Source organism: Thalassospira mesophila (assembly GCF_002115755.1).
In the GTDB taxonomy this organism is placed as follows: Bacteria; Pseudomonadota; Alphaproteobacteria; order Rhodospirillales; family Thalassospiraceae; genus Thalassospira; species Thalassospira mesophila.
In genome coordinates, this window is sequence record NZ_JFKA01000014.1 from 57,672 (window position 1) to 110,149 (window position 52,478).

Consider the following 52,478-nt stretch of genomic DNA (forward strand, 5'->3'; position numbering starts at 1 on the left):
GACAACACGGCATCGTGGCGTTCTTCGGCCAGCAACACCGCCAGCACAACATGAGTAAGAATAACCGCACCCAACAACAGGGCGATAAGCTGTGCCGCCAGACTTTGCGGCCACAGGCGAAATAACACCCGCTTCATTGCGACACCGCATCCACGGTCAGCATATAGCCCCCGCCCCATACGGTTTTAATAATCACCGGGTTTTTCGGGTCCGGCTCAATTTTTTTGCGCAGGCGGCTTACCTGGTTATCAATGCTGCGATCAAACGGGGCTGCTTCGCGGCCCTTGGTAATATCAAGCAACTGATCACGGGTTAACACCATGCGCGGATGTTCAACAAAGGCATTAAGCAGGGCAAATTCCCCGGCACTAAGCGGCATCACCATATCGTCGTCATTGCGCAATTCGTGGCGGTTGCGGTCCAGTATCCAGCGATCAAAACACACCTCGCCGCCTGCCAGGGGCCGTTTGCGCCCGGTGGGCAGGCTTTGTGCGCGGCGCAACACCGCCTTGATCCGGGCCAGCAATTCACGCGGGTTAAACGGCTTGGCCAAATAATCATCAGCACCCATTTCAAGGCCAATGATGCGGTCGGTTTCCTCGCCAAGGGCGGTTAACATTACCACAGGCATATCATGGCTTTCGCGCAGCCATCGGCACAGGCTTAGCCCGTCTTCGCCCGGCATCATCAAATCAAGCACCACCAGATCGGGCATAATTTCATCGGCCAGCAATTTGCGCATTTCCTTGCCATCGGCGGCAAGGGTGACCCGATAGCCATGCTGGCGCAAATAACGACCAATCAGGTCGCGAATATCGCGGTGATCATCAACGACCAGAATATGTGCTGTATCTGTCATCCGCTTTGTCTCGCTGTTGGGGGCATCATTTCAGGCAAACTTAACGCAGGAAGCCTGCCAACAATAACCGCCAATTTGTATCAGACTGTCGCAAAGCCGGGCCTTGCGACAGTCTGCGACCATTTTACCCGTTTACCGGGATCATTTCGCGACATTTATCGGGTTAGATGGCTTCGTCAAACGGTTCCCCCAACGTGACGAGGATAACATGAAAACAACCCGTAAACTGATGATGACCGCCGCCGTTCTTGCTTTCACCCTGGGTGTAATCCCCACAGCATCGGCACTGGCACAAAGCCGCCCCGATGATATGCGCAGCGAAATGCACGACGGCATGCGCGGTGATTGCCAGGGCGGTAAATTTCATCATGGCAATTTTGACCAAAAAAAAGACGGGTTCGGCGGCCATCACGGCATGATGAAAGCCATGAAGCGCGACACCCCGCTTTCCGTGGACGAAGCCCGTTTGCTGATCGACGCCATGTTGCTGCGCCACGCCAATACCGACCTTAAAACCGGCGCAGTTGATGCCAGCAAGGATGGCAAACAGATTGTGCTGGGTTTGGTCAACGCCAACGGCGACCTTGTGAAAAACATTACGCTGGATGCCTTTACCGGTCGCCCGGACCGGGGCGAGTTTCGCGAATTGCGCCACATGATGGGCAAACCCGACCGCAAGGACCGCTTTAACAACAAATACAGCACCGCGCAGATGGAAACCCTGACCAAAGCCATGATCCTGATGCGCGGCAAGGGCGAGCTTGTGCTGAGCAAAATGGCCGAAACCGACCGTGGCACCTATATCGCAACCATTACCAACAAGGCCGGCGATGTTGTGCGCGAAGTTGAACTTAGTCGCGTTACCGCCCGCCCGATCGATGGTCACCCGGCATTTGCCCGCGAGGGCGCACCGAAAAAGATGTAATCGCCCGGTTTGATTTTATAAAAAAGAACCGCAACAACACCTTGCCATTCTTCACCCGGACCTTCCCCCTCCGCTTTGCCCGTAAGGTGTGCATGGTTCTTTTTCGTCCGGCGTATCAACCCCAACCGATATGACAAACCGGACAAACTGGTGGCCCTGCTTTATGCAGGGCCATTCTTTTTGCCGTCCTGTCCCAAGAATAATTGACGCTTGTGAAATTTCGGACAATTCTTTCTTTTTAGAAGGATCGCCCCATGACTGTTTCCGAAATTTCGGCCCACCCCAGAACCGCCCTGCTAGACGACATTCCCGCAATTACAACGCTTTGGCAGGAAACAAACCTGTATCGCCCCTATAACCCGCCCGCGTGGGATATTTCCTTTGCGATTAGTTCGGATAACGCAACCCTGCTGGTATGGGAGGATGTAAATGGCGTTATCATTGGCACTGTCATGATGGGCCATGACGGGCATCGGGGCTGGGTTTATTATATGGCGGTTGCCCCTGGCCACCAGAAAACCGGGCTGGGGCGCCGTTTGATGCGTCAGGCTGAAAACTGGCTGCGCGAACACGGCGTGTGGCGGATGCAGCTTATGGTGCGTTCCCAAAATGGCACCGTGCAGGATTTTTACCGCCATCTGGGTTATCGCGCGCTGGATGTAACGGTGATGCAAAAAGACATCGACACCGCCCCGGCCGAGCGTGGCGCTCCGTTTGAACCGCCCGCGAACTAACCTGTCATACCCTGCCAGACATGCGACATTGTGAACCTGTAAAAAACGCAGCGGGCGCCAAATATTGCGCCCGCTTTTGTCTTTTTTATTCGGCGGCCTCAGCACTGCTGGTAGCAGCGGGTTCAGAAAGGCCGTTTTTATTTTCCGCCAGATGCAATGCATTGCGCGCAATCCGCCGGGTTCGGGTAAACAGGCGGTGAATGCGTTCAATCACAGAAATTTCCAGCCGATACAGTTTTACATCTTCCTCGCTGCTGCCGACTTTTTCCGCAATCAACAACTGCATATGATCCAGCCGGGCGCTAAAGGCGGCTTTACCCGCAATCAGGGCTTCGGCACGGGGGCCGTCTTCGTCGGCCAAGGCATGCAGGGCGGCTTGCAAGGCGGTTTCGGCATCGCGAAACAAGGTCACAAGGCCATCGGTTGTTTCGCTATCGGGTTCGCGGCCCAGCCGGGTTAACCGGGTTAAAAGGTCGGCCAGTTCTTCGCTTACAATATCGCCAATGGCTTCAAGGTTGTTGGCAACGGCCACCAGTTCTTCCAGCCGGGCACGGTCGACCGGGGCGGCGTCTTCGTGACGCAGGCGCACGGCATAGGCAACAATGGCTTCTTGCAGTCCGTCAACGCCGTCATCCTGTTCGACAATGCCTTGCAAGTGCCGGGGATCATGATGCAACAGGCAATGGCGGCCTTGCCGCGCCATATCACGCACAATATCGCCCATATGCAAAACTTCCTGCTTCATGACCGCCAATGCCGCTGCCGGGGTGTTTATCATATCGTTATTCAAATATTTTGGTTGCGCATCCAGGGCCAGGTCCGGTCCCGCACGGTCTGGCACAATTTTCCGGATCAAGCGTGCCATCAGGGGGACGGTGCCAATCATAAGCACCACGTTTAAAATGTTAAAAATACTGTGTGCATTGGCAATTTGCCGGGCAATATCCTCGTGCCCGATGCCACCGGCAATTGCCCCGGCATGGTCCGAGGTAATATCGCGCACGATATCGGCCAAAAGCGGAATAAGCGGCAACCAGATCAAAACGCCAATGACGTTAAACGCCACATGGGCGACGGCAGTGCGCAGGGCATCGCGGTTTTTGCCAATTGTGCCCAAAAGTGCCGTAACACAGGTGCCAATATTAGCCCCGAATATCAGGGCAATACCGGTATCAAGCGATAACAGCCCCTGTCCGGCCAGCACAATGATAATACCCGTGGTTGCCGCACTTGATTGCACCAGGGCGGTAAACAGGGCGGCGATGGCGATACCCAGGACCGGGTTGGTCATTTGTGCCATGGTGGTGATGAACGGGGCGTAATGGCGCAACGGCTCCATCGCGTCGCCCATCATGCCCATGCCAAAAAACAACAGGCCAAGGCCCAGAACGGCACGGCCCAACTGGGCCCAGCGTTCGATCCGAATAAAAAACATCGCCGCAAACCCCGCCGCAATCAGCACCGGGGCAATTTCGTTAATTTGAAAGGCAATGATTTGTGCGGTTAAGGTACTGCCAACATTGGCCCCCATAATCACCGCGATAGATTGTTGCAGGGTCATTAACCCGGCGGACACAAACCCCACCACCAGCACCGTCGTCACCGAGGATGATTGCAAAAGTGCCGTAATAACCGCACCAGACGCCACAGCGACAAAGCGGTTGCGGGTCATTTTGCCCAAAAACAACCGCAGTTTCGACCCGGCCAGCACACGCAACGCCCCGGCCAGATGGTCCATGCCATATAAAAACAGCGCCAGCCCACCCAACAGCTGAACCACCATCCAGCCCTTGCGCAAGGTTTCGCCACCGGCGGCGGCCCCGTCATTCGCCGCAATTGCACCAGGTGCCATTTGGGCAAAGGCCTCGGCGACAAAATGCGGGGCAATGGCAAAGCCGCAGACCAGAAATAACGCACACCAGCTCAGATAGCGGATCGAGGACTTGAATGGCTTGAAACGCATATGAAACATCCGCAAAACAAAATCAGCCCCCAATCTATAGACGAGGTTTGCTGTTTTGGTTGGAATAGATCAAACACAACGCGAAATATATTTGCCAAGCCGGCATTTATAAATCCGACGTCCGCCTATTGGGCCGCGCTAACCGCCTTGTCACGCTGTTGCAACCGTTGGCGAAGACGCGCAACGTCATCGGCACTTAACCGCAACCCCAGCTTGGAACGCCGCCAAATCACATCTTCCACATCATGCGCCCATTCCTGATCGATCAGATAGCGCAATTCGGCCTCATACAGATCATGACCAAAACATTGGCCCAAATCATCCAGCGTCCGGGCATCTGCAAGAATAACCGTTATTTTGCTGCCATAGGCCCGCAACAAACGGTGCAGCATGGTTTTGGGCAACCACGGAAAACGCTGGCCGTAATGATCAAGCGCCGCATCAAACCCGCCGGGTAAATCACCACCGGGCAACACTGCAGTTTCCGTCCAGGCAACATCGTCGCGGTTAAGGTTTTTGCAAATGATCTGCAAGGCATGTTCGGCCAGCTTGCGATAGGTGGTTATTTTGCCGCCAAAAATGTTCAAAAGCGGCGCTTTGCCGTGCCCGTCATCAAGCTTCAGGGTGTAATCGCGCGATACTTTCGACGCGTTTTCGCTTTCGCCACCATAAAGCGGACGCACCCCGGAATAGGTCCAGACAACGGTTTCGGGTGTCACCGGCTTTTTGAAATAACTGGTCGCCAGCTCGCACAGATAGGCGGTTTCGTCTTCGGTGATTTTCACCTTGGATGGGTCGCCTTTGTAATCAATATCGGTGGTGCCGATCAGGGTGAAATCGCCCTGATAAGGTATGGCAAAAACAATCCGGCCATCGGGGTTTTGAAAAATATAACATTTATCGTGATCAAACAGCTTGGGCACCACAATGTGACTGCCCTTGACCAAACGGATCGAGGCCGTTTTTTGCGCATCCACCACACCATTTTGCGGGTCAATCAGCGATGCACACCACGGCCCGGCCGCATTCACCAGCATTTTACCGCGCACAACCCGGCTAACGCCGCTATCTTTGTTGCGCAAGGTAACGTCCCACCCGGTCGCATGGCGCGCCGCCCCCACGCATTCGGTGCGGGTTAAAATTTCAGCACCCCGGTCACGCGCATCCATCGCGTTTAAAACCACCAGCCGCGCATCATCAACCCAGCAGTCGGAATAAACAAACCCCTTGCGCAAATCGCCCTTTAACGGCTGCCCGGCCACGTGGGTTGCCAAATTAATACCTTTGCTGCCCGGCAGTTTTTTGCGCCCGCCCAAATGGTCATATAAAAACAGGCCCAGCCTTATCATCCATGTTGGCCGCAAGCCCGGCACATGGGGCAAAACAAAGCGCAACGGCCATATAATGTGCGGCGCATTGCCCCACAAAACTTCGCGTTCTTTAAGCGCTTCGCGCACCAGCCGAAATTCGTAATGTTCCAGATACCGCAAGCCGCCATGAATAAGTTTGGTGCTGGCAGATGATGTCGCGCTGGCAAGGTCGTTCATTTCACACAGCAACACGCGCAAGCCCCGACCGACGGCGTCACGGGCAATACCGGTGCCGTTAATGCCGCCACCAATCACCACAAGGTCGTAATCGCCGCCTGATACGGGCTGATTTTCAATTGCTGAACCGGGTTGCTGCGCCGTGCGTGACATTGCCTTGACCTTGCTAATTTTTCCGAATGAACGTTATTTAGTTCATTTTCGAACATTTTTCAAGACGAGGATTATGACATTTTGCAAGCTGATGCCGAAACCCCCGGCGCAACACGGGCATTTCATACATCCAAGCGCAACATCCGCCGTCGGAGAGCAATGAATTGAGCCACAAGCGCGCACGGCACACGCCCTGAGCCGCTTATCCCAAACGGCTGCCGTGAAAGAAAATGTAATATTTCGAAAATATTCTTGGGAAATGCCACGCGTCACCGGCAGAGGATATCCCCCACATCCAGCCACCGAGAAAATATCCATCCAGCCCGATGGAAGCCCGCCCGCTATTGCCAGCGTTGCTGCCAGGCCGACAACATCAGGATCGACCATAAACGGTGCGCATTATTAGTGGCCCCGGCCTGATGGTCTTTCATCGCTCGGTCGATAACCCTCCGGTCCAGCCCGAAATCATCATAAAGGGCGGGCCGTGCCAGCAAATCATTGGCCCAGTCGCGCAACGGCCCGCGCAACCACGCGGCTAACGGCACACCAAACCCGGTTTTGGGCCGGTTGATCAGGTCGTCGGGCACGTATTTTTGCAATATCCGGCGCAGGGCAATTTTTCCCACCCCGTCGTCGATTTTTAAATGCGCAGGCAAACGCCAGCCAAATTCAATCACGCGATGATCGATCAAAGGCACACGCACCTCAAGCGATGCCGCCATCGATGCCCGGTCCACCTTTGTCAGCACATCATCGACCATATACATCATGGTATCCATGATCTGCATCGATGACACATAATCAAGGCTGCGGTTGCGCGAAAACTTCTCGCCCGGCACATGGAAAACTGCCGGGTTTTCATCACCACGGCCCCCCGGCCGCACCGTTTGCGGGTCCCATAATTCCAGCAGGGCAACATAGCGGTCGATATCATTGCCAATTGCCAGAAGCGGCGCGACCTTGTGAATTTTATCGCCAATCGTCCTGGCTTTGCCGCCAACCGGTAAAACCGAACACACCCGGTCCCACTGGCGCGGTGATAGCAGGGTTAAGGCGCTGGCAATCTGCTGCGCGCCAAACGGGATCGATTTTGCCGTTTTTGCCAGGTTTTTGGCCCATAAATAGCGATTATATCCGCCAAATGTTTCATCACCGCCATCGCCCGACAGGGCCACGGTGACTTCCTTTCGCGTTAATGTCGACATTAGCGCTGTGGGTATGCCCGAACTGTCAAAAAACGGTTCGTCATACATATCGGCCAGCTTGGGCACGATCTTAAGGGCATCATCGGCGCTTACATAAAGCTCGGTATGATCAGTCCCCAGATGTTTTGCCACCGCCCCGGCAAAGGCCGCCTCGTTAAAGGCTTCGTCTTCAAACCCGATGGAATAGGTTTTCACCGGGCGATCCGATACCGACTGCATCAGGGCAACAATGGTCGATGAATCAATTCCGCCCGATAAAAATGCGCCTAGTGGCACATCGGCCACCATCCGGCGTTGCACAGCATCGCGCAGCAAATCTTCCAGCGCGTTGATCGCGCTGTCATCATCGCCTGCCCAACGGTTATTGCGGCCATTTAAAACCACATCTTCCATCGACCAATAGACGGAATCGCGCATTTGCCCTTCGGCATCAATTTCGATCATATGGCCGGGGCGCAATTGCCGGGTTTTACGATAAATCGACTGGCCCGATGGCACATAGCCAAAGCGCAAATAATTATCCAGCGCCCCGCTATCCACATCACGCGGACACACCCCGCCTGCCACCAGTGCTTTTAATTCCGATGCAAAACCAAATTTGCCGTCATGATGGGTCCAGTAAAGCGGTTTAATGCCCAATCGGTCGCGGATCATGGTTAATTTGCGGTTTTGCCGGTCCCACAACACAATGGCAAACATGCCAATCAGCAATTTCAGGGTTTCCGCAATGCCCCAATGGGCAAAACCCTCCAATATCACTTCGCTGTCGGAATGGCCGCGCCAGGCAATGTTGTGGCGGGCCAGTTTGGCGCGCAGATCCTCGGCATTATAAATTTCGCCATTATACACCATCACATAACGGCCATCGGCGGAATGCATGGGCTGTTTGCCCGCATCGCTTAAATCAATAATCGCCAGGCGCCGTTGGCCCAGGGCAATTGCGGCGGCATCATCTATCCACACATCGCCGCCATCGGGGCCACGATGCAACAAGGCGTTGTTCATGGCGGCAACCGTGTCGCCAAGGCTGCCTTGTGCTGTCTGCTTTGGTATCCACAGGCCGGTAATGCCGCACATTTAAATGCCCCTGATGCCCTGATCAAATTGCCCGCGATAAGTGCCGCTTTTCGGGTCTGCTCCGGTAATAGCGAACGCCAGCGTGCGCGACAATGGAAATCAGTAACTTTTCTTTCACGCCCAGTTACGGCATAAACAGGGAATGTTGAAACTTGACCGTATTTTCATCCGCATTTTGCAGGTATTGCAAACCAATGGCCGGATATCGAACCTCGATTTATCCGAGGCGGTAAATCTGTCGCCATCGCCTTGCCTGGAACGGGTGCGCAAGCTTGAAGAAAACGGCATGATTTCGCAATATATCGCCGATATCGACCTTGATAAAATCGGCGCGAATTTGCATGTGATGGCCGAGGTCACGTTGGGCAGCCATCTGGTTGAAGATTTCAAACAGTTTGAAGCCGCCCTTGCCGAGGTCGACGAGGTTATTTCGTGTTATAAAATCGCCGGGCCGTTTGATTACAGCCTTGATATGATCTGCCGCGACATTCCGCATTTCAACAGCATCAAGGAAAAGCTGATCAAAGACAGCATCGGCATCGAAACCTTTCGCGGCCATATTGTCATGGAACGCACCAAAAGTTTCGCGGGCTACCCGCTAGACAGTTTAACCGCCCCCACCCCATTGCGCGGTGTGCTGTCTGATTAAACCAGCCTGAACAAACAGCCCGAAAGCCGTTCGCTCAGGTTAGTATTTATTACCGAATTTAGAAATCCACCTTCACGCTCAGCACCGCGTTAAACGGCTCGCCAATCTGGTTAGACAGGCTGTTCGACCCGATCGATGATGTGTAATAAACCTTATCGAAAATGTTTTTTAGGTTAAGCTGGAAGGTAACCGGGCGCGCGGCATTGACAGTATAGGCCGCAAACAAATCGGCGGTGGCGTATCCCGGCAAATCATAGCTGTTATCGTTATCGCCCGGGCGTTTGCCAACGGTGCGAACACCGCCGCCCGCGCGGAACTTGCTGGCACCGGGAACCGCATTTTCAAAATCATAGGCCACATAAAGCGACCCGGTATGGCGCGCTACGTTTGGCAGGCGTTTGCCCTTATAATCGGGGTCTTCCATAATCCGGGTGTCGGTAAAGCCATAGCTGGCAATCACGTCGAGATGCTCGGTCACGGCACCGGCCAAATCAACCTCCACCCCGCGCGCACGCACCAAACCAGCCGCCTTGACCACGGTTTCGCCGCCCACAACTTCGGAATAGGCAACGTTTTGCTTTTCGCTGGTATAAAGCGCGATGTTTGATGTCAGCCCGTCGGCGATTTGCAATTTGGTGCCAACTTCGTATGCCACACCTTCTTCAGGCGCAATATCGCCCACATAACTGCCGATGGATGATTGCGGGCGGAATGTTTTCGCCGCATTGGTGTAAAACGACACATCCGGTGTCAGTTTATAAACAATCCCGCCATTGGGAATAACTTCATGGCCATAACGTTCGGTATTGGTTTTAAACGGGCGGCCCTTGCCCGCCAGCATGTCGTAATATTGAAACCGCAACCCGCCAACCAAAATCCACTGGTCATTCAAATGCAGGGAATCCTGCCCGTAAAACGAAACGGTAGACAATTTTTCGGTCTGGTCGCTATCGGCTGCCGAAACATTACTACAGGCTGGTAAAGTGCCATAAACCGGGTCGTAAATGTTAAACCCGCCGGTATTGCTACACCGGATCAAATCGGTGCGCAGTGTATCGCTGTTATCATAGGATGATCCGAACAGGATATCGTTCTGAAGCCCGCCAATATCGGCCTTGCCGGTTACATCAACGCGGGCGGAATGCTGAATAATGGTGGAGCCCTGCGTCGCATCGGCCCGCCGCACCAGATTACCGGTTGCCGGGTCATAGGACCGCAGGCGCGCCTGATTATCGGAATATTCATTGCGACTATAACCATAATCAAACCCGATATTCCAGCCATCGCCAAGGTCATGGTCAACATCAAGCTGGACAGTATCGGATTTGCCATCGGTGATGTTATAGGCTTCATCAAACCGGGTTTTCGGGTCCACCGCCACGGCGTTGCCGGTATTGGGGTCAAACACTGTGCCCCGGTCAAACGGCACACTGTATGTTTCATGAAAATAAGACAGGGTAACGTCGGTATCATCGCCCTGCCAGCGCAGCGACGGGGCGATCTGATCGTGTTTTATTTCGCCAAAATTACGCCAGTAATCGGTTTTTTCATGCTCGCCCAGCAAACGGAACGACAAGGGCGATCCTTCGGCGACCGGCCCTGTCACATCAAACCCGGCAGTGCCACCGCCAAAACTTGAAACACTGCCATAAACATTGCCGCCAAATTCGTCTTGCGGTTTTTTGGTAATCACGTTGATCATGCCGCCGGGATCAAGAATGCCATATAGCGACGATGCTGGACCCTTTAAAACTTCAACCCGGTCGGTGGTAATGTTAAAGCTGCGCGGCAAGGATGATTTCAAACCGTTGGTCAGGATCGACCCGTCACGGTTGCTGCCAAAACCACGACGAATAAGCGCATCTTGCGTCGCGCCCAGCGTATTGGTTTGGGTAACACCGCTTACATTGGCAAGGGCATCGTCAAGCGACCGTGCGCGCTGGTCTTCAATCACCTGCGAGCTGACCACATTTACCGCCTGCGGCACATCAATCAGCGGCGTTTCCATCCGGGTTGCCGTTGTTGTGGCGACAGGCTGATACCCCTGCACTTCGCGGGCTTTTGCTGTCATTTCCCGGTCGGCGGTAACCGTGACCGGGGCCAGTGTTACGCCGTCCCCGGCCCCCGCCGCATCGCCAGCAGCAACAGCGCCTTTCTCTGCCTGCGTATTTTGTGGTTTTGGCACGGCATCATCGGCCTGTGCCGCGTGCCCCGCCGTCAAACTGCCAATCGATGCCGCAACCAGCGTTGCCCGACATAACCGATGATATTTCTGTTGATATTTCTGTTTCATGCTCCGCCCTCACTTCGGGATATCCCGAAACCCCATATGCTGATAATGAGAGTGGTTATCATTGTCATTTTTGTAGTAGTCAAACTTCTATAATCGCCCCAAACTACCATCAGGCATCTTTTTCACCCGAACCAACGGAGTCCATCAGCAAAAAAGTCGCACAAAAGTGCCAATTTCATTAAAAACACCCCGCGAACAAAAAAACTTCATCGCTGTTTTCTTGACTACTACAAACGCAAATGTTTCTCATTCGCCTTGATTGTCCTGCATGTATAAAGAACCCAGATGCCCCAGATTGAGCCAAAACACACCCGACACCCTTTGCTGACGCAAAATTTGTGCCTCAGCTTTGGCGACAGTGCCGTTTTACACGACATATCAATCGAGATTCCTCAAAACCGGTTAACGGTTTTGCTGGGGCCTAACGGGTCGGGCAAGTCAACATTGTTAGGGGCCATGTCGCGGTTAAACCGCCCGTTTCGCGGCATCACGTATTTAAACGGCAAGGATATTGCCACCCAGCACACCCGCGATATCGCCCGCAAGCTGGGCATTTTGCCCCAGTCCCCGCTGCTGCCTGCCAATATGACGGTCTATGACCTGGTATCGCGCGGGCGGTTTCCGCATCAGGGGATGTTTGCGCACTGGACCAGCGCAGATGAAAACGCCGTGATCCGCGCGCTTGAAATTACCGGCACGCTGGAATTTTCAAACCGCGCAGTTGAAACGCTTTCCGGCGGGCAACGCCAGCGCTGTTTTATCGCCATGGCCCTGGCACAAGAAACCGACATCATCTTGTTTGACGAACCAACAACCTATCTTGATTTGCGCTATCAGGTCGAGGTGATGGAGCTTATTTCACAACTTGGCACACAGCATGGACGGACAATTGTTGCCGTGCTGCATGATTTAAACTTCGCGCTGCAATATGCCGATTACCTGGTTTTCCTAAAAAACGGGCGCATTCACCAACCCGCAACCTTGCCGCAAGACTGCACCGCCGAGCTGATCACGGCGGTTTTTGAAACCCCGGTCACCAAACTGACCAATCCCGTTTCCGGTCTGCCGGTTTTCCTGCCGCTACGCAAACAGGGCGGCTTAAAAAATGTCGGTTAGTGTGACATCTGCCTCAAGGTCCGCGTGGCCCTTTCCGGTTTTATTGCTGGCACTGGTCGCATTTACGGGCATTTGCGCCTGCCTGTATCTTATGCTCGGCCCCCGCACGATCAATTTCGCCACCATTCTTAACGCCATCACATCCTATGACAGCGGCAATTTCGATCATCGGGTGCTGGTTGATATTCGCCTACCCCGCTTGCTGGCCGCAATTATTGCCGGGGCCAATCTCGGCCTGTCGGGGATGCTGTTACAGGGCCTGTTGCGCAACCCGCTGGCCGAACCGCACATTCTGGGCCTTAATGCCGGGGCCAGTCTGGCCGTTGTCCTAACGCTGGCCTTGCCTACAGCATCACTTGCCGCCTTGGCCCCTTTGCGCCCGTTTACCGCCGCTTTGGGCGGCTTTGTCGTCTTTTCTATCACTGTGCTTTTTTCATCCGCCGGGCGCGGCGGCCTGACGCTGCTGAAGGTCACGTTTTGCGGCATTGCCTTTTCGGCACTGGCATCGTCGTTAACCACTGCGATTTTGTTGCTGGATGAAGAAACACTGCAAAAAATTCGCCTGTGGCTGGTTGGGGATCTGGCCGGGGTCACACTTCATATGCTTTATGCCAGCCTTGCCCCGTCTGCTTTGGCGCTGGTTCTGGCCGTTTTTATCGCCCCGCGCCTGAACGTTCTTGAACTGGGCGATGCTGTTGCCACCGGTCTGGGCATTTCCATCCGCCAAATCCGCTTTTTAACCATTTTGGCGGCAGCATTATGTGCGGGCAGTGCGGTTTCCCTTGTCGGCCCTATCGGTTTTGTCGGGCTGATTGTGCCCAATCTGGTGCGCTATCAAAATGGCAATGATTACCGGCAAGCCGTGCCGCTTACCCTCATCTCGGGTGCAACCCTGCTTATTCTAGCCGATCTGGTGGCCCGCATGGTGTTGCTACCCCACGAAATTCCAACCGGCATTGCAACGGCGCTGATCGGTGTTCCGGTCTTTATCATGATGGTGTTAAGGACAAGCCGATGACAAACAACCTCCCCGGCATTCCCGCCGCCAGCCTCGGCATCACCTCTGCCTACGCCAGTGCCACGGCCCCCCATGCCACCGGCCATATCCGCATCGCGTGGCGCAACCGGCTGGTTGTGTTTCGCCTGCGTCCTGTGTGTGTTGCCTCATTTCTGGTTTTCGCATTGCTGGCCCTTGCCATCACATCGCTGCTGCTGGGAAGCTACCCGACCCGCATTAAAGACATTATGGCACTGATTTCCAGCGGTCATGACAGCCCGGCCCACACACAGGCAATTTTAATCTCGCTTCGCATCCCGCGTATTTTACTGGCAGCACTGTGCGGGGCGATGCTGGGCCTTGCAGGGTCTGCCATGCAATCCTTTACCCGTAACGGGCTGGCCGACCCGGGATTAATCGGTGTGCGCGAAGGCAGCATCTTTGCCGTTCTGATCACAATCCTGTTTTTACCCGCGGTACCGTTATTTTTGCGCCCCGTTATCGGCATGACCGGCGGCTTGGCCATTGCCGGGCTGGCGATTATCATTGCCCGGTCGGTCGCGCATTTGCGGTTTGTTCTGGTGGGTATTGGCCTGTCATGGTTGCTGGCATCGGCCATTGCCATGCTGCTCGTCACACAAGATAGCCAAACCGCGCAAACCGCCCTGGCCTGGATTGCGGGCAGCCTGTCTTCGGCGTCGTGGGATTTTTTCCCCGTTGCGCTGTTTTTTACCGCAATTTCCGCCCTCGCCCTGTTCGCCACGGCACGATCTGCCGACATTGCCCTTCTGGGGGAAAAGGCCGCCATCGGCCTCGGCAGCAACTTGAAACTTACCGCCATGATCCAGCTTGTTGCAGCGGCCGTGCTATCGGCAACCTGTGTGGCAACCGTTGGCGGCATTGGCTTTATCGGGCTCATTGCGCCACATCTGGCGCGGTTATCAACCGGGCAATCTCGCCAGTTCTCAGTCCTGTTTAACAGCGCCATTTGGGGGGCGTTACTGTTGTTGTGCGCCGATACCATTGGCCGGGTGGCGTTTTTGCCCCTGCAACTGCCTGCCGGTGTGGTGCTGGCGGTTATAGGTGTGCCGGTTCTTTTGGGTTTGCTGTGGAAACAGCGCCATCAGCTTTAGGAAAACAGCCGTGTTCGCAACCAAACTATGCCATAGCCTGACCTGCTGCCTGATGTTTTTATCACTGCTGGTACTAAGCCCCGGCGCACTGGCAAAACCGTTTACTGATGACCTTGGCCGCTCGGTGGATGTGCCAGAAACGCCCAGACGCATCATCTCGCTTTATGATGTCGATATTACCGTGCCACTGATCGAACTTGGCATTATTCCCATTGCCAGTCACGGGCGCATGGGCCTGGACGGCAAACCCTATTTACGCACATCGAAACTGCTTACCGGGGTGGATTTTGATACTGACAATATCCGCTATATCGGCTCAACCGAGATCGACCTTGAAGCGATTGCCGCCCTGAAACCCGATCTGATCGTTACCAGCCCGATCCGCGCCACGCCAATTGAGCCTTTGCAATATCTGGCCCCCACCGTATCGCTGGATGCAAGCACGCTTGGCACGCAACATGTTTATCGCAAACTGGCCGAATTGACGGGCACGCAAAACCGGCTACGCGCCCTTGAAACCCGTTATAAAGCGGGCATTGACGCCTTAAAAAGCACCCTGAAAACCGGTGACATCACGGTAAATGTATTTCAGCCCCTGAACGGTAAAATCAGCCTGTATCACACCTATCGGTCGTTGGGGCGGGTGTTGCGCGATGCCGGGTTTATGTTCCCCGCACTGACCAACAACATCCCAAAGGGCGACCGCATCGAAGTCGGTGCGGAATATTTGCCAGACCTTGATGCCGACTTTATCTTTGATCCCTACCGGGCGGATCGCGGCGACGGGGCCATGCAGGAACGTGCGGCGATGGACAAGGTTTTTCCCGGCTTTTGCCAGTTTCTAAAAGCCTGCCAAAACGGGCGCTATATTCTGGTCTCGCGCGAGGTGGCAATTTCAAGCTCTTACAGTGCCTTGGCATTAATGACGTCTTTGGTACAATCGCATATTGCCTCTCATTTGGCATTTGCCGTCGCCAAACCATAACCGGCACAGCCCCCAAAGGATTGCACCCGCGTGAAAAAGCCCACACCCGAGCTGGCAACAGACCGCATCGCCGAACGCATTACCCTGCGCGCCCAGCGGCTTTCGCCCAGCATGCGCACGGTGGCGGATTATATTCGCGATAATTTGCGCCATATTTTAACGCTGTCGGCACTGGAAATTGCGCGCGAAACCGGTACCTCGGATGCAACGGTTATTCGCACCATTCAATCGCTGGGGTTTCAGGGCCTGCGCGATTTAAAGGACACGGTGGAGCATTTGTTGCAATCCACCAGTTCGCCAACCGAAAAAATGGCATCGACCACCGGCCAAATTTCAAAAGACGCCGATGCCGCAATTGATTTCATGATCAATGATCAAACCCACGCCATGCAGGAACTGGCCAAACCCGAAAACCGCGCCGGGCTGCAACGCGCCATATCCTTGCTGGCACAGGCACACAGGATCGGGGTTTTTGGCATTGGCGCATCGGGCATTATTGCTACCTATGCCGCCCGCCTGTTTTCACGCAGCGGCTTTCCATCCTACGAGCTAAACCGCACCGGCATTTCCCTTGCCGAACAGCTGATTGCAATGTCCGCCGGGGATGTAATCGTCATGATGGCACATGGCCGCATTCACCGCGAAGCCGCCGCCACCATCGCCGAGGCCGAACGGCTTTGCGTCCCGATTATTGTTATTGTCACTGACGGTCAAAGTGCGCTGTTAAAACATGCCGCCACCGCCATCACATTGCCGCGCGACAAAAGCGAACATGTTGCCCTGCACGCGCCGCTTCTGTGTTGCATCGAAACACTGATGCTGGGCCTTGCCAGTGTTGACCGCGACAAAACCCTGCAAACCCTGAACCGGCTGGTTGATATTCGCAGCAATATCCGCCCCAAACGCTAGTAACTGCGCCGTTGCCCCGTTTTTGGCGGGCGCGCGCACCTGCGCTACGCTCATTTTATATCGACAAAACACGGTATAAAAGCCGCGAACAACATCCTAACGTTTTGGATCAACGCTGTCATAATGATCAGATCCCGCACGCTGGATGCCGTATTTTTCCATCTTGCGATACAGGGTGTTGCGGCTTATCCCCAGCATTTTCGCCGTTTTGCTTACATGCCAAAACTGTTCGCCAAGCGCTTTGCCAAGGGCATCGCGTTCGGCCTGCCATAACGGGTTATGGCCGTTGCCCCGTGCGGGGGCGGCGGTATTTTGTGCCACCTTGTGCAAATCATCGGGCAAATGCGAAACCTTGATGACACCGTTTTCGGCAAAAACGCTGGCATATTGCAGCACATTGACCAGTTCGCGCACATTGCCCGGCCACGCATGGTTGTGCAAAACAACCATCGCATCGTCGTCACACTGTACGGGTTGGTCCTTGGCAAACCCGGCCAGCAACCGTGCCACCAGGTCGGCCAGATCGGCCCGTTCGCGCAAGGGCGGCAATGACAGGCGCGCGCCTTTAATCCGGTAGAGCAAATCTTCGCGAAATTTGCCGTTGGCAACGGCGGCGGTCAAATCAACATTCGATGCACAAATCAGCCGAAAATTAACCGGCACCGATTTGGTACTGCCCAGCGGTTCGACACAGCGCTGTTCCAAAACCCGCAATAACCGCCCCTGAATGGTAACCGGCATATCGCCAATTTCATCCAAAAACAGCGTGCCACCATCGGCCTGTTTGATGCGCCCGCCAAAACCGTCGCGCGCCGCCCCGGTAAAGGCACCGCTGGCATGGCCGAACAATTCACTTTCAATCAGGCTTTCGGGCAAAGCGGCACAGTTAATCGCAACAAATGGCTGGCCTGCGCCAACGGCACTGTTGTGAATGGCGCGCGCCAGATGTTCCTTGCCACTGCCCGTTTCACCCGACATCAGCAGGTGAATATCATTGGCCAGCAATTTGCTGCCAACCTGAAACAGGCGGCGAAGGGCGGCATCCTGATCGGGGATATCATGCAGGTCATTGGCCGGGCGGGCGGCAGACCGGGGCTTGGCGGTGTAAAAACGGCGGCGCTGTTTTTCCGGCAGGGTCAATTGCCCAAACATCACCCCGCCCCCGCCGATTGGCACGGCCCGGGCAGATATATCATTGTCGCGAAGCGGACTTGCGGCCAACAACCGGTCCATCAGGCTGTCCATATCCGTTCCCAGCAAGGACTGAATATTGTGTGCCCCGCCGCGCGCCGAAAGCAACCGGCGCGCCAGGGCCGTGCTGCCGGTAATGGCCCCGTCGGCACCCACGGCAAGCAAGGCATCGCGTGCTGTGCCAACATGGTGGGCATCGGGGTGCAAATGCAAAATAATGTCGTTAGCACATTCGTCAAAAAACAAAATACGTTCCAGCGCGTCGGCATAATCGGCCACCAGACTGCGCACCCGCAGGCAATCTTCACGGCGAATATCATCGCGCACGGCAGAAACATCAAGCACCGAACATACCTTACCCTCGGGGTCAAATACCGGGGCGGCGGTGCAGGTTAACCCGGCATGCTGGGTTAAAAAATGTTCGTCATTATGAATGGTAATGGCGCGCCCTTCGACCAGACAGGTGCCAATGCCGTTGGTCCCTTCGCGTTCCTCGCTCCAGATCGCGCCGGGCAAAAGGCCGTTGGTGCGAAAGGACGGCAACATCGAATGGGCGGCAACACTGTCGAGGATAACGCCGTCATGGTCGGTTAGAAAAACCGCATAGCCCGCCGTATCGATTTTCCGATACAGGGTGCGCACCATATCGTGGGCATGGTGAAATAACCGTCCGTTGCGATCGCGGCGCTGGCGGGTCTGACTTTCAGATATAATCTCGGGGCGTCGGGCTGTTTCATGAACAAGACCGAACTGGTCGTGGCAGCGCTGCCACGATTCAAGCACGGCCCGATTCTGGGCAACACCGCTCAGTTGCAAGGCAGCCTCGATCCGTCCACCGGCATGGTTTCCAGACATCAGACATTCCTCTCTGTGGTGCCGGTTGTTTTCACGGCCTTTACTGGCCTGCACTGCGTAGGATCAGCGACCCGGTCACACATGAACTTTAACAAAGCCGACCATAGGGACCAACCTGTTTCGTCACCCTTGAACCAAAGCATAAAAACTGTGTCAAAAGCGGGACATTTTGCCCCATCTGTCACGGTCTTCGCACCGGGAAATGCAACAGGTTTACCTGGCGGCCCATAATGACAAAGCATTGATCCGACGGAATTATTTCCAAGTTCCCCGCCCAAACACCCAATTGGCACAGGCTTTGCCAGATTGGGGATGGAGAAATTAAAAAAGTGGCGAAACGCCATCCATCACGGAGGATTAGTTCAAATGATCTATAAAAACCCTGGCGATTCCGGCAGCGTTGTTTCGTTTAAATCGCGCTATGAAAACTTTATCGGTGGCGAATGGGTCGCCCCGGCAAAGGGCCGTTATTTTGAAAATGTTTCGCCGGTGAACGGCAAAGTTTTCTGTGAAGTTGCGCGCTCCAGCGAGGAAGACATCAACAAAGCGATTGATGCTGCCCAGGCCGTTGCCGAAAAATGGGGTAAAACATCGGTCACGGACCGTGCCAATATCCTTAATAAAATCGCCGACCGCATGGAACAGAACCTTGAAATGCTCGCGGTTGCCGAAAGCTGGGACAACGGCAAGGCCGTGCGGGAAACGCTGGCTGCCGATATTCCGCTTGCCATTGACCATTTCCGTTATTTTGCCGGTGCCATCCGCGCACAGGAAGGCTCCCTTGGCGAAATTGATGACAACACCGTTGCCTATCATTTCCACGAACCGCTGGGCGTTGTCGGCCAGATCATCCCGTGGAACTTCCCGATCCTGATGGCGGTCTGGAAATTGGCACCCGCCCTTGCGGCTGGTAACTGCGTTGTCCTCAAACCGGCTGAACAAACCCCGGCATCGATTTGCGTTTTGATGGATCTGGTGGGCGATTTGCTGCCTGCCGGTGTGTTGAACGTTGTGCAGGGCTTTGGCGTGGAAGCAGGCAAACCGCTGGCGCAAAGCAACCGCATTGCCAAAATCGCCTTTACCGGCGAAACCACCACTGGCCGCCTGATCATGCAATATGCCAGTGAAAATATCATTCCGGTCACGCTGGAACTGGGTGGCAAATCGCCCAACATTTTCTTTGCCGATGTGATGGCACAGGATGATGACTTCCGCCAGAAAGCCGCCGAAGGCCTGACGATGTTTGCCCTTAATCAGGGTGAAGTCTGCACCTGCCCGTCGCGCGCGCTGGTCGAAGAAAGCATCTATGACAAATTCATGGATAACGTTCTCTCGCGTGTTGCCAACATCAAACAGGGCAACCCGCTAGATACCGACACCATGATTGGTGCGCAGGCCTCGACCGAGCAAATGGAAAAAATCCTGTCCTATCTTGATATTGGCAAACAGGAAAAAGCCGAGCTTCTGTGTGGTGGCAACCGCGCCGAACTTGAAGGCGATCTGGCAGGCGGGTTCTATATCCAGCCGACCATCTTCAAGGGCAACAACAAGATGCGCATTTTTCAGGAAGAAATCTTTGGCCCGGTGGTCTCTGTCACCACGTTTAAAGACGAAGCCGAAGCCATGCACCTTGCCAATGACACCCTTTATGGTCTGGGTGCCGGGGTATGGACGCGCGATGCCAACCGTGCGTATCGCTTTGGCCGTGGCATCAAGGCGGGTCGGGTCTGGACCAACTGCTACCACCTCTATCCGGCCCATGCTGCCTTTGGCGGTTACAAACAGTCGGGTATCGGGCGTGAAAACCACAAGATGATGCTGAACCACTATCAGCAAACCAAAAACCTTCTGGTCAGCTACGATCCGAAACCGATGGGCTTCTTCTGATTTCTTCCCGAACGTTGCCGGGCTGCCATCCTCCCGGGTGGCCCGGCAACATTCCCGGAACAGGAGCCTGAAATGACCAACGATACAGCACCTTTCGCCAACAAAACGACAAGCAACGATCCAACCGGTGACACGACGGCAACCGACATTCCGCTGCGCGTCACCGCAACCGATGCCGCCGCCGCCCTGATCCGAACCTTAAAGGACATTCACGGCCCGGTGATGTTTCATCAATCGGGCGGATGTTGCGACGGCAGCGCGCCCATGTGTTTTGCGCTGGGCGATTTTAAAACCGGCGCACAGGACGTGTTACTGGGCGAAATTGAAGGAAGCCCTTTTTATATCGGCGCTGCACAATTTGAATATTGGCGCCACACCCAACTGATCATTGATGTGGTTGATGGCCGCGGCGGCATGTTCTCGCTTGAGGGGCCGGAAGGAAAACGCTTTTTAACCCGGTCCCGCGTGTTTAGTAACGATGAATGGGCAAAACTAAAGGATGCAGAGCAAGCAAAGGCCTGAAACCCGGCAGGATGCCGAAAACAATTAAACTGAATTGAACGAAACACAGCGAGATAAAACGGAACCGGTCTTTACCCCGACCTGGTTTATGTGGCGCAAATACCTTGCCTCCCGTCCTTTGCGGGTTGTCCACCCCGCCCCGGACGGTTCCGGTTGCGCCAACGGTTTATCTTGCAAACTTGTCCGCCGCCCGCAACGGGACGGCGGACTTTTTTTGCGCGCCAGCAATGCGACCGCATCCCATAAATCAACTTCTGGCGTATATATTCAACTTAATTTACGCTGATAATAATGAACTCGACATACATAGAACGACATTAAATCCAACATGAATTTCGCGTGCAATCAGGCGATCTGCAATACGGCCAGCAACCCGAACGCTGCCAGCGATAAACAAATCAGCGATAGTTTGGCGGCAAACACCACCCGGCCCCCGGCATTCATCACGCTGCGCACATCAACACTCAAACCCAGTGCCGCCATCGCCATCACGGTTAAGATCGACGAGATATGCTGCATCGGAATAACCGCCGCATCGGGCAACATCCCCATCGAGCTCAATGCCATCATGGCCAGAAAACCAACAATAAACCACGGCAACACCTTGCTGATCGGCAAGCCCGCACCGCGCCCGGCCTTTACGGCCTGCACACCGCCCCCAAACCGGTCATCTGCCACGGCGATATCACCGCCATTTACCATCATCATCGCAGCCGCACCTGCCCCGGCGGGCATACCAACGTCGCTTTTAATCCGGGCGGCATCACGGCGCGCCATCTGGCGACGTGCGCCCAGCCCCAGCACACAAATCACCGGCCCCAGCATTAAAACCCGCACCAGTTTCACCAAGGTGCCAATTTGCGTTGCCACCAGCCCGGCCGGGGCGGTTGCGGCCAAAACCTGCGGCACAGCATAAACCGTTAACCCGGCAAAAACCCCGTATTGCGTCGCCGACATGCCCAATGCGTGCTGCAAAAACGGCAAAATCAGTACAAAAACCACACCCAGAACGGCGGTAAAGGCGATTGATGCCGCCACATCTTGCGCATCGGCATCAATCACCGGGGCGGTTGCCGCAATCGCCGAATTACCACAAATCGAATTACCACAGGCCACCAGTATTGCCAGCTTCGCCGGAAGGCCCAACGCCCGGCCTATGATATAGCTGACTGCCAGGCTCAGGCACACCACCAGCGCAATCCCGCCCACCAGGTAAAACCCGGCCCCCGCCAAGGCTTCAATACTGATCGATGCTCCCAAAAGTACAATCGCCACTTCCAGAATGGTTTTGGCGCTAAAGTTAACGCCAGCATCAAATTTATCCGGTAAACCCAAAATGCTGCGCCAGGCTGTTCCCAGCAAAATCGCCAGAACCAGCCCTTCGATCCACGGGTGCCCGAACAGGCTTAATTCAACCTTCTCGCCAATCTGCGCCACCAGTGAAATCACCGCAGTCAAAGCAAGGCCGGGCAAAAGCAATTTGATACGATCAAAAATTAACATGGCGACACCTGTAGAATTAAGACAGGCGGAATTTCACATTTTACACAGTTCGCTTCCATCGAATAAAATGATATAAATCATTCGATTTTACTTCACGATTAAACAAGGACCACCGCACCATGACATTCGAGCAATTGCGCATTTTTGTTGCCGTGGCCCAGCGCGAGCATCTGACACGGGCCGCCGAAATTATCAACCTCACGCCATCCGCCGTCAGTGCCGCGATCAAAAACCTTGAAACCTTTTACGGGGTGGAGCTGTTTCACCGCGTCGGGCGGCGGATCGAGTTGACCGATACCGGCCGCATTTTTCTGGTCGAGGCGCGCGCCACCCTTGCCCGGGCCCGCGCCGCCGAGCTAACCCTTGCCGAACTGGGCGGGTTACAACGCGGCACATTAAATGTATCGGCCAGCCAAACCATCGCCAGTTACTGGTTGCCGCCGGTTTTAATGCGCTTTCACGACCAGTATCCGCGCATTGAAATCAACCTTGTGATCGACAACACCAAAAATGTCAGCGATGCCATTGTCGAAGGGGCTGCCGATTTGGGTTTTATCGAAGGTGAAATTGACGAACCGGCCCTGATGATGCGCGAAATTGCCAAGGATGCCTTAATGGTCGTCGTTGGCCCCGACCATATCTGGGCACAATCAACGCCCCCCTTAACCTTTGATGACCTGATCAAACACAGCAGCTGGGTCTTGCGTGAAACCGGGTCTGGTACGCGGTCGGAATTTGAAAATGCCCTCAAACGTGCGGGCTGTAACCCCGATGATCTTGATGTCGCCCTAACGCTGCCCTCAAACGAGTCGGTCATTTCGGCTGCTGCCGCGGGCAACGCCGCCACCGTGGTATCCAGCAGCGTCGCCCTGCCCTTTATCGAACAGGGCCGCTTGTTTTGTGCTAACATCACCCTGCCCGAACGGTCCTTCATGATGCTGCATCACAAGGAACGCCATCACAGCAAAGCTGCCAGTGTTTTGGCCGATATTGCCCTTAATCATCCGAACCTTGCTCAAGTGGCGGCACCGGCATCGGCCTGACATTTCGCCGGCACGGGGAAAATCACCACGACCGCAAACACATTGTAATTTTTCCAATAAAAATTGCGCAATCGCAATGCAACATTTTTGCCATCGGCGTAGCCATAAGCAGCGACCCGACGGGGACAAACCGACACCGGACCGACATCGGACCAACGGGCGCATAAAGGCACAGATCCACCACAAAAGTGCCAACCGGCACCTTTCGCCCCCCGCATATGCGCGCTTGCAACATGGCGAGAAGACATACAAGGTCGAAAGGGCTGGACCAAAAAAGGGAAGCTTCGCTTAACATAAGGACAAACAGGCAATGCTTGATCCTGAAATACTGGCGCGTGTGCAATTTGCCTTTACCATGGCATTTCACATCATTTTCCCGTCCTTAACCATCGGGCTGGCCAGTTTTCTTCTGGTGCTGGAAGCAATGTGGCTTCGCACCGGCAATGATACCTATCTTTCGCTTTATAAATTCTGGATAAAAATCTTCGCCCTCGCCTTTGGCATGGGCGTGGTTTCGGGCATTGTCATGTCCTATCAGTTTGGCACCAACTGGGGGCCATTTTCCAAGCTGTCCGGCCCGGTCATTGGCCCGCTTATGGCCTATGAAGTGCTAAGTGCATTTTTCCTTGAGGCCGGATTTTTGGGCGTCATGCTGTTTGGCCTCAACAAGGTTGGCCCAAAGCTGCACATTACCGCCACCGCCATGGTGGCCGTTGGCACCTTGTTCTCGGCATTCTGGATTTTATCGGCCAATAGCTGGATGCAAACCCCGGCAGGCTACGCCATTGAAACCGGGCGCATTGTGGTTGAAAGCTGGTTTGATGTGGTTTTCAACCCCAGCTTCCCCTATCGCCTGGCCCATATGGTACTGGCCGCCTATCTGACCACGGCCTTTGTCGTCGCCGGTGTCGGTGCATGGCATTTACTGCGCAATCGCGAAAATGTTGCGGCGCGCATTATGTTTTCCATGGCGATGTGGCTGATCACGATTTTTGCCCCCCTGCAAATCATTGCTGGCGACATGCACGGTCTCAATACCCTTGAACATCAGCCTGCCAAAATCGCCGCGATGGAAGGCCATTTTGAAACCAGCAAGGGCAGCACCCCGCTTATCCTGTTTGGCTGGCCCGACATGGCGGCGGGTAAAACAAAATATGCCGTTGAAATCCCCTATCTGGGGTCGATCATTTTAACCCATACGCTTGATGGTGAAATTCGCGGGTTAAACGAGTTCGCCCCCGAAGACCGCCCCAATGCCACCATCCTGTTCTGGTCATTCCGCATCATGGTGGGCCTTGGCACCCTGATGTTGCTAATCGCGGTTGGCAGCCTGTGGGCGCGCCATCGCAAAACATTGTTTGACTGCAAATGGCTGCATCGCTTTGCCCTGATCATGGGGCCAAGTGGCTTTATTGCCATTCTGGCGGGCTGGGTCACGACAGAGGTCGGCCGCCAGCCATGGGTGATTTACGGCATCATGCGCACAGCCGATGCCGGGTCGCCGGTTTCACCGGTGGCCATTGCCGGGTCACTCGCCGCATTTTTCGTGGCTTACGCCATCGTCTTTGGTGTTGGCACCGCCTATATCCTGCGCGCCATGCGACAGGACCCGCGCCATGCCCATATTGATCCCCACGAAATTTATCGCGCCGACCATGCCAATGTTGTCGATCATATCGACACGCCGAAACATTAACCGGCAGGAGAAAGATTATGGATTATCAACTTATCTGGGTCCTGCTGATTGCCTTTGCCGTGTTTGCCTATGTCACACTGGATGGCTTTGATCTGGGCATTGGCATCTTGTTTCCGTTTGAAAAAAAACAGGAAAATCGCGGCAAGATGATGAACGCCATCGCCCCGATCTGGGATGGCAACGAAACCTGGCTGGTGCTGGGCGGCGGCGGCCTTTATGCCACCTTCCCCGAAGCCTATTCATTGCTGATGACCGCGTTTTACATTCCCGTCATTGTCATGTTGCTGGCATTGGTGTTTCGCGGGGTGGCGTTTGAATTTCGTTTCAAAAGCCGCGATCACACCAACCACTGGGATTTTGCCTTTGCCGCAGGCTCCATCATTGCCGCAGCCATGCAAGGCGCAATGCTGGGCGCGTTCATTGAAGGCATTAACATCAAGGACGGGCATTTTATTGGTGGCGCGTTTGACTGGATCAGCCCGTTTTCAATATTCTGTGCCAGTGCGGTTGTGGTTGGTTATGCCCTGCTGGGTGCGGGTTGGTTGATCATGAAGGTGGACGGGCCGTTGCAGGGGAAATTGCGCGCCATTGCCAAACCCGCAGTTATCTGGATGGCGGCCAACCTGGCGGTGGTATCGCTGATGACGACCTATCTCAACCCGGCCTATGGTGATCGCTGGTTTTCAACGCCCAATATCTATTACCTGGCCCCGATCCCAATTGTGACGGTGGGGTTGATGTTCTGGCTGTGGCATGCGGTGAAACGGCGCGAAAAGACCGTTTTTGGCATTACGCTATCTGTGTTTTTCCTAAGCTATCTGGGCTTTGGCATTACGTTATTTCCCCATATAGTGCCACCCGTGATCAGCTTTCGTGATGCGGCGTCGCCCGATAACAGCCTGTCCTTTATGCTGGTGGGCGCGGTTATTTTCTTGCCGGTCATTCTGGGCTACACCGCCTATGCCTATTACGTGTTTCGCGGCAAAATTGACGATGCAGGATATCATTGATCATGGCTCAGGTTCACAACACCAAAACACAGCGGCTTTTATGGTTTGCCGGGCTTTATCTGGCCGGTTTGGGCACGCTTGCCATTGTGGCCTATGGCCTGCGCGCCCTGATGGGCCTTAATTAACCAAATAAAACGGGCCGCCCGGCATGTCGGACGGCCCGTTTTAAGCATCGCATAGTTACATCATATTTCGGGCAATCAGGCCGCCGCCACCGGCTTGCGCGCCCAAACACCGACCGTTACCGCCAGCCCGGCAACCACCATCAAGGCGCTTAACCCTAAAATCACCCAGCCGGTTTGCGCCGGGCTTGCCGCCAAACCCACAATCAGGCCCGACAATGGCAGGCTTAGATTATTAAACAAAATCACCACGCCGGTGGTTTTGCCAAGGTCGCGGGCCGGGATAATACGTTGGCGCGCGGTGCGGATATAAACCGCATACATGCCGTCAAACCCCAGAATAAAAACAAAGCCCAGCGCATAAACCCAGTAATTGGGGCTAAACGCGGTAATGATGCCGCCGACAATCACCATGACATAGCCAATGGTGCCAATGCGCCCAATGCCCAGATTGCTCATCGCGATAATCAGCAATACCGACACCGTCGCCAGCGCCCCCAATGTTTGCAGCAGGGCATAATAATTACCCGGCAAGTCAAACAGGCCGGTTACCATTGCCGCCGATGTTGCCAGGGTTGCCCCGAAAACAAGGTTGATCGCAGCGGTTAAAATCACCAGCCGTTTTAAGCCCGGCAAATACATCACATGATGAAACGCCACCCGTAACGGTGCCATAAACGGGGTTGTGGTGACTTCGGGTTCAATCAGTTCAACCGTGTTGACCCGCCGCCAAACCATCATGGCGACCTCGCCCAGCACAAACAAAACCACCGCCCCGCCAACAACCACCTGCCAGTTGGTGAAACCAAAGAGGGTGGCGGCGGCCAACGGGCCAATAATGATGCAGCATTGATCGACAGTTTGCGCCAGCGACTGCACCCGATCAAACCGGGCAGTGGCAAAAATTTGCGGCAACATCACTTCACGCGCCATAAAGCCCTGGCTTGCCAGCACCCCGCACAAGGCCGAAATCAGCACCACCCAAACTGGATTGGGGAACAGCGCAAAACAAACCAGGCCGACACAGGCAATAACAGCGCGGCCCAACTGGGTCATGCGGATCAGGCGAATGGGGGAAACGCGATCCGACAAAATGCCGCAAAAGGGAAAACACAAGGTGCGCGGCAGGGTTTCCACCGCATAGGCCAGCCCGGAAAGGGCAACGCTTTGTGTCGTCTGGTAAACGACCAAAGGCACAATAAACAGCAAAAACTGATCGCCCAAACGGGCAAGAAACATCGAGGCAAAAAACAGCCTGGCGTTAAGGGTCATCGGGTGGGGCTTTCGCAAAGACGGCGTGGTGGCGCCAAAAATGATCTTTTGACGATATACCCGTCTTGCGCGCAGTCAATTAAATCAGCAGCGTGAAAAAAGCCGCCCTGCCATGCATTTAGCGCACATATTCAAACGGATATACGACCACCACCCAACGAGCCTGCTACGTGCTGAGCCCATGCTTAACAAGTTGCAACCATACAGCACAGCAAAGAGAGGATTAAAGGCCGTGCGCCCGACGCTTTGCATTCGCGATGGCCGTAATCCTGTCTTTCATTGCCGCAGCGGAAATAAATTCCCCCTCCCGGCGTGCCCTAAAAATTTTAACAAGTTCAGCACTTTCAGGCACCTGCGCCGCTGCCGGGTGCGGTGGCACCTGATGACCAATGTCAAAAGCAACGCCGTCATCTAAATGTTCGCCTTGCTTCACAATATCTCGCGTCAAAGCGTGCCGGGCACCTGAACGGTATGTGAAGGGTTTATCCATCATAAGCATTCCCCTGAAGCCAAACAGGCTGAAACCAATTTTACTGATTATGAACCCGCCGGATCAGCAAGGCCAGACGTTCAATGCCCGCACGGATGCGGTCCAGCTTTTCGGTCGCAAAGCTAAGCCGTGCAGTATTACGCCCACTTTGGTCACAGAAAAAAGCCTGACCGGGCACAAAGGCAACCTGTGCATCAACCAGTGCCTGTTCCAGCAACTGGCGGCTATCAATGTTTTCGGGCAAGGTCAGCCAGATAAACATGCCACCTTCAGGCCGGGTATAGGTCACGCTGTCGGGCATAAATTCATCAAGGGCAGCCAGCATCGTATCGCGTTTGGTGCGATAGGCATCGCGCAGAATACCAAGATGTGCCGGGAACAGCTTGCGTGCCGCCCGCAACGCCACTTCCTGATTAATGGTCGACACATGCAGATCCCCGGCCTGTTTCATCAGCACCAGCCGTTCAATCACCGGGCGCGGCGCACAAAGCCAGCCAATACGAAGGGCCGGCACCAGCGTTTTGGAAAATGTACCTAATTGAATAACTGTTCCGGCATTCTGATCGCCATGCGTTTCATCAAGGGCCAACAATGATGGCAAAGCATCGCCATCATATATCAGCCTGGAATAGGCCGCATCTTCGAGAATGACCGCGCCATGTTGGCGGGCAATTTCAAGCACCGCCAGCCGACGTTCCAGACTATAGGACCGCCCGGTCGGATTTTGAAAATCCGGTGCCAGATAAGCAACGCGTGCGCCACCTTTAAAAGCCGCTTCAAGTTCGGCCACCACTGGGCCGTCCTCATCCATATTCACCCCGACATAGGTCGGGCGGCGCATGGAAAAAGCCTGCATCGCACCCAGATAGCTTGGCTTTTCAACCACAATCTCGCGGCCTGGCTCCAGCAACAGCCGGGCCAGCATATCAAGCCCCTGTTGCGCCCCACAGGTGATCAGGATGTTATCAACACTACGCACCGCCCCGCTTGATGCCAAATCATCAACAATCCACTGGCGCAAGGCAGGCAGGCCTTCGCTGATCGAATATTGCAGGCTGCGGCGGCCCGCGGCCTCGTCCGCCATCAGGTCGCTATAAACCGCCCTGAAATCGCCAAGCGGGAAAAGCGACGGATCTGGCACGCCCCCGGCAAAGGAGGTAATTTCAGGACGATCCGCCACTTTTAACAAATCACGGATTTCAGATGCGATCAGGGCGCGGGCATCGCGAACGATCAGGTCATTCCATTGGACGGTCATGCTTTTTCTCTTTAGGTCAGCTTTACTGTCGTTATTGAGCGAGAAAGACCGAATTAAATCAAGTTTATTTTTCTACGGATGCTATTTTTGAAATAAAATTACTCAAGACCCTTTTGGTTGCCCGCAGGTAATGCCGTTTTCCTCCCCGTATCCCGCAACACCTGCCGGGCAGATTTTGGCACTCTGGTCCCAACAAACAAGCAACAACACCAAACGCTTCCACAGGATATCATGACCGAATATGCAAAATTTCAGCCTTGGCTGGACTGGCTTGATCCGCGTTACGACCAAACGCTGGAGCGCCTGAAAAACTGGTCGGCAATCAATTCGGGAACGGCCAATACCGACGGGCTGGAGAAAATGGCCGACGTCATCCTGCCCGCCTTTGCCGAGCTTGAGGCCGAAACCGGCATCATCGACCTGCCCGATGGCACAGCGGTATCGCCGGGCGGCGATGTTGTGCCGGTGCGCTATGGCAAGGTTTTACATTTTTCCAAACGCCCGCAGGCACCGGTGCGCGCCCTTTTGTGCATTCATTATGACACCGTCTTTGGCCCCGAAAGCCCCTTTCAATCCCCGCGCCTGATAGACGACACCACCCTGAACGGCCCCGGTGTTGCCGATGCCAAAGGTGGAATTTTGACCATCCTTAATGCGCTGACCGCATTGGAACGAAGCCCCTTTGCCAGTGGTATTGGCTGGGATGTTATCCTTAACCCCGATGAAGAAACCGGGTCGGCGGGATCAGCCCCGATATTGGCCGAACGTGCGCGCGCCGCCGATTTTGGCATGATATTCGAGCCCGCCCTTGCCGACGGCACCCTTGCCGGGGCACGCAAGGGATCGGGCAATTTCTCGGTTCGCATTAAAGGCAAAGCCGCCCATGCCGGGCGCGAATTTTATGCCGGACGCAGTGCCATAGTGGCTGCGGCCCGCTGCGTTACTGCCCTTGACGCGTTAAACGGTAAAACCGGCGATGCCACCTTTAACATCGGCAAAATTGATGGCGGCGGGCCGGTCAATGTTGTGCCCGATACCGCCATTGTGCGCTTTAACGTGCGGGTCGCCACCCACGATGAACGCCACCGCGCCGAGGCCAGCATAGCCGCGATTATCGACCAGCTAAACAGCATGGATGGCATAACTGCCGACCTGCACGGAAGCTTTGGCCGTGCGCCCAAGGAAATGGCGGGCAAAACCAAAGCCCTGTTTGAATGGGTGCGCGATATTGGCGGTGATTTAAACCTTGATATCGCCTGGAAAGCCACCGGCGGCTGTTGTGATGGCAATAACCTGGCCGAGGCCGGGTTGCCCAATATTGACACCCTTGGCGTGCGCGGCGGCCTGATCCATTCCGATCAGGAGTTCGTCAAACTCGACAGCCTGATCGAACGCGCCAAATTATCGGCCCTGATATTGATGAAGGCCGGGGCAGGTGAATTGCCCGCCAGTTTTTTGAAAACGGAGATTTAAGTAAATGATGCGCGTGCGCCCCGCAATTATGGCCGATCTCGACCGCCTGGTCGATCTGGCATCTGGTGCATCAAAGGGGCTAACCACCCTGCCCGCCAATCGCGGTATTCTTGAAACCCGTATTGCCGATTCCATTATCGCCTTTGAAAGCGATGTCGATGGCCCCGGTGGCGAAAGCTATTTTATGGTGCTCGAAGATACCGAAACTGGCAAGGTGGCGGGCACCTGCGCCATTTATGCCGGGGTTGGATTATCCAAGGCGTTCTATAACTATAAAATCCTTAAAATCACCCAATATTCGCACGAGCTTAACGTCACCTCGACCTCGCACCTTCTTAACCTTGCCAACGATTATCAGGGCGCAACCGAGGTTGGCACGCTCTATCTGGACCCGGAATATCGAAAGGATGGCAACGGGCAATTGCTGGCCCGCTCGCGCTATTTGCTGATGGGGTGCTTTGCATCACGGTTTTCCGACATCGTGATGGCCGAAATGCGCGGCTGGCAGGACAAAGACGGCAAATCGCCGCTTTGGGAAGCATTGGGTTCGCATTTTTTCCAGCTCCCCTTCCCCGATGCTGATTATATTTCCGGCGTTGGCAATAACCAGTTCATCGCCGATTTAATGCCGAAATTCCCGATCTATGTCGAATTGCTGCCCAAGGCGGCACAGGATGTGATTGGCAAAACCCATGACGAAACCCGCCCGGCCCTGAACCTGCTTAAAAAGGAAGGTTTTCGCTTTTCCAATGCGGTGGATGTGTTTGACGGCGGGCCGTGCGTTGATGTGCGCCTGGAAGATATCCGCACCATTCGCCATTCCCGTCTGGCAACCGTGCGCACCCTGATCGATCGCACCAAATCCATGAGCCGCCATCTCGCTTGCACCATCGCGCTGAAGGGCTTTCAATCCAGTTGGCTGCATATGCACCCGATCAATCGCGACACCGTCGATCTTGACCGCACCGAGGCGGAAAAACTTGGCATTTCCGTGGGCGATCAGATCCGCTACGTCGCCGATTAAACCAAACCCGAAACGGCCCTGTTTATTCGGGCACCAGCATGAAGGGAGGGCACATCATGTCCACCACATCGCATTCCGGCCTTTATATCAATGGCGACTGGTCCGACGCCAGCGGGGCCACATTTACATCGCTTAACCCGGCAACCGGTGAAACCGTCTGGCAGGGCAATGCCGCCAATGCGGCTGATATTGACCGCGCCCTTCATGCTGCACGTACCGCCCTTGGCGACTGGTCTGGCCGCCCGCTCTCCGAACGCATTGAAATACTGGAACGCTTTGCCGAATTGCTGGTGGACAACAAAGACAAAATCGCCCGCACCATCAGCGATGAAACCGGCAAACCCCATTGGGAAGCCTTGACCGAGGCAAGCGCAATGGCGGGTAAAATTACCATCTCGATCCGCGCTTATCATGAACGCACCGGCACCAAAAATGCCGAGGCCCCCGGCGGCGGGCGCGCCGTTTTGCGCCATAAACCGCACGGGGTTGTGGCCGTATTTGGCCCCTATAATTTCCCCGGCCATTTGCCCAATGGCCATATCGTCCCCGCCCTTCTGGCGGGTAATTGCGTGGTGTTCAAACCATCCGAACTCACCCCGCTGGTGGCCGAGGAAACGGCAAAGCTGTGGCACCGCGCCGGATTACCCAAAGGCGTTTTAAACCTGACCCAGGGCGAACGCGATACCGGCATTACCCTTGCCAATCATGCGCAAATTGACGGGCTATTTTTCACCGGCAGTGCGGCAACGGGCCGCCATCTCGCCCGCACCTTTGTCGACCAACCGCAAAAAATCCTCGCCCTTGAACTGGGCGGCAACAACCCGCTGGTGATTTGGGATGCCAGCGACCTGGCCGCCGTTGCCCACCATACCGTCATGTCGGCCTTTATCACCGCCGGGCAACGGTGCACCTGTGCAAGGCGCCTGATTGTGCCAAAAGGTGCCACTGGCGATGCCATCCTTGAGGCCATACTGGCCCTGACAGACCGATTAATCGTCGCCGCCCCCGGCCATAATCCCGAACCGTTCATGGGGCCGGTTATTTCAAATGCTGCGGCTGACGGATTAATAGCTGCACAGGATAATCTGATCGAAAATGGCGGCATTGCCCTGCGTGCCATGACCCGGCCCGATATGGACCTGCCCTTTGTCACCCCGGCCATTATTGATGTTACCAATGTTAACAACCGCTGCGATGACGAATTTTTTGGCCCGCTTTTGCAGGTCATCCGCGTGGATAATTTTGACGCCGCAATGGCCGAGGCCAACAATACCCGCTTTGGCCTCGCGGCTGGTTTGTTATCCGATGATGCCAAATTGTGGCAGCGCTTTTTGCACGAAAGCCGCGCTGGCATTGTAAACTGGAACAAACAGCTTACCGGGGCGTCCAGTGCCGCCCCGTTTGGCGGCATTGGCGAAAGCGGCAATCATCGCCCGTCGGCCTATTACGCGGCAGATTATTGCGCCTGGCCGGTCGCATCGCTTGAAACCGAAACCCTCACCGCCCCGGCCACCTTACCCAACGGAGTCCGCCCATGACCCGCGATTTTGCCTTTTCCAGCAGTGTCGAGGCCAATTTTGACGGGCTGGTCGGCCCGACCCATAATTATGCCGGGCTAAGTTTTGGCAATGTCGCGTCCACCAGCAATGCCACCGCCATTTCCAACCCTAAATCGGCGGCGTTGCAGGGTCTGACCAAAATGAAGGCCCTACACGATATGGGCTTTGTTCAGGGCGTGTTACCGCCCCATGAACGCCCGCATATTAAAACCCTGCGCGATGTTTTCGGCTTTACGGGCACGGATGGCGAAATCCTTGCCAAGGCGTGGCAAGCCAACCCTAATTTTGTGCTGGCATCGTCATCGGCATCCCCGATGTGGACGGCCAATGCCGCCACCGTCTCGCCCAGTGGCGACACCGCCGATGGCAAGGTGCATTTCACCCCGGCTAATCTGTGCGCCATGTTCCACCGATCCATCGAACATGACGTTACCGGCCGCGCCCTTGCCGCGACCTTCCCCGACACTCATCATTTCACCCACCACCCGGCCCTGCCCTCGGTCGCCCATTTGGGCGACGAAGGGGCGGCGAACCACACCCGGTTTTGTGATGATTACGGTAATGCTGGCGTCGAATTTTTCGTCTTTGGCCGCTATGCCTTTCAGGGGGGCCACACCCAGCCCGGCCGCTATCCGGCCCGGCAAACCTATGAAGCAGGCAGCGCCATCGCCCGCCATCATCGGCTATCGGATAATCGCGTTGTCCATGCCCAGCAAAACCCGCACCTGATTGATGCCGGGGTTTTCCATAACGATGTTATCTCGGTCGGCAATGCCAATACCCTGTTTCATTATCAGGATGCCTTTGTCGATACCCCGGCGGTGCTAAATGAATTACACCACAAACTAACCGGCATCGCCGATTTCACCAGCATCGAAGTCCCACGGGATCGTGTACCGCTGGATGATGTAATCAAAAGCTATCTGTTTAATTCACAACTTTTGCGCCTGCCCGAAAATGGCGACATGATGCTGGTTCTACCCACCGAAGCCGAGGAAACCATTTCCGTCCGCGATTATGTTTACGACCTGATCGGCAAGGGCAACACCCCGATCAAACAGGTCAAATTCTTTGATTTACGCCAAAGCATGCAAAATGGCGGCGGCCCCGCCTGCCTGCGCCTGCGCGTCGCCCTGACCAAAGCCGAACTTGCCGCCACCAACCCAAAAACGCTTCTGGATAACGACGGCTTCACCCGGCTTACCAACTGGGTTAACCGCCATTACCGCGACCACCTGACCGCCAATGATTTCCGCGACCCACAATTGCTGATCGAGGTTCGTACAGCACTGGATAAGTTGACCCAATTGCTCAATCTGGGGCCGATTTACGATTTTCAGCGGGACTGAAGATAAAGATATAGCCGCTACTTATTCAGGAACAGCCGAAAGAACCGTGTTTCATCGAGGTGAGCCTTTTGAGCCCAAGCTCTTCCGCATAAAGCACCGATAAACGCGCAAACGACAAGAAGCACAAAACTAAACGAAAAAAATTTAACCATAATAACCGACGACACAACACCGGCAGCAATCGCGCCAAATGTAGCAGCTGACTTCACCTCGCTAAAGGTACTGCCGTAAACCACCTCTGCCTGGCAACCAACACAAACCGCCACCCCCAGATTTGAAACAGTATGGCAATGCGGACAAACTATTTTCATTAGATCCCCCAAGAAAAATGCATTTCACAAAAACGATATACACGTAAAAGATGAATTATCAATTCCTTTTAAACCGCATTCCCTGCCGGGCAGGGGTGCGGCTTCAAAATTTAATGCCGGGCGGGGCGTGGCACTATGGCGGTGAAGATTAAAACGCCACCCCATCCGGGAGACCAGCCATGCCCACCAGTTACGATAGCGACCGCCTGAAAAAGGCGAATTCCGCCAATATTTTGCATCCTGCCAGCGTTGTAGCCGATGTTGCGACCAAAGGGCCGCGCATTATTGCAACGGGTAAGGGATGTTTCATTACCGATACCGATGGCAAGCGCCAGTTAGATGGTGTGGGTGGGCTTTGGTGCATGAATATCGGTTATGGTCGCCCCGAAATTGGCGATGCCATGAAAAAAGCATCCGATCAGCTGGGGTATTTCCACACCTTTGGCGGGCATTCCAACCCCGCCCAGATCGAGCTGGCCGAACGGCTGGTGGCGAAGATGCCCGACCATATCAACAAGGTGTTTTTTGGCAGTTCCGGGTCGGATGCCAATGACAGCCTGATGAAAATCGTATGGTATTATAACGGCCTGCGCGGCAAACCGGAAAAACGCAAAATTATTTCGCGCAAGCAGGCCTATCACGGCACCACCATTGCCTCGGCCAGCCTGACCGGCCTTGCATCCTTTCACCGCAATTTCGGCCTACCATTGACCGAGGTAAAACACACCTCCCTGCCCCATTATTACCGCGAAGGCAAACCGGGCGAAAGCGAGCAGGATTTTTCCAATCGCCTCGCGCGCGAACTTGAAGACATGATCATCGCCGAAGGCCCCGAAACTGTCGGTGCCTTCATCGCCGAGCCGATCATGGGCGCTGGCGGCGTGATTACCCCGCCCGAAGGCTATTTTCCTGCGGTTCAGAAGGTGCTTAAAAAGCACGATATTCTGTTTATTTGCGACGAAGTGGTTTGTGGCTTTGGCCGTCTTGGCGACTGGTTTGGTCACCGGGTCTATGACATTCGCCCCGACATGATCGCCACCGCCAAAGGCATCACCAGCGGTTATTTCCCGCTATCGGCGGCTTTCATCAGCGATGATATCTGGAATGTTTTGCGCGACGGATCGGCGACACTGGGCGCGTTTGCCCATGGCTTTACCTATTCCGGCCACCCGGTCGGCTGTGCGGCCGCCATGGCCAACCTTGATATTCTGGAAAACGAAAACCTGATCGGCAATGCCGCCGAAGTTGGCGCGTATTTGCACAAATCCCTTGCCGAGGCATTGGGCGACCACGCCCATGTTGGTGAAATTCGCGGGCACGCCATGATTGGCGCAATCCAGTTGATGGCAGATCGCGACACCAAAACCGGGTTTGATCTTAAACACAAAATTGCTGCACGGTGCGTTGCCGCAATTGGCGAGCTGGGTGTGATCTATCGCCCGCTTCCCACCGCCGACAGCATCGCATTTTCTCCGCCCCTGTGCCTGACCCGCGGTGAAGCCGACCAGATGGTCGATGCGCTGCACAAAGGGTTTCATCAGGTGATGGGCAATCTAAGCCCCGAAGAACGCAAAGGCCTTGGCACCTGACGCCCAAAATTACAGCACGTTTTTTGATGCGCTGTTAACCAACGTCTCCCAAAGGATGGCAAATATTGCACCAGATATAATGCCGTCCAACCTCCACATCCTGCCCCGGTTTGCTTTTTGCAACCGGGGTTCTTTTTTTCCCAACCGATCCCCGTTACAATGCGCGGGCAACACGAGATTGGGCAAAATGATAAAAATAGACGCGATCAACCATAAAATCCTGCGCGCGTTACAGGCCAACGCCAAGCTGACCAATCTTGCCCTGTCAAAACTGGTCGGGTTAAGCCCCAGCCCCTGCCTGGACCGGGTTAAAAAGCTGGAAAAGGAAAAGGTCATCAAGCGGTATCGCGCCGTGATCAATATTGAAAAGCTGTGCCCGCATGTGCGCGTGTTTGCCGAGGTCACCCTGGAAGGCAAAGGGGTGGATGACTATAAAAAATTCGCCGATGCCATTCGCGAAATCCCCGAAGTCGTCGCCGGATACCGCATTTCCGGCCCGTATGATTACATGCTTTGCCTGGTGTGCCGCGATGTGCAGCATTATCATTCCCTGTCCGAAGAGATGATCTACGGCCACCTTGGCATCACCAAATTTATTGGCCATGTCGCCCTGGCGCAGACCAAAGCGTTCAAGGGTTTTCCGGTTTAATTTCCCGGAACAACAATCACCCTTCGCATTCAAGCCCTTTAATTGCACAAATTAAAACTGGAATTCGCCACAGAGACAACAAATTTAGTGTGAATTATCAAATGGCGCTTGCATCGGAACGCAATCCGTATTACCCGGTTTGCAGTGGTGAAATTAATTCAATAACACTTTAAATGTGTTATTTACCGTCAGGAAAGACAATGCAGCCTAATCTGACCCATCTCCGCCAGCTAGAGGCCGAGAGCATTCATATCATTCGCGAAGTGGCGGCGTCGTTCGAGCGCCCGGTGATGCTGTATTCCATCGGCAAGGATTCATCGGTTTTGCTGCATCTGGCGCGCAAGGCGTTTTATCCCGCCCCGCCGCCCTTTCCCTTGATGCATGTCGATACGACGTGGAAATTTCGCGAAATGATCGAATTTCGCGACAAGGTTGCCGCGCAATATGGTTTCGAGCTGATTGTTCACATCAATCAGGACGGTGTGAAGCAGGGCGTTGGCCCGTTCACCCATGGTTCAAGCGTGCATACCGACGTTATGAAAACCCAGTCGCTTAAACAGGCGCTGAACAAATACAAGTTCGATGCGGCCTTTGGTGGCGCCCGCCGCGACGAAGAAAAAGCCCGCGCCAAGGAACGTGTGTTTTCCTTCCGCACCGAAACCCATCGCTGGGATCCGAAAAACCAGCGCCCTGAACTGTGGGATATTTATAATTCCCGTATTAACAAGGGCGAAAGCATCCGTGCCTTTCCGATCTCGAACTGGACCGAGCTTGATATCTGGCAATATATCTATCTCGAACAAATTCCGATTGTGCCGCTGTATTACGCGGCCAAGCGCCCGGTTGTCGAACGCGACGGCACCCTGATCATGGTCGATGACGACCGGATGCCGCTGCGCGATGGTGAAGTGCCGGAAATGAAATCCGTCCGGTTCCGCACCCTTGGTTGCTATCCGTTAACCGGCGCTGTTGAATCCGAGGCGGCAACCCTGCCCGACATCATTCAGGAAATGCTGCTGACCCGCTCAAGCGAACGTCAGGGTCGCATGATTGACCATGATGAAGCCGGGTCGATGGAAAAGAAAAAGCAGGAAGGCTACTTCTGATGGCACACAAATCCGATTTGATCGCGGGTGACATTCTTGGCTATCTTAAAGCTCAGGAAGAAAAAAGCCTGCTGCGTTTCATCACCTGTGGCAGCGTTGATGATGGCAAAAGCACCTTGATTGGCCGCCTGTTGTGGGATTCAAAACTGATTTTTGAAGACCAGTTGGCGGCATTGGAAGTGGATTCGCGCAAGGTTGGCACCCAGAATGGCGAAATTGATTTTGCCTTGCTGCTCGACGGGCTACAGGCCGAACGCGAACAGGGCATCACCATTGATGTTGCCTATCGCTTCTTTTCGACCGACAAACGCAAATTCATTGTCGCCGACACCCCCGGCCACGAACAATATACCCGCAACATGGCCACTGGCGCCTCGACCGCCGATGTCGCCGTGATCCTGATTGATGCGCGCAAAGGCATTTTAACCCAAACCCGCCGCCACAGCTTCATTACCTCGCTTCTGGGTATTCGCAATGTGGTGCTGGCGGTGAATAAAATGGATCTGGTCGACTATGATCAGGCCACCTTTGACCGCATCGTGGGCGAATATCGCGAATTTGCCAAGCAGCTGAATTACAAATCCATCCAGGCCATCCCGATGTCGGCGCTGCGCGGCGATAACATCATCGAGCCCAGCCCCAACACCCCGTGGTATGACGGCCCCAGCCTGTTGGGTCACCTTGAAACGGTTGCCGTTGAACAAGAAGCGATTGAAAAACCGTTCCGCCTGCCGGTTCAGTGGGTGAACCGCCCCAATCTGGATTTTCGGGGCTTTTCGGGCACGGTTTCGTCGGGTGTTGTCAAACCCGGTGATAAAATTGTCGTCTCGTCCTCGGGCCAGACCAGCACGGTCAAGGAAATCGTTACCTTTGATGGCAATCTGAACGAAGCCATTGCCGGACAGGCTGTGACCCTGACACTGGAGGACGAAATTGACATTTCACGCGGTGATGTTTTGGCCTCAAACGAAGCGCGCACCGAATATGCCGACCAGTTCGAAGCCAAAATCATCTGGATGCATGAAGACGAAATGCTGCCGGGCCGCCCCTATCTGATCAAGATGGGCGGGCAGCTTTCGGGCGCGCAAATCAGCACGCTTAAATACAAGGTCAATGTTAATACGCTCGAACATGTGGCTGGTAAAACGCTGGAACTAAACGAAGTTGGCATTGCCAATATCGCCGCAGACCGTGCGCTGGCATTTGACCCCTATGACGATAACCGCCATACCGGGCGCTTCATCATCATCGACCGTTACACCAACGCAACCGTTGGCGCGGGGATGGTGAACCATTCGCTGCGCCGGGCCACCAATATCAAGTGGCAGGAAATGGATGTTAACAAACAGGCGCGCGCCACCCAGAAAGGCCAGAAGTCGGCGGTTCTGTGGTTTACCGGCCTGTCAGGTGCGGGCAAGTCAACCATCGCCAATCTGGTGGAAAAAAAGCTCAATGCCCTTGGCAAACATACTTACAGCCTCGATGGTGACAATGTGCGCCATGGCCTTAACAAGGATCTTGGCTTTACCGATGCTGACCGGGTGGAAAACATCCGCCGTGTCGGTGAAACCGCCAAGCTGTTTGTCGATGCCGGGCTAATCACGCTGGTATCGTTCATTTCCCCGTTCAAAAGCGAACGGCAAATGGCGCGCGGGTTGCTTGACGATGGCGAGTTTATCGAGGTGTTTATCAACACCCCGATCGAAGTTTGCGAACAGCGCGACGTAAAGGGCCTTTATAAAAAAGCCCGCGCTGGCAAAATCGCCAATTTCACCGGCATTGACAGCCCCTATGAAGCCCCGGAAAACCCGGAAATCACGGTAAACACCTCAAGCCAGACTGCCGAAGAAGCCGCCGAAATGGTCGTCAAGCAGCTCGAAGAATTTGGCATCCTGGCCGCGTGGTTCCCTGACATCTAACCTGAAAAACCGGCGACAATATTGCGCTTTTATCAACACCCGGCAGCTTGTTGCCGGGTGTTGTTGTATGGGTAAACCAAGCCCATATTGCGCGCTGAGCGCGCGTTTATTGACGCCTGACGCGCAAATGTGACAGAATGAAAGACAAGTTGAAAGGAATCACGCCATGGCAGACACACGCGAAAAAATGGTCAAACGCTTGAATACAACGCTGCCTGATCCATTAGCACTCTATGTTGGCGAGATGACCGGCAAGGGATCGCTTTACGAAACACCAAGCGAGTTTATTCGCGATCTGGTGCGTCGGCATATGGAGAAAACGCTTGAGCAGGAAAGCAGTGATATCCGCGCACATCTTGTTCAATCTTTGCATGAAAACGATTATTCAGACTGGACCGATAATGACCTCGCCGATGCCCGCAAGGCCGCGGTTAAATAGCGCCCCCTGTCCAGAATTATCCGCAGCGCGGCTTTCAAACGCCAGCTCATTGACATAACCACCGGGTATCGCACATGCGCGGGTTCAGAAATTGCCCTGAAATTCGTTGATCAGGTCGATATCGCCATTCGCTTCATTGCCACAAAGCTCCTAGCCTGCCCTGTTCACACGCGGCTTGAAAACAAAGAATTCCGAAAATGGAACCTCCAGGATTTCCCCACCTCAATCTTCTTCCGACTTGAAAATGATGGAGCCATTTTCCTCGAAGCCCTTTACGCGCAACGGATGAACATCACGGCACGCCTGCCAAAAGCCTGAAATCAAGATGCCCCTATCCATAACCCGGATTATAATGACACCGCTTGCTGTTTTGACCGCTTGCCAATCTCAAGTGCGGTATCAAGCAACGGCTGGCTGAGAGAGACATCAAAACGCAGGTTGCGCGCCCTTGCATTGGCGAAAATTGCCCGCAGGTCGTCATCGGCAACCGGCTCGGCCAACGCACCGAATTCTTTTTGCAAAAAGACCTGATGCTGTTCTGGCAGCGGGATCATGCTGTTTTTACGGTTAAACAGATACATTTCCGACAATTTGAAGTTTTGTTCCATATTGCGATACAGGATGGTCTGGTAATTGGCGTGCATTTCCAGTTCGCCATACCTGTTCACAAACAGGATCGGAAACATCACCGAAAGTTCGGGCAAACATCGATTGGCATAAACCTGCCCGCCCCAATATTTTTCCGCCAATTTGCCATACATATTGTAATCACGGATGGCATAAAAACCGGATTTCACCCACGGCAAAATCTCGATCTGGGGTTTACTGGGGTTCACCGTGTCATTGGCAACATCAACATATAAATTGCCCATCTGAAAGGCATTCTGGAAATAGTTATTGCGTAAATTTCCCCAAACCCGCTTGGCAATGCCGCCATTGGCGCAAAAATCACGCAGGGCTTTCATCGCCGGTGTGGCCGGATTTTGCAGCTGGTTTTGCAGCATATCGCGCACACCCTTGGTAATCTCAAGGCAATATCCCTTGGGATAAGTCCGGCGCGGATTGTTGCGCACTTCAGCTGAGTTTTTATAGCCATTATCAAATGCCGTACGCAATTGCTGAAGTTCGGCTTTTAGCGCGTCCACATGCGGGGCCAGATACATTTTGGAAAGTTTGTTCTGGCGGAAATTAATCTCCACCGGTGCTTCCTCGCCTGCGCGGGTTGCGAGTTGCTCAAGGGTCAGGTCCTGCGCGGCCATCAAGTTTGCCTTTTTTCAAATTTGCGTTTCTGGTGCCACAATACACAGCATCGTGCGGCCGATCATACCCAAAAAACATCCGATGAAGCAGGCTGGTGCTTCTGAACGACCCGGGCAAACAAAACCGGCGGTTTCCCCGGCCCCACATTTTCCGGTGCGGCCCCCGCTATGACCTAAAAAATTCATTTAGGGCAAAACCCGCTAATTTCCGCGTGAAATGGATCATAGGCAGGGTATCAACACGCATCGCGGGGTCCGGTTTCCCATTGCGTCGAACGGTTATAAGCCCCATCTTGTAACCAAGCCTTTTGGACAGGGTCCATAACTGTAAATTGGGGATCGCGAACAGAGTATATATACATCTGGTTGTTTACCTTAAGCGCGCACCTTTGCCGCCCGATCACCCATTCAGCAGTGGTTACACTAGCACGTGATTTCCCCTGCAAAGGCTGCGATCATAACCGGGGTTCCAACACAAAACCCCGTCTGACTTTCCGAACGTTAAAATTGGAACGTAAAATATGCCTGTGACGACCAACGCCCCGGCACCCGAAACACAACAGCATCACGACGATATTATTTATCCGTCCCTGATCCCGTTTTCGCTGGCGCATCTGGCATGTTTTGCCGCCATCTGGACCGGCATCACATGGCAGGCAGCCGTTTTGGGCCTTGTTTTATACGTGGTCCGCATGTTTGGCGTGACGGGTGGTTATCATCGCTATTTTTCCCATCGCGCTTTTGCCACCAGCCGTGTTTTCCAGTTTATCCTGGCATTTCTGGCCCAAAGTACTGCGCAAAAAAGTGTTTTGTGGTGGGCGGCCAAACATCGCCATCACCACAAATATTCCGACACAGTGGATGATGTGCATTCCCCGCGCCATCGTGGCTTTGTCTACAGCCATGTTGGCTGGATTTTCGCCCGCAAGCACGACAAGGCAGACCTTTCGGTTGTTAGCGATCTTACCCGTTACCGCGAATTGATGTGGCTGCATAAATTTGAAACCGCCCCGGCGATCCTTCTGGCGATTGCCTGCTTTTTCATTGCCGGTTGGCCCGGCCTTGTTGTTGGTTTTTTCTGGAGCACTGTGGCCTGCTATCACGGCACTTTCGGGATCAATTCGCTGGCCCATGTCAGCGGCAGCAAACGCTATGTCACCGGGGATGATTCCCGCAATAACTGGATTTTGGCAATTTTCACCCTGGGCGAAGGATGGCACAACAATCACCACGCCTATCAAAGCAGTGCGCGACAGGGCTTTCGCTGGTGGGAATATGACCCGACCTATTATGCCCTGTGCATGCTGTCGTGGGTCGGGCTGGTGCGCGACCTGAAACAGCCGCCCAAACAGGTGTTGCGTAACGAACAACGCCTTGGCACCAAGGTAATTAACCGCGCCGCCGAACAACTGGCTGCCCATTTTGATTCCGACCGTATCGCCAAAGCGATCAGCAATTCTCTGCAAGGGGCGGAACTGCATAATTTGCAGGACGTGCTTACCAGTGCCCGCGATCGCACCAGCGATGCCCTGGCCGGGTTTCATCTGCCGCACCTGCCCAGCCGGGATGAATTTATGGCAACCGCCCGGCAGATGTTTGCCAAGACCAGGTCGCTAGACGACATCATCGACCGTGCTTACGACTATTTTCTGGCATCGGTCGGCAATCGTCTGGCTGTGGCACCTGCTCCGGCCACATAAACCCGCCTTGCACGATGTTGGGCAATGCCCTCACGCAGAATCCCCGGCGCGATACAGTGCCGGGGATTTTTTATGTGCCCACCAATCGGGTAGGCAGCACGCAATATATATCAGTTTCGCGCCAAAAACCGTTCCAGCCCGTCCATCGCCTGATGAATACGTGCCTCCGACACCGCATAACAGGCACGAATATACCCGGCCCCTTCCGGCCCGAATGCCTCGCCCGGTGCCAAACCAATGCCTTCATCCAGCAACAGGTTTTTCGCGAATGAAAGCGTATCAGACACGCCTTCAACCTTGAAAAACGCATAAAAGGCGGCTTCGGCCTCGGGCAGCATTATCCGCGGCATGTTTGACAATCGTTCGACCAGCACCTTGCGCGACCGGGCATAACGGTTGCGCGATGACACGACAAAATCCTCGCCATCGTGCAGCGCAACAATGCCCGCTTGCTGAATAAACCCCGCCGGGCAGGACACGTTAAATTCCATCAGTTTTTCAAGCTCGCCGGTAATGGCGGCGGGGGCGGTGATCCAGCCCAGCCGCCAACCGGTCATCGCCCATGCCTTGGAAAAACTGTTAATCACCATGATGCGGCGGTTTTCGGTCATCAACGGCACAAAAGACGGCGCGCAATCCTGCCCGTTATAAACCAGGCGGGCATAAACCTCATCGGCGATAATCCATATGCCGTGTTTATCGGCAAATTCCACCAGCCGCGCCTGATCATCGGCAGGCATCATCCAGCCGGTCGGGTTATTGGGCGTGTTGAGCAAGATCACCTTGGTGTTTGCGCCACAGGCAGCAAATAACGCGTCCAGGTCAAGCTGCCAGCCCCCCTTTTCGCCATCGGCCCGTAATGGCACCGTGCTGACATCCGCACCCAAAACCCGGGGAATGGCAACAATATTGGGCCAGATCGGTGCCGTGGTGACCAAATGGTCGCCCGCCGCCAAAACCGCCTGCAACGTCACCATAATCGCATTTAGCCCCGATACCGTGACAATCACGTTATCGGGCGTCAGCGCGGTTTGGTACAGGCCGTTCATATAACCCGCCAAGGCTTCACGCAGCGGTGCGATCCCGGCGTTGGGTTGATAAAATGTATCACCTGCCGCCAGCGCATCCATCGCGGCTTTGCGAATAAATTCCGGTGTTGGCTGGTCGGGTTCGCCAAACCACAAGGGCACAACATTTTTCCGCCCCATGCCCAAATGCGCCACTTCGCGAATTTGCGACGGGGTAATATCACGCACCACCTGGCGAATACCTTGATGGACAAAAGGGCTGCGGGTGGCAAAATCGGCGCTGCTCATGCGGGTATATCCATTCATCAAAATAATCTGTTGCACGATTTCAGCGCGAAAAGACACCGCACGTCAACAGCCGTGCCCGTAAAAGCGGTTAAATGTGCAAAATCAGCACCTTTCACCCAAACGAGCCCCCCGAACACAAGGCGTCCTCGCGCATCCATGTCAATTACACATAGGTTGTTTGTTACACGCATGATTGACATTTTAAATGCGGTAGAACGATAATCAACCACACCATTTTTAGTGGACAACACCCACCCCTGCAAGATCGGACCCTTTCCCATGCATCATGCGCCTGCTTCTGCGAAGAAAAACTCGGGCTGGACTTTGTTTTTGCCCAAACTGGTCACGGTTTTTCGCGAAGGCTATGGTCTGGCGGATTTACGTCAGGATGCAATTTCGGGCCTGACTGTCGCGGTGGTTGCCCTGCCCTTGTCGATGGCGCTGGCCATTGCCAGCGGGGCCAGCCCGGACAAGGGTTTGATTACCGCAATTATCGCCGGATTTTTCATTTCGGCCTTTGGCGGCAGCCGCTTTCAAATTGGCGGACCAACCGGCGCATTTGTGGTGGTGGTGTTTAATGTCATTGCCCAATACGGTTATGACGGGTTGATTATCGCCACCCTGATGGCGGGTGTCATGCTGATCATTGCCGGGCTGGCACGGTTTGGCACCTGGATCAAATATATCCCCGAACCGGTGGTAACAGGGTTTACATCGGGCATCGCCGTTATCATTTTCACCAGCCAGATCAAGGATCTGTTCGGGTTGCAAATGGCCGAAATGCCCGCCGAATTTATCGCCAAGATCGAGGCACTGTGGCAGGCGCGCGCGACCCTGGACCCGGTTAATCTGGCCATTGCGCTCGGCGCACTTGCCATAATCATCCTTGCCCGGCGCACAGCCCCAAAACTGCCCAGCTTCCTCATCGCCGTTACCATTGCTTCCATCATCGTGGCGGCGGGCAACCTGCCGATTGATACCATCGGTTCGCGTTTTGGCGGCATTTCGGCCAATATCGGCCTGCCGCACCTGCCCACCTTCACCACAGCCCGCATCATGGAACTGATGCCCAGCGCCTTTACCATCGCCTTTTTGGCCGGGATCGAAAGCCTGCTTTCCGCTATGGTCGCCGATGGCATGACCGGGCGGCGTCACCGCTCGAACTGCGAACTGGTGGCACAGGGGCTGGCAAATCTGGCATCGGGTGTATTTGGCGGTTTGCCGGCCACGGGGGCCATTGCACGCACGGCAACCAATATTCGCTCCGGGGCAAAATCGCCCATTTCCGGCATATTGCATGCGGTGTTTTTGCTGATCTTCATGCTGGTTTTGGCCCCGCTGGCCGATTACATCCCGCTGGCTGCCCTCGCCGCCGTCTTGATGGTTGTCGCCTGGAATATGAGCGAGATTGACCGTTTCGCCCGTCTGCTGCACGGACCAATCGGCGACCGGCTGGTGTTGATCGTTACCTTTGGCCTGACCGTGATGGTCGATTTAACCGTAGCCATTCAGGCCGGGGTGGTGCTGGCCGCCATCCTGTTCATGCACCGCATGTCCGAAAGCGTTATCATTTCACAAACCACGGCCAACGATGCCATCGACGATGACGGTGCCCGTTCCCCATCTGCAGGCGTATTAATCCGCCAGGATCAGCCCGATGCGTCGTCTGACCAGCCAATTGCGCGTGATGGCATTCCCGATAATCTGGAAATTTACCGCCTGTCCGGCCCACTGTTTTTTGGCGTTGCCAACCGCTTAACCGACGTGATCGACAGTGTGGCAGGTTACCCGCGTGATTTTATTTTATGCATGGATGATGTGCCCATGATCGATGCCAGCGGCGCATCGCGGATCGAACATTTCATTTCCACCTGCAACCGCCACGGCACAAGGTTATTTCTGGTTGGCCTGCGCCCGCAACCCCAAAAGGTGCTGGCAGGCATGGGCATACTCGATCGGTCCGGCTTGTATGTTGAAATCGACATTGCTGCGGCCTTGCAAAAAGTAACCCCGTCTGCCGCCTAGGCTGCGGGTAAAACCACCAAAAAAATATCTCCAGCCCTTAAGCCCCGGACATGAAAACATGTTCCGGGGCATTTGCCATTTGCGACACCGGCAAATCGTGCGCAATCCCACCTGTGCAAAACGCCCGACCTCGTAGCACTTTCTCCACCGACCGCCCTCACCCGATGCTTCCACATCGCGAGAACGGATTTCATAGGCAGGAGTAAAACTTTGCTATAGCCTCTATTTTTTGGAAACCAATTCCAATTTACGGCGTTTCTATTAACGTATCACTATGCCCAGCCGAGGTCGCAAGAACCCTGCATCCATTCCTGACTGACCAGACAGACAAGAATGGTTGCAAGATGGCGGGAACTTTATACACTCAAGAATTGACAAATCAGGGAAATCTTTATGTCAGAAGTGGTGATTTCGGCCCGCTCGGTCAGCAAGCGATTTGGGAGCGGCACGCACGCCGTCCACGCACTTGACGATGTTTCAGTTGATATCTTTCAAAACGAATTTTTTACGATGCTCGGCCCGTCGGGCTGCGGCAAAACCACCTTGTTGCGCCTGATTGGCGGGTTTGAACAAACAACAGCCGGTGAGATTGCCCTGGAAGGCCGGGTTTTAAACGACCTGCCGCCCTTCAAACGCCCAATTAACACCGTTTTTCAATCCTATGCCCTGTTTCCGCATTTAACCGTGCGCCAAAACATTACCTTTGGCCTGGAAATGCAAAATATCTCGCGCCACGATGCCTCCAAACGGGCCGACGAAATGCTGGAACTGGTGCGCCTGTCGCAATTTGGCGACCGCCAGCCCAGCCAGCTTTCCGGCGGGCAACAACAGCGCATCGCCCTGGCCCGCGCCCTTGCCCCGGCCCCCAAGGTTTTGCTGCTCGACGAACCTTTATCCGCCCTTGATTTGAAATTGCGCAAGGAAATGCAGATCGAGCTGAAACGTCTGCAAACCGAAACCGGCATTACCTTTGTTTTTGTCACCCATGACCAGGAAGAAGCCCTGGCGATGTCGGACCGCATTGCGGTGATGAAGTCGGGTAAAATTTTGCAAATCGGCACGCCGCGCGACATTTACGAAACCCCGACCCACCGCTTTGTTGCTGACTTCATTGGCGACAGCAACTTTTTGCAAGGCGACATCAAACAAAACGGAGCGCACGCGGTGCTGGCCCTGCCGGGCGGGCAAAATGTCAGCCTGGCCAATGTCGAAACCGGCATTCACCTGTCGCAAAGTGCCACCATCGGCATCCGGCCTGAACGCCTGATCCTGCATCCCGCCGGAACCCATAATACCGCCTTGCGCGGCAAAATTGCCGATGTGGTCTATTTTGGCACCGACACCACCTATCACATCACCATCGACGACCAGACGGCCTTGCTCGCCCGGGTGCAAAACCGCGACGGCAGCACAATGGCCTTTGCCAAAGGCAATAATGTCGACATTACCCTGCCCGCAGGGGCCATTCGTGTGCTGGTGGATTAAACAATGGAAATATTCACACGTCACAAACGCTTCTGGCTGATCGCCCCTGCCGTTATTTATATCGGCTTTTTCATGGGCCTGCCGCTGGTGCAAATGGCCTATGTCTCGATCCTCGAACGCGGGGTTAATGGCGGGGTCGAATGGGGGAATTTTTCGTTTGATTCTTATGTCTCGTTCATTTTTGAACGCGATTTAATGGACAATTTGATGGTCAATACCGACTATCTGCAAATTTTCCTCCGCTCGTTTGGTCTTTCGGCCCTTACCACCGTTCTCGCCCTGATTTTGGGGTTTCCCACCGCCTTTTACATTGCCATGCAGCCGCAAAAACGGCGCAACATGTTTATCTTTCTGGTTACCATCCCGTTCTGGACCAACATTCTGGTTCGCAATTACGCCTGGATGTTATTGTTGCGCAATGGCGGGCTGATTGATCATTTGCTGGCATCTGTTGGCATTCAAACCGGCGGGCTCGATATTCTTTATACGCCCTATGCCGTGTCTATCGGGCTGACCTACACCTATTTGCCGTTCATGGTGCTGCCAATTTACGCCAGCCTTGAAAAACTCGACCACCGCCTGATCGAGGCTGCCTTTGATCTGGGCGCGAACAAGCGCAAGGCCATGACGCGCATCATTTTGCCACTTGCCGCCCCTGGCATTGTCGCCGGGGCCATCCTTGTTTTCATTCCCTGCCTTGGGGCCTATGTCACGCCCGAATTATTAGGCGGCGGTAAATTCATGATGATTTCCAATCTGATCGGCAGCCAGTTTGGGGCGGCGCGTAACTGGCCCTTTGGCTCGGCGCTTAGCTTTGTTCTCCTTGCCATGGTGTTGCTGGCCATGCTGGTTTATTCGCTGAAATTTAAAAAAATGGCGGAGGACGCATCATGAAGGTCGATCGCGCCAATCCGCTGTGGCGGTTTCACGGCATTACACCGATGGCGATTGTTTTTTTCGCCTATCTGTATTTGCCGATCATTGTGTTGCTGGTGTTATCGTTTAACGAAAACCGGCTGGCCACCATCTGGACCGGTTTTTCCACCAAATGGTACAGCGTCGTTCTGGGCAATGACGATATGCTACGCGCGGCGAAAAATTCGCTGATCATTGCATTATCCGCCACCGTTATTGCCACCTTTGCCGCCACCCTTGCCGCGATGGGCATGGCACGCGGGCGGTTTCGCGGTGAAGGCGGGGTTGCCGCCATGTTAACCCTGCCGCTTTTGGTGCCCGAAATTGTCACGGCCATTGCGACCTTGCTGTTTTTCATCGTCATTGGTGTCAAACTGGGGCTGATCAGCATTATCATCGCCCACACGGTTTTTTGCATCCCGTTTGCCTATCTGCCCATTCGCGCCCGGCTTGACGGCATGGACCCGGCATTGATCGAAGCCGCAAACGACCTTTATGCCAACGAATGGCAAGCCTTCAAACGCATCACATTTCCGCTGCTATGGCCGGGAATTTTGTCTGGTGCGATGTTGTCTTTCATCATCTCGCTCGACGATTTTGTGATTTCGTATTTTGTCGGCGGGGCTGGTTCCACCACCTTGCCGATTTACATTTTCGGCATGATCCGCATTGGCATTACACCCGAGGTCAACGCCATTTCAGCACTGATGCTGATCATATCCATCGTCTTTGTCAGCATATCGTTTTTGATCGACCGGGTGCGCTACTAGCGATCTGCCCCGGCAAATTACCCGAATTAAAACGCGTGCGGTTGGGGGACGGGCCGCATGCCAGAACATAAATCATACCGTCCGATCAGGGAGTTTTAAGATGAAACTACGTTCTATCCTTTTGGGCGCATCGGCCTTTGCGATGCTTAGCCTTGGTGCAGGTGCCGCCAAAGCCGACGGCGAGCTGTTTTTCTATAACTGGTCAAACTATTTCCCGCCCGAACTGTTTGAAAAGTTCGAAAAGGAAACCGGCATCAAAGTCACGCTGGATGTTTATGATTCCAACGAAACCATGCTGGCGAAATTGCAAGCCGGTGCGTCGGGTTACGACATTGTTGTGGCGTCCGACTATATGGTCGATGTCATGATCAAGGAAAAACTGGCCACCGAGTTTGATGCCAAAAGCCTTGAAAACTTCAAGAATGTCGCCAAACCGCACGACACCATGAAATACGACCCGGAACGCAAATATTCTGTTACCTATTTGTGGGGCACAACCGGTTTCACCTATGATTCAGATGTTGCCAGCGAAAAGCTGGATGATAGCTGGAAAGAATTTTTCGAGCCGCGCAAGGAATTCCAGGGCAAAATCGGCGCGCTGAATGATGAAGTCGAAATGTATGCCGCCGCTGCCTATTATGCCGGGGTCGACAAATGCACCGAAGACCCGGCCGAAGCGCAGCAAATCCTCGATATTTTGCAAAAGCAGAAACCCTATATTGCGGTTTACAGCTCGGAAGGCACAATTGACCGCATGGCCGCCAAGGAAGTTTCAATGCATATGCAATGGAACGGCGCATCACACCGCACCAAGGAAAGCCTGCCCAGTGCGGTTTTTGTTTATCCCAAAGAAGGGCTTAGCTTCTGGTCGGATCACTTCATCATCCCAACCGGCGCCCCAGACCTTGAGAATGCCAAAACATTCATTAACTGGATGATGCAGCCCGAAAACGCTGCTGCCGCCTCGAACTATGCTGGCTATATGAACGGCGTTAAGGGGTCGGATGCCTTTCTTGATGATGCGCTCAAAGCCGACCCGGCGGTGAACATGCCCGAAGAATATGCAGACCGGCTGGTGCCGGGCAAAAACTGCTCGCCCAAGGCACGTGATTTGCGCAACCGCGTCTGGACCAAGCTGAAAACCTGATCCACGGCCCATTGCCGCCACCTTGCGGCACCAGATCCAAACCGGCAGCCGGGCACATGTATTTCGGCTGCCATTCCTGCCCCGCCTCCAAATAGCGGACGTCCCATGCCCCATGACCTGAGCAACACCGTAAATATCGCCCTGTGGGCCACCAATCTGGGTGTGTCGCTAACCGGGATTGACGACTGGATTAGCCATATTGACCGCAAAATGAAACAGGCCCGTGCCGACGGTGCCGACATTTTTGTGATGCCGGAATATGCCAGCGAACAATGGCTGGCCTTTAAACCCCACGGCCTGCGCCCCGAAGACGAAATTGCCTGGATGGCCGACCTGGCCCCCGCCGCACTGGATGGTGCCACCAACCTGGCCACCCGCCACGACATGATGCTGGTGGCCGGTAGCATGCCCTGGAACATTGGCGATGACCCGCGGCGCGGGCAAACCAACCGCGCGCTGGCCTTTTTGCCCGATGGCAAAATTATCGCGCAGGATAAACTCAGCCTGACACCGGGCGAACAGGAACCCGATAACTGGAACCTGACACCGGGCAAAAAACTGTCGATCCTTGAATGGCGCGGTTTGCGCATTGCCATTCTGATTTGCCTGGACATCGAAATGCCCGCACTTTCCTGCCTGCTGGCCAAACAAAATATCGACCTTGTTCTGGTCCCCTCCATGACCGGCAAGGCATCGGGGTATCATAGGGTGTTTAGCTGTGCCAAGGCGCGCGCGGTGGAACTGATGTGTGTTGTGGCGGCGTGCGGCACCACTGGCACGGCGATCCACACCACGCAAAACCCCACCAATTACAGCGGCTGTGCTGTTTACATCCCATGCGAGCCCGATTTGGGCCATACCGGCATTTTCGCCACAACCACACCGGATGGCGGCGACGGTGCCGATGGCCCGGTTTTGCTGGCCCATGATGTGCCGGTTGGCAAAATTCGCCAGTTGCGCGCCGGGGATGCCGAAGTATGGCCCGGCAACTGGTCGGCCAAACAGGTGGAAATAACCGAGGCGTAATACATAGCATAATTTCGGTGGTC

44 protein-coding genes (1 of these 44 only partly in view) are annotated in these 52,478 nt (G+C 54.6%); 30 read left to right on the forward strand and 14 right to left on the reverse strand.

The genetic code is table 11. The features are described 5' to 3' along the window. Both TMES_RS19885 and TMES_RS19890 read right to left on the reverse strand, forming a co-directional pair. A protein-coding gene (locus TMES_RS19885; protein ID WP_245835524.1) for an ATP-binding protein crosses the window boundary here: on the reverse strand, positions 1 to 137 show its 5' portion. 1,531 nt of this gene lie to the left of the window's left edge; 137 of the gene's 1,668 nt are visible here — the first part of the coding sequence; it begins with the start codon at positions 135 to 137; its stop codon lies beyond the left edge, outside the window. Further along, positions 134 to 859: a response regulator gene (locus tag TMES_RS19890; protein WP_085585838.1), complete on the reverse strand. Its 726-nt coding sequence runs from the start codon at positions 857 to 859 to the stop codon at positions 134 to 136. Before TMES_RS19890 ends, TMES_RS19885 begins: the two co-directional genes overlap by 4 nt. Before the next feature lie 208 nt (positions 860 to 1,067). On the opposite strand from TMES_RS19890, the gene TMES_RS19895 reads away from it, so the two are divergent. Next, entirely contained in the window at positions 1,068 to 1,784 is a 717-nt protein-coding gene (locus TMES_RS19895) for a hypothetical protein (protein WP_085585840.1), read from the forward strand. Between the two features lie 254 nt (positions 1,785 to 2,038). Then, a complete protein-coding gene (locus tag TMES_RS19905) occupies positions 2,039 to 2,518 on the forward strand; it encodes a GNAT family acetyltransferase (RefSeq protein WP_085585844.1) in 480 nt (159 codons plus the stop codon). 85 nt (positions 2,519 to 2,603) lie between these two features. Here the strand turns inward: TMES_RS19905 and TMES_RS19910 are convergent, their stop codons facing one another. The 3 genes from TMES_RS19910 to asnB all read right to left on the reverse strand — a co-directional run bounded on the left by TMES_RS19910 (position 2,604) and on the right by asnB (position 8,463). Then, positions 2,604 to 4,481, reverse strand: coding sequence for a Na/Pi cotransporter family protein (locus TMES_RS19910; protein WP_158091280.1), 1,878 nt, complete (start codon positions 4,479 to 4,481; stop codon positions 2,604 to 2,606). A gap of 125 nt (positions 4,482 to 4,606) precedes the next feature. Further along, positions 4,607 to 6,181, reverse strand: coding sequence for a glycerol-3-phosphate dehydrogenase (glpD, locus tag TMES_RS19915; protein ID WP_085585848.1), 1,575 nt, complete (start codon positions 6,179 to 6,181; stop codon positions 4,607 to 4,609). Between the two features lie 341 nt (positions 6,182 to 6,522). Continuing rightward, positions 6,523 to 8,463, reverse strand: coding sequence for an asparagine synthase (glutamine-hydrolyzing) (asnB, locus tag TMES_RS19920; protein ID WP_085585850.1), 1,941 nt, complete (start codon positions 8,461 to 8,463; stop codon positions 6,523 to 6,525). A 142-nt stretch (positions 8,464 to 8,605) separates the two neighbouring features. Between asnB and TMES_RS19925 the strand changes: the two genes are divergently transcribed. Next, on the forward strand, positions 8,606 to 9,112 hold the full coding sequence (locus TMES_RS19925; RefSeq protein ID WP_085585852.1) for an Lrp/AsnC family transcriptional regulator: 507 nt from the start codon (positions 8,606 to 8,608) through the stop codon (positions 9,110 to 9,112). A gap of 58 nt (positions 9,113 to 9,170) precedes the next feature. On the opposite strand, the gene TMES_RS19930 is transcribed toward TMES_RS19925, so the two are convergent. Continuing rightward, positions 9,171 to 11,405, reverse strand: a complete 2,235-nt coding sequence (locus tag TMES_RS19930; protein ID WP_085585854.1) for a TonB-dependent siderophore receptor — start codon at positions 11,403 to 11,405, stop codon at positions 9,171 to 9,173. A gap of 285 nt (positions 11,406 to 11,690) precedes the next feature. Between TMES_RS19930 and TMES_RS19935 the strand changes: the two genes are divergently transcribed. Genes TMES_RS19935 through TMES_RS19955 form a run of 5 tightly spaced genes read left to right on the forward strand, consistent with a single transcriptional unit; the run spans position 11,691 to position 16,545 of the window. After that, positions 11,691 to 12,521, forward strand: coding sequence for an ABC transporter ATP-binding protein (locus TMES_RS19935; RefSeq protein ID WP_085585856.1), 831 nt, complete (start codon positions 11,691 to 11,693; stop codon positions 12,519 to 12,521). After that, positions 12,511 to 13,539, forward strand: a complete 1,029-nt coding sequence (locus tag TMES_RS19940; protein ID WP_085585858.1) for a FecCD family ABC transporter permease — start codon at positions 12,511 to 12,513, stop codon at positions 13,537 to 13,539. The genes TMES_RS19935 and TMES_RS19940 overlap by 11 nt, the downstream gene beginning before the upstream one ends. Then, the gene (locus tag TMES_RS19945; RefSeq protein WP_085585860.1) at positions 13,536 to 14,651 is read left to right on the forward strand and encodes a FecCD family ABC transporter permease; all 1,116 of its coding nucleotides are present in this window, start codon (positions 13,536 to 13,538) and stop codon (positions 14,649 to 14,651) included. Before TMES_RS19940 ends, TMES_RS19945 begins: the two co-directional genes overlap by 4 nt. 10 nt (positions 14,652 to 14,661) lie before the next feature. Next, positions 14,662 to 15,636: an ABC transporter substrate-binding protein gene (locus tag TMES_RS19950; RefSeq protein WP_211275972.1), complete on the forward strand. Its 975-nt coding sequence runs from the start codon at positions 14,662 to 14,664 to the stop codon at positions 15,634 to 15,636. 30 nt (positions 15,637 to 15,666) lie between these two features. Beyond that, on the forward strand, positions 15,667 to 16,545 hold the full coding sequence (locus tag TMES_RS19955) for a MurR/RpiR family transcriptional regulator (protein WP_211275973.1): 879 nt from the start codon (positions 15,667 to 15,669) through the stop codon (positions 16,543 to 16,545). Positions 16,546 to 16,641: 96 nt separating this feature from the next. Here the strand turns inward: TMES_RS19955 and TMES_RS19960 are convergent, their stop codons facing one another. Then, positions 16,642 to 18,591: a sigma-54-dependent Fis family transcriptional regulator gene (locus TMES_RS19960; protein WP_085585862.1), complete on the reverse strand. Its 1,950-nt coding sequence runs from the start codon at positions 18,589 to 18,591 to the stop codon at positions 16,642 to 16,644. 366 nt (positions 18,592 to 18,957) lie between these two features. Between TMES_RS19960 and adh the strand changes: the two genes are divergently transcribed. Continuing rightward, on the forward strand, positions 18,958 to 20,478 hold the full coding sequence (gene adh, locus TMES_RS19965) for an aldehyde dehydrogenase (RefSeq protein ID WP_085585864.1): 1,521 nt from the start codon (positions 18,958 to 18,960) through the stop codon (positions 20,476 to 20,478). 72 nt (positions 20,479 to 20,550) lie between these two features. Continuing rightward, the gene (locus TMES_RS19970; protein WP_085585866.1) at positions 20,551 to 21,000 is read left to right on the forward strand and encodes a DUF779 domain-containing protein; all 450 of its coding nucleotides are present in this window, start codon (positions 20,551 to 20,553) and stop codon (positions 20,998 to 21,000) included. 345 nt (positions 21,001 to 21,345) lie between these two features. On the opposite strand, the gene TMES_RS19980 is transcribed toward TMES_RS19970, so the two are convergent. Continuing rightward, entirely contained in the window at positions 21,346 to 22,503 is a 1,158-nt protein-coding gene (locus tag TMES_RS19980; RefSeq protein ID WP_085585869.1) for a YeiH family protein, read from the reverse strand. A gap of 119 nt (positions 22,504 to 22,622) precedes the next feature. Between TMES_RS19980 and TMES_RS19985 the strand changes: the two genes are divergently transcribed. The 4 genes from TMES_RS19985 to TMES_RS20005 all read left to right on the forward strand — a co-directional run bounded on the left by TMES_RS19985 (position 22,623) and on the right by TMES_RS20005 (position 26,377). Next, positions 22,623 to 23,546, forward strand: a complete 924-nt coding sequence (locus TMES_RS19985; RefSeq protein WP_085585870.1) for a LysR family transcriptional regulator — start codon at positions 22,623 to 22,625, stop codon at positions 23,544 to 23,546. Positions 23,547 to 23,856: 310 nt separating this feature from the next. Further along, positions 23,857 to 25,242, forward strand: a complete 1,386-nt coding sequence (locus tag TMES_RS19995; RefSeq protein ID WP_085585875.1) for a cytochrome ubiquinol oxidase subunit I — start codon at positions 23,857 to 23,859, stop codon at positions 25,240 to 25,242. Positions 25,243 to 25,259: 17 nt separating this feature from the next. Beyond that, positions 25,260 to 26,252: a cytochrome d ubiquinol oxidase subunit II gene (gene cydB / locus TMES_RS20000; protein WP_085585877.1), complete on the forward strand. Its 993-nt coding sequence runs from the start codon at positions 25,260 to 25,262 to the stop codon at positions 26,250 to 26,252. A 2-nt stretch (positions 26,253 to 26,254) separates the two neighbouring features. After that, entirely contained in the window at positions 26,255 to 26,377 is a 123-nt protein-coding gene (locus TMES_RS20005; protein ID WP_085585879.1) for a DUF2474 family protein, read from the forward strand. Between the two features lie 75 nt (positions 26,378 to 26,452). Here TMES_RS20005 and TMES_RS20010 read toward each other — a convergent pair whose 3' ends face one another. From TMES_RS20010 to TMES_RS20020, 3 genes are all read right to left on the reverse strand, one after another. Next, positions 26,453 to 27,646: an MFS transporter gene (locus TMES_RS20010; protein WP_085585881.1), complete on the reverse strand. Its 1,194-nt coding sequence runs from the start codon at positions 27,644 to 27,646 to the stop codon at positions 26,453 to 26,455. Positions 27,647 to 27,869: 223 nt separating this feature from the next. After that, positions 27,870 to 28,139: a hypothetical protein gene (locus TMES_RS20015; RefSeq protein WP_085585883.1), complete on the reverse strand. Its 270-nt coding sequence runs from the start codon at positions 28,137 to 28,139 to the stop codon at positions 27,870 to 27,872. Between the two features lie 37 nt (positions 28,140 to 28,176). Then, a complete protein-coding gene (locus tag TMES_RS20020) occupies positions 28,177 to 29,394 on the reverse strand; it encodes an aminotransferase-like domain-containing protein (RefSeq protein ID WP_085585885.1) in 1,218 nt (405 codons plus the stop codon). A 231-nt stretch (positions 29,395 to 29,625) separates the two neighbouring features. On the opposite strand from TMES_RS20020, the gene TMES_RS20025 reads away from it, so the two are divergent. Genes TMES_RS20025 through astB form a run of 4 tightly spaced genes read left to right on the forward strand, consistent with a single transcriptional unit; the run spans position 29,626 to position 34,799 of the window. Beyond that, positions 29,626 to 30,867, forward strand: a complete 1,242-nt coding sequence (locus tag TMES_RS20025; protein WP_085585887.1) for a hydrolase — start codon at positions 29,626 to 29,628, stop codon at positions 30,865 to 30,867. A 4-nt stretch (positions 30,868 to 30,871) separates the two neighbouring features. After that, complete coding sequence (locus TMES_RS20030; protein WP_085585889.1) at positions 30,872 to 31,891, forward strand: arginine N-succinyltransferase; 1,020 nt, start codon at positions 30,872 to 30,874, stop codon at positions 31,889 to 31,891. Between the two features lie 56 nt (positions 31,892 to 31,947). Then, complete coding sequence (astD, locus tag TMES_RS20035; RefSeq protein WP_085585891.1) at positions 31,948 to 33,429, forward strand: succinylglutamate-semialdehyde dehydrogenase; 1,482 nt, start codon at positions 31,948 to 31,950, stop codon at positions 33,427 to 33,429. Then, positions 33,426 to 34,799, forward strand: coding sequence for an N-succinylarginine dihydrolase (gene astB / locus TMES_RS20040; protein ID WP_085585893.1), 1,374 nt, complete (start codon positions 33,426 to 33,428; stop codon positions 34,797 to 34,799). Before astD ends, astB begins: the two co-directional genes overlap by 4 nt. Positions 34,800 to 34,816: 17 nt before the next feature. On the opposite strand, the gene TMES_RS22715 is transcribed toward astB, so the two are convergent. Next, entirely contained in the window at positions 34,817 to 35,110 is a 294-nt protein-coding gene (locus tag TMES_RS22715) for a hypothetical protein (protein WP_143589749.1), read from the reverse strand. 179 nt (positions 35,111 to 35,289) lie between these two features. Here TMES_RS22715 and TMES_RS20045 point away from each other — a divergent pair, with 179 nt between their 5' ends. The 5 genes from TMES_RS20045 to TMES_RS20065 all read left to right on the forward strand — a co-directional run bounded on the left by TMES_RS20045 (position 35,290) and on the right by TMES_RS20065 (position 40,812). Further along, positions 35,290 to 36,699, forward strand: coding sequence for an aminotransferase (locus TMES_RS20045; protein WP_085585895.1), 1,410 nt, complete (start codon positions 35,290 to 35,292; stop codon positions 36,697 to 36,699). Positions 36,700 to 36,886: 187 nt separating this feature from the next. Continuing rightward, positions 36,887 to 37,348: an Lrp/AsnC family transcriptional regulator gene (locus tag TMES_RS20050; protein WP_085585897.1), complete on the forward strand. Its 462-nt coding sequence runs from the start codon at positions 36,887 to 36,889 to the stop codon at positions 37,346 to 37,348. A 212-nt stretch (positions 37,349 to 37,560) separates the two neighbouring features. Then, on the forward strand, positions 37,561 to 38,454 hold the full coding sequence (gene cysD, locus TMES_RS20055; protein WP_245835525.1) for a sulfate adenylyltransferase subunit CysD: 894 nt from the start codon (positions 37,561 to 37,563) through the stop codon (positions 38,452 to 38,454). Further along, positions 38,454 to 40,373 carry a sulfate adenylyltransferase subunit CysN gene (cysN, locus tag TMES_RS20060; protein ID WP_085585901.1) on the forward strand — a complete coding sequence of 640 codons (1,920 nt, stop codon included), beginning with the start codon at positions 38,454 to 38,456 and terminating at the stop codon, positions 40,371 to 40,373. Before cysD ends, cysN begins: the two co-directional genes overlap by 1 nt. A 166-nt stretch (positions 40,374 to 40,539) precedes the next feature. Beyond that, positions 40,540 to 40,812 (forward strand): ribbon-helix-helix domain-containing protein, encoded by a 273-nt coding sequence (locus tag TMES_RS20065; protein ID WP_085585903.1) that lies wholly within the window; start codon positions 40,540 to 40,542, stop codon positions 40,810 to 40,812. Positions 40,813 to 41,159: 347 nt separating this feature from the next. On the opposite strand, the gene TMES_RS20070 is transcribed toward TMES_RS20065, so the two are convergent. Continuing rightward, positions 41,160 to 42,071: a hypothetical protein gene (locus TMES_RS20070; protein WP_085585905.1), complete on the reverse strand. Its 912-nt coding sequence runs from the start codon at positions 42,069 to 42,071 to the stop codon at positions 41,160 to 41,162. A gap of 521 nt (positions 42,072 to 42,592) precedes the next feature. On the opposite strand from TMES_RS20070, the gene TMES_RS20075 reads away from it, so the two are divergent. Further along, positions 42,593 to 43,771, forward strand: coding sequence for an acyl-CoA desaturase (locus tag TMES_RS20075; protein WP_085585907.1), 1,179 nt, complete (start codon positions 42,593 to 42,595; stop codon positions 43,769 to 43,771). Between the two features lie 110 nt (positions 43,772 to 43,881). Here the strand turns inward: TMES_RS20075 and TMES_RS20080 are convergent, their stop codons facing one another. After that, complete coding sequence (locus TMES_RS20080) at positions 43,882 to 45,087, reverse strand: pyridoxal phosphate-dependent aminotransferase (RefSeq protein ID WP_085585938.1); 1,206 nt, start codon at positions 45,085 to 45,087, stop codon at positions 43,882 to 43,884. A gap of 279 nt (positions 45,088 to 45,366) precedes the next feature. Between TMES_RS20080 and TMES_RS20090 the strand changes: the two genes are divergently transcribed. The 6 genes from TMES_RS20090 to TMES_RS20115 all read left to right on the forward strand — a co-directional run bounded on the left by TMES_RS20090 (position 45,367) and on the right by TMES_RS20115 (position 52,455). Next, positions 45,367 to 47,112 (forward strand): SulP family inorganic anion transporter, encoded by a 1,746-nt coding sequence (locus TMES_RS20090; protein WP_085585911.1) that lies wholly within the window; start codon positions 45,367 to 45,369, stop codon positions 47,110 to 47,112. Positions 47,113 to 47,505: 393 nt separating this feature from the next. Further along, positions 47,506 to 48,597: an ABC transporter ATP-binding protein gene (locus tag TMES_RS20095; protein ID WP_085585913.1), complete on the forward strand. Its 1,092-nt coding sequence runs from the start codon at positions 47,506 to 47,508 to the stop codon at positions 48,595 to 48,597. A 3-nt stretch (positions 48,598 to 48,600) separates the two neighbouring features. After that, complete coding sequence (locus TMES_RS20100) at positions 48,601 to 49,491, forward strand: ABC transporter permease (RefSeq protein WP_085585915.1); 891 nt, start codon at positions 48,601 to 48,603, stop codon at positions 49,489 to 49,491. Further along, a complete protein-coding gene (locus TMES_RS20105) occupies positions 49,488 to 50,282 on the forward strand; it encodes an ABC transporter permease (protein WP_085585917.1) in 795 nt (264 codons plus the stop codon). The genes TMES_RS20100 and TMES_RS20105 overlap by 4 nt, the downstream gene beginning before the upstream one ends. Positions 50,283 to 50,382: 100 nt before the next feature. Beyond that, the gene (locus TMES_RS20110; RefSeq protein ID WP_085585919.1) at positions 50,383 to 51,429 is read left to right on the forward strand and encodes an extracellular solute-binding protein; all 1,047 of its coding nucleotides are present in this window, start codon (positions 50,383 to 50,385) and stop codon (positions 51,427 to 51,429) included. Between the two features lie 105 nt (positions 51,430 to 51,534). After that, positions 51,535 to 52,455 (forward strand): nitrilase-related carbon-nitrogen hydrolase, encoded by a 921-nt coding sequence (locus tag TMES_RS20115; protein ID WP_085585920.1) that lies wholly within the window; start codon positions 51,535 to 51,537, stop codon positions 52,453 to 52,455. Positions 52,456 to 52,478: the final 23 nt, after the last annotated feature.

Excerpts from the sequence above, each read along its gene's own strand:
- TMES_RS20025 (WP_085585887.1), top strand. The coding sequence starts at position 29,626 with ATGACCGAATATGCAAAATTTCAGCCTTGGCTGGACTGGCTTGATCCG.
- TMES_RS19945 (WP_085585860.1), top strand. The coding sequence starts at position 13,536 with ATGACAAACAACCTCCCCGGCATTCCCGCCGCCAGCCTCGGCATCACC.
- TMES_RS20100 (WP_085585915.1), top strand. The coding sequence starts at position 48,601 with ATGGAAATATTCACACGTCACAAACGCTTCTGGCTGATCGCCCCTGCC.
- TMES_RS19970 (WP_085585866.1), top strand. The coding sequence starts at position 20,551 with ATGACCAACGATACAGCACCTTTCGCCAACAAAACGACAAGCAACGAT.
- cydB (WP_085585877.1), top strand. The coding sequence starts at position 25,260 with ATGGATTATCAACTTATCTGGGTCCTGCTGATTGCCTTTGCCGTGTTT.
- TMES_RS20015 (WP_085585883.1), bottom strand. The coding sequence starts at position 28,139 with ATGATGGATAAACCCTTCACATACCGTTCAGGTGCCCGGCACGCTTTG.
- TMES_RS20075 (WP_085585907.1), top strand. The coding sequence starts at position 42,593 with ATGCCTGTGACGACCAACGCCCCGGCACCCGAAACACAACAGCATCAC.
- TMES_RS19925 (WP_085585852.1), top strand. The coding sequence starts at position 8,606 with ATGTTGAAACTTGACCGTATTTTCATCCGCATTTTGCAGGTATTGCAA.
- glpD (WP_085585848.1), bottom strand. The coding sequence starts at position 6,181 with ATGTCACGCACGGCGCAGCAACCCGGTTCAGCAATTGAAAATCAGCCC.
- astD (WP_085585891.1), top strand. The coding sequence starts at position 31,948 with ATGTCCACCACATCGCATTCCGGCCTTTATATCAATGGCGACTGGTCC.
- TMES_RS20110 (WP_085585919.1), top strand. The coding sequence starts at position 50,383 with ATGAAACTACGTTCTATCCTTTTGGGCGCATCGGCCTTTGCGATGCTT.
- TMES_RS22715 (WP_143589749.1), bottom strand. The coding sequence starts at position 35,110 with ATGAAAATAGTTTGTCCGCATTGCCATACTGTTTCAAATCTGGGGGTG.
- TMES_RS19980 (WP_085585869.1), bottom strand. The coding sequence starts at position 22,503 with ATGTTAATTTTTGATCGTATCAAATTGCTTTTGCCCGGCCTTGCTTTG.
- TMES_RS20105 (WP_085585917.1), top strand. The coding sequence starts at position 49,488 with ATGAAGGTCGATCGCGCCAATCCGCTGTGGCGGTTTCACGGCATTACA.
- TMES_RS20080 (WP_085585938.1), bottom strand. The coding sequence starts at position 45,087 with ATGAGCAGCGCCGATTTTGCCACCCGCAGCCCTTTTGTCCATCAAGGT.
- TMES_RS20065 (WP_085585903.1), top strand. The coding sequence starts at position 40,540 with ATGGCAGACACACGCGAAAAAATGGTCAAACGCTTGAATACAACGCTG.
- adh (WP_085585864.1), top strand. The coding sequence starts at position 18,958 with ATGATCTATAAAAACCCTGGCGATTCCGGCAGCGTTGTTTCGTTTAAA.
- TMES_RS20030 (WP_085585889.1), top strand. The coding sequence starts at position 30,872 with ATGATGCGCGTGCGCCCCGCAATTATGGCCGATCTCGACCGCCTGGTC.
- TMES_RS19895 (WP_085585840.1), top strand. The coding sequence starts at position 1,068 with ATGAAAACAACCCGTAAACTGATGATGACCGCCGCCGTTCTTGCTTTC.
- TMES_RS19935 (WP_085585856.1), top strand. The coding sequence starts at position 11,691 with ATGCCCCAGATTGAGCCAAAACACACCCGACACCCTTTGCTGACGCAA.
- cysN (WP_085585901.1), top strand. The coding sequence starts at position 38,454 with ATGGCACACAAATCCGATTTGATCGCGGGTGACATTCTTGGCTATCTT.
- TMES_RS20020 (WP_085585885.1), bottom strand. The coding sequence starts at position 29,394 with ATGACCGTCCAATGGAATGACCTGATCGTTCGCGATGCCCGCGCCCTG.
- TMES_RS19910 (WP_158091280.1), bottom strand. The coding sequence starts at position 4,481 with ATGCGTTTCAAGCCATTCAAGTCCTCGATCCGCTATCTGAGCTGGTGT.
- TMES_RS20010 (WP_085585881.1), bottom strand. The coding sequence starts at position 27,646 with ATGACCCTTAACGCCAGGCTGTTTTTTGCCTCGATGTTTCTTGCCCGT.
- TMES_RS19905 (WP_085585844.1), top strand. The coding sequence starts at position 2,039 with ATGACTGTTTCCGAAATTTCGGCCCACCCCAGAACCGCCCTGCTAGAC.
- TMES_RS20005 (WP_085585879.1), top strand. The coding sequence starts at position 26,255 with ATGGCTCAGGTTCACAACACCAAAACACAGCGGCTTTTATGGTTTGCC.
- TMES_RS19930 (WP_085585854.1), bottom strand. The coding sequence starts at position 11,405 with ATGAAACAGAAATATCAACAGAAATATCATCGGTTATGTCGGGCAACG.
- TMES_RS20095 (WP_085585913.1), top strand. The coding sequence starts at position 47,506 with ATGTCAGAAGTGGTGATTTCGGCCCGCTCGGTCAGCAAGCGATTTGGG.
- TMES_RS19940 (WP_085585858.1), top strand. The coding sequence starts at position 12,511 with ATGTCGGTTAGTGTGACATCTGCCTCAAGGTCCGCGTGGCCCTTTCCG.
- TMES_RS19960 (WP_085585862.1), bottom strand. The coding sequence starts at position 18,591 with ATGTCTGGAAACCATGCCGGTGGACGGATCGAGGCTGCCTTGCAACTG.
- astB (WP_085585893.1), top strand. The coding sequence starts at position 33,426 with ATGACCCGCGATTTTGCCTTTTCCAGCAGTGTCGAGGCCAATTTTGAC.
- asnB (WP_085585850.1), bottom strand. The coding sequence starts at position 8,463 with ATGTGCGGCATTACCGGCCTGTGGATACCAAAGCAGACAGCACAAGGC.
- TMES_RS20045 (WP_085585895.1), top strand. The coding sequence starts at position 35,290 with ATGCCCACCAGTTACGATAGCGACCGCCTGAAAAAGGCGAATTCCGCC.
- TMES_RS20050 (WP_085585897.1), top strand. The coding sequence starts at position 36,887 with ATGATAAAAATAGACGCGATCAACCATAAAATCCTGCGCGCGTTACAG.
- TMES_RS19985 (WP_085585870.1), top strand. The coding sequence starts at position 22,623 with ATGACATTCGAGCAATTGCGCATTTTTGTTGCCGTGGCCCAGCGCGAG.
- TMES_RS19890 (WP_085585838.1), bottom strand. The coding sequence starts at position 859 with ATGACAGATACAGCACATATTCTGGTCGTTGATGATCACCGCGATATT.
- TMES_RS20090 (WP_085585911.1), top strand. The coding sequence starts at position 45,367 with ATGCATCATGCGCCTGCTTCTGCGAAGAAAAACTCGGGCTGGACTTTG.
- TMES_RS20115 (WP_085585920.1), top strand. The coding sequence starts at position 51,535 with ATGCCCCATGACCTGAGCAACACCGTAAATATCGCCCTGTGGGCCACC.
- TMES_RS19995 (WP_085585875.1), top strand. The coding sequence starts at position 23,857 with ATGCTTGATCCTGAAATACTGGCGCGTGTGCAATTTGCCTTTACCATG.
- TMES_RS20070 (WP_085585905.1), bottom strand. The coding sequence starts at position 42,071 with ATGGCCGCGCAGGACCTGACCCTTGAGCAACTCGCAACCCGCGCAGGC.